This is a genomic window from Variovorax nitratireducens (genome assembly GCF_051216545.1).
Classification (GTDB): domain Bacteria; phylum Pseudomonadota; class Gammaproteobacteria; order Burkholderiales; family Burkholderiaceae_C; genus Variovorax.
In genome coordinates this window covers 610731-666149 of the sequence record NZ_JBPJZO010000002.1, presented here as the reverse complement: position 1 = coordinate 666149, position 55419 = coordinate 610731, and the positions used below count along the sequence as shown (strand labels likewise).

Here is a 55419-nt window from a genome sequence, read left to right as displayed (position 1 = left end):
GCGTCGACGCCAGCAGGGCCTGCGTGTACGGGTGCAGCGGGCGCGCGAAGATCTGCGTCTTGGGCCCCTGCTCGACTGCGTGGCCGAGGTACATCACCAGCACGTCGTGGGCAATGTGGCGCACCACGCCGAGGTCGTGCGAGATGAAGAGGTAGGCCAGCCCGAGCTCGGCCTGCAGGTCGGCCAGCAGGTTCAGCACCTGGGCCTGGATCGACACGTCGAGCGCCGACACCGGCTCGTCGGCCACCAGCAGCCGCGGCGACAGCATCAGCGCGCGTGCGATCGCAATGCGCTGGCGCTGCCCGCCCGAGAACATGTGCGGATAGCGGTTGGCATGCTCGGGCCGCAGGCCGACGCGCGCAAGCATCTCGCGCGCCTTGGCGGCGCGCTCGGTGGCGCCCATCGTCGTGTTGATGGCCAGCGGATCTTCGAGCACGGCCGAAATCTTCTTGCGCGGATTGAGCGAGCCGTAGGGGTTCTGGAACACCAGTTGCACCGCCTGGCGCAGCTCGCGCCTGCGCTCGGCCGGGGTGTGGACTGCATCGACGCCCACCAGCGAGAGGCTGCCGGCCGTGGGCTTCTCGATCAGCGTGACCATGCGCGCCAGCGTCGACTTGCCGCAGCCCGATTCGCCCACCACGGCCAGCGTGCGGCCGCGTGCGAGCTGGAACGACACCTCGCCGACCGCCTGTAGATGCGCAGGCGCGCGGAACATGCCGCGCCGGATGTCGTAGACCTTGCGCAGGCCGACGGCCTCGGCAACGAGCTCTGCCGTCATGGCGGCACCTCTGCCGGTTGCGGCCCGTCGCGCGCGATCAGCACCGCGCGGTTCGGGTCGCCGAGCGCATAGTGGCAGCGCACCTCGCCGCCTTCGCCCGCGGCGATCGGTTCGAGCTCGGGGCGCACGGCGCGCGAGTGGGCGGTGGCGTACGTGCAGCGCGGCGCGAACAGGCAGCCGGCAGGCCGGTCGTGCACGCCGGGCACCACCCCGGCGATGGTGGCGAGCCGGCCTTCGGGTGCGGCGCGTTCGGGCAGGGCCGCGAGCAGCGCCTCGGTGTAGGGATGTTGCGGCGCGGCGAACAGGCGGTCGACACGCTGCTGCTCGACGACCTGCCCGGCATACATCACGGCCACGCGCTGGGCCATGTCGGCCACCACGCCCATGTTGTGCGTGATCAGCACCAGCGCCATGCCGCGCTCCTTCTGCAGGTTGCGCAGCAGGTCGAGGATCTGGGCCTGGATCGTGACGTCGAGCGCCGTGGTCGGCTCGTCGGCGATCAACAGGCGCGGATTGCAGGCAATGGCCATCGCGATCATCACGCGCTGGTTCATGCCGCCCGACAGCTGGTGCGGATAGGCGCCGATGCGCGAGGCCGCAGCCGGAATGCCGACCTGTTCGAGCAGCTCGATCGCACGCTTGTGCGCCGCGCGCTTGTCGAGCTTCAGGTGCAGGCGCAGTGTCTCGACGATCTGGAAGCCGATGGTGAAGCAGGGGTTGAGGCTGGTGGTTGGCTCCTGGAAGATCATCGCCACGTCCTTGCCGACCAGGTTGCGGCGCGCGCGGTCGCTGATGCCGAGCAGGTCGTGACCGGCAAAGCGCAAGTGCTGCGCGCGCACGCGGCCGGGGTGGCCGATCAGCCCCATGAGCGCCATCATCGTGACGCTCTTGCCGGAGCCGGATTCGCCGACGATGCCGAGCACCTCGCCTTCGTGGACGCGCAGGCTGACCCCTTCGACGGCGTGCATGATCCCGCCCTGCGTCGGGAACTCGACGTGAAGGTCGCGGATGTCGAGAAGGCTCATATGACCCCCACGCTCGGCACTGACGTGTCCTCGCTGCCCCCCGAGGGGGCGCGAGCTTGCTTGGGGCGGCCCGGCGCAGCGCTCATCTCTTCAACTTCGGATCAAGCGCGTCGCGCAAGCCGTCGCCCAGCAGGTTGAAGGCCAGCACTGCCACGAGGATCGCGAGGCCCGGAAAGGTGACGACCCACCAGGCGCGCAGCACGAACTCGCGCGCGTCGGCCAGCATCGTGCCCCATTCGGGCGATGGCGGCTGGGCGCCGAGGCCCAGAAAGCCGAGCGCCGCGGCATCGAGGATGGCGGTCGATACGCCGAGCGAGGCCTGCACGATCAGCGGTGCCGCGCAGTTGGGCAGCACCTCGTGGAACATCAGCCGCAGCAGGCCGGCGCCGCTGATGCGCGCAGCGGTCACGTAGTCGCGCGAGACCTCGGTGATGACCGCGGCGCGCGTGATGCGCACATAGTGCGGCAGCACCACGATGGCGACTGCGAGCATCGCGTTGATGAGCCCCGGCCCGAGGATCGCGACGATCACGATCGCCAGCAGCAGGCTCGGCAAGGTGAGCACGATGTCCATGAGCCGCATGATCGCGATCTCGAGCACGCCGCGGAAGAAGCCTGCAATGAGCCCGAGCGCGATGCCCACGACCACCGAGATCGCGACCACCGCGATGCCGATCGACAGCGACAGCCGCGCGCCGTACATCAGGCGCGAAAGGATGTCGCGGCCGATCGCGTCGGTGCCGAGCAGGAACTGGGCGGAGCCACCCTCCTGCCAGGCCGGCGGCCGCAGGAATGCCGTGCTGTCGGTTTCGTTCGGCGCATGGGGCGCGATCCAGGGTGCGAACACCGCCACCACCAACAGCAGCACGATCACGACCAACCCGGCGACCGCACCCTTGTTGGCGGAGAACGATGTCCAGAACTCGCGCCATGGGCCCGGCGGGGCCGATGCGATGGGGGCGGTGAGAGGCGCCGTGCTCATCGGGCCTGCCGGATCCGGGGGTTGATGACGCCGTAGGCCACGTCGACCAAGAGGTTGACCAGCATCACGATTGCGCCGAGCAGCAGCATGCCGCCCTGCAGCACTGGATAGTCGCGCCGCCCGATCGCTTCGATCAGCCATTTGCCGACACCGGGCCAGGAGAAGATGGTTTCGGTGAGGATGGCGCCGGTAAACAGCACGCCGACCTGCAGCCCGATCACGGTGACCACCGGGATCAGTGCATTGCGCAGCGCATGCAGCGCCACCACGCGAAAGCGCGACAGACCCTTGGCGCGCGCGGTGCGGATGTAGTCCTCGCCCAGCACTTCGAGCATGGCCGAGCGCGTCATGCGCGCGATCACCGCCAGCGGGTTGGTGCCCAGCACGATTGTCGGCAGGATGAGGTGCTGCGCCGCCGACCAGAACGCACCGGGCTCGTCGGCCTTGAGCGAATCGATCAGCAGGAAGCCGGTGGTGGGCTCGATGTAGTACTGCACCGCAATGCGGCCTGACACCGGCGTCCAGCCCAGTTGCACCGAAAAGAACAGGATCAGCAGCAGCCCCCACCAGAAGATCGGCATCGAATAGCCGGTCAGCGAGGTCGCCATCACGCCGTGGTCGAAGATCGAGTTGCGCTTCACCGCGGCCAGCATGCCGGCCGGAATGCCGAGCACCAGCGCAAACAGGATGGCGCACACAGCCAGCTCCACGGTGGCCGGAAACAGCGCGAGAAACTCGCTCATCACCGGCTCCTGCGTGATCACCGACTTGCCGAGGTCGCCCTGCAGCACCCGCCCGATGTAGATGCCGTACTGCACCAGCAAGGGTTTGTCGAAGCCGTAGGCCTTGAGCAGCTCGGCATGGCGCACCGGATCGATGCCACGCTCGCCAGCCATCGTCTCGATCGGGTCGCCCGGCACCAGCCGGATCAGGAAGAAGGCCAGCAGCGTCATGCCGAGAAAGGTCGGCACGAGCAGGCTCAGGCGCGTGAGGAGAAAGCGAAGCATCAGCGCAGCGCCGGGCCGCCCCAGGCAAGGCAGCGCCCCTTCGGGGGGCAGCGAAGACACGAAGGGCGGAGCGCGGTGGCCATCATGGCAGGACTATGCAAGTCCAATGCCGGCCTGCGCCCCCGGCCGAACCCTTACTGAAGGGTTGCTACTTCTTGTCGCGCAGTTCGCGGCGCAGGATCTTGCCGACCGGCGTCTTCGGCATTTCGGTGCGGAACTCCACCACCTTGGGCTGCTTGTAGCCGGTGAGGTTGGCGCGGCAGAACTCGCGCACCTGCTGCTCGGTGAGTGCGGGGTTCTTTTTCACGATCACGAGCTTCACGGCTTCGCCGGTCTTCTCGTCGGGCACGCCGACCACGGCGCACTCCATGACGCCTTCGAGCGTGGCCACCACATCCTCGACTTCGTTCGGGTACACGTTGAAGCCGCTGACCAGCACCATGTCTTTCTTGCGGTCGACGATCTTGAAGAACCCGCGCTCGTCGACGGTGCCGATGTCGCCGGTCTTGAAGTACCCGTCGGCCGTCATGCTCTTGGCCGTTTCGTCGGGCCGCTGCCAGTAGCCTGCCATCACTTGCGGGCCCTTGATCGCGATCTCGCCGCGTTCGCCGGCCGGCACTTCGTTGCCGTCGTCGTCCAGCAGCCGGAGCCAGGTGCTCGGCAGGGGCAGGCCGATGGTGCCCGTGTAGGCCTTGCTGGTGGTCGGGTTGCAGGTGGCCGACGGCGAGGTTTCGGAAAGCCCGTAGCCCTCGCAGATCGGACAACCGGTTTTCTCGAGCCAGAGCTTGGCCACCGCACCCTGCACCGCCATGCCGCCGCCCACGGAGACCTTGAGGTTGCTCCAGTTCACGGTGCCGAAGTCGGGATGGTTCGCAAGTCCGTTGAACAGCGTGTTGACCGCGGGGAAGCTGTGGAAGGTGTGCTTCGACAGTTCCTTCAGCACCGCCGGGAGGTCGCGCGGATTCGGGATCAGGATGTTCTTGCCGCCGGTGCGCATGCCCAGCATCATGTTCACGGTGAACGCGTAGATGTGATACAGCGGCAGCGCGCAAACGCTGGTCGGCTGCTCGCCGGCCGGCACGGTCTTCATGGCCGGGTCGTTCCAGGCTTCGGACTGCAGCACGTTGGCGATCACGTTGCGGTGCAGCAGCACCGCGCCCTTGCTCACGCCGGTGGTGCCGCCGGTGTACTGCAGCACGGCGACGTCGTCGGGGCCGATGACGGGCTTGTCGAGCTTGCGCGCGCTGCCCTTTTCGACCGCATCGTTGAAACGGACGGCACCCGGCAGGTCGAACGGAGGCACCGCCTTCTTGACGTTGCGCACCACGTAATTGACCAGCGTGCCCTTGAGAAAACCGAGCTGGTCACCCACCGCGCCGAGCACGATGTGCTTGACCGGCGTGGCCTGCAGGCACTGCTGCAGCGTGTTGCCGAAGTTCTCCATGATGATGATCGCCTTGGCGCCCGAGTCCTTCAGCTGGTGCTCGAGTTCGCGCGGCGTGTAGAGCGGGTTCACGTTGACCACCACCAGCCCGGCGCGCAACACCGCGGCCACCGAGATCGGGTACTGCGGGGTGTTCGGCATCATCAGCGCGACGCGGTCGCCCTTCACGAGGCCGAGGTTCTGCAGATAGGCCGCGAGCGCGGCACTGGACTTATCGGTCTGCGCGAAGCTCAGATCCTTGCCCATGAAGCTGTAGGCCACACGGTCGGCGTACTTGCTGAAACTCTCTTCCATCAGCGCGACCAGCGACGTGTACTGCGACGCGTCGATGTCGGCCGGTACACCTTCGGGATAGCTGCTGAGCCAGGGGCGATCTGTCATGTTCTTCGTCTCCATCTGTGAAAAATGCCTGCAGGGGCCGGCTACTCGATGGCTTTGCCCATGTCCTCGACCACCTTCTTGGCGTCGCCGAACACCATCATGGTCTTGTCCATGTAGAACAGTTCGTTGTCCAGGCCGGCGTAGCCCGCAGCCATGCTGCGCTTGTTCACGATCACGGTCTTGGCCTTGTAGGCCTCCAGGATCGGCATGCCGTAGATGGCGCTGCCCTTGGTCAGCGCCGCCGGATTTACCACGTCGTTGGCGCCCAGGATGATGGCCACGTCGGCCTGCGCGAACTCGCCGTTGATGTCTTCCATCTCGAACACCTGGTCGTACGGCACCTCGGCCTCGGCCAGCAGCACGTTCATGTGGCCCGGCATGCGCCCGGCCACCGGGTGGATCGCGTACTTCACGATCACTCCCTTGTGCGTGAGCTTCTCGGCCAGTTCGTTCACCGCGTGCTGCGCGCGCGCCACCGCCAGGCCGTAGCCAGGCACGATGATCACGGTCTCGGCATTGCTCAGCATGTAGGCGGCGTCGTCTGCGCTGCCGCTCTTGACCGGCCGCTGCTCGCCGGAACCGGTAGCCGCGGTGGTCGCCTCGCCGCCGAAGCCGCCCAGGATCACGTTGAAGAACGAGCGGTTCATGGCCTTGCACATGATGTAGCTCAGGATCGCGCCCGAACTGCCCACCAGCGAGCCCGCGATGATCAGCATCGCATTGTTCAGGCTGAAGCCGATGCCCGCCGCTGCCCAGCCCGAATAGCTGTTGAGCATCGACACCACCACCGGCATGTCGGCGCCGCCGATCGGGATGATGATCAGCACGCCCATCACGAACGACAGCGCGAGCATCGCGAAGAACGCGGTCCAGCTCTCGGTCGCGACGAACACCAGCCCCAGCCCGATGGTCAGCAGCCCCAGCACCAGGTTGAGCATGTGCTGGCCCTTGAACTGCACGGGCGCGCCCTGGAACAGGCGGAACTTGTACTTGCCCGAGAGCTTGCCGAACGCGATGACCGAACCGCTGAAGGTGATGGCTCCGATGGCCGCACCGAGGAACAGCTCGAGCCGGTTGCCGTAGGGAATCGGCTCGCGCACGAAGCCTTCGACCAGCATCGAGCCCGCGGTCGTGGTCGCGCCGAACACGGCCGCCACGGGCGCCGGCACGATGCCGAAGGCCCAGGGCTCGGCCACCGCCGCGACCCCGATGAACACCGCCGCCAGGCCGATCATGCTGTGCATGAACGCGACCAGCTCAGGCATCTTGGTCATCTCGACCCGCTTGGCCATGATCGAGCCCGCGGTGCCGCCGACCAAGAGGCCGAACAGCACCCAGCCCATGCCGAGCGCCTTGCCGCCCGAGAGCTGCACGATCAGCGCGGCCGTGGTCAGCACGGCGATGGCCATGCCGATCATGCCGAACAGGTTGCCGCGGATCGAGGTGGTGGGGTGCGACAGGCCCTTCAAGGCCTGGATGAAGCAAACCGACGCCACCAGATACAGCAGCGTGACAACGTTCATGCTCATGGGGCGGCTCCTTCAGCCTTTGGAGCGACCTTCTTTTCCTTCTTCCTGAACATTTCGAGCATGCGCCGCGTGACCAGGAAGCCGCCGAACACGTTGACCGCGGCGAGCGCCACGGCCAGCACGCCCATGGTTTTGCCGAGCGTGGTTTCGGTCAGGGCCGCGGCGAGCATGGCGCCGACGATCACGATCGCCGAGATCGCGTTGGTCACTGCCATCAGCGGCGTGTGCAGTGCGGGGGTGACGGTCCAGACCACGTGGTAGCCGACGTAGATCGCCAGCACGAAGATGATCAGGTTGATGACGGTGTGGGAAACGGGATCCATGGCTTACTTCCTTGTGATTTGGCCGTCTTGCGTCATGCGGCACGCGGCCACGATGTCGTCCTCGAGATCGATCTTCAGGCCGCTCTCCTTCGTGACGATCAGCTTCAGGAAGTCGAGCACGTTGCGCGCATACAGCGCCGACGCGTCGGCCGCCACCAGCGCCGCCAGGTTGGTCTCGCCGACCAGGGTCACGCCGTGCTTCACCACCGTCTTGTCGGCTTCCGACAGCGGGCAGTTGCCGCCGATGCCGTCGGCGCCCTTGCCGGCCGCGATGTCGACGATCACCGAGCCCGGCTTCATCGACTTGACCATGTCTTCGGTGATGAGCGTCGGTGCCGCGCGCCCCGGAATCAGGGCAGTGCTGATGACGATGTCGGCCAGCGCGACGCGCTTGGCGACTTCGACCTGCTGGCGCGCAAGCCAGCTCGCCGGCATCGGCCTGGCATAGCCGCCGACGCCGACGGCGGCTTCTTTCTCTTCGTCGGTGTCGTACGAGACCTCGATGAACTTGCCGCCGAGCGACTCGATCTGCTCTTTCACGCTCGGGCGCACGTCCGATGCCTCGATCACGGCGCCCAGGCGCTTGGCGGTGGCGATGGCCTGCAGGCCGGCTACGCCGACGCCCAGGATCACCACCCGCGCGGCCTTCACGGTGCCGGCGGCGGTCATCAGCATCGGGAAGAAGCGCTGGTACTTGTCGGCCGCAATCATCACGGCCTTGTAGCCGGCGATGTTGGCCTGCGAGCTCAGCACGTCCATGCTCTGGGCGCGCGTGGTGCGCGGTGCGGCTTCGAGTGCAAAGCTGATGAGTCCGGCCGTGGCCAGACGCTGCAGCCCGGCGGCATCGAAGGGGTTGAGCATGCCGACCACCACGGTGCCCGGTTTCATGCGGGCGGCCTCGGCGTCGTCGGGGGTTCGCACCTTGAGCACGATATCGGCCGCGAAAGCCCCGTCGATGTCGGTGATCTCCGCGCCGGCTGCCTGGTACGCCGCGTCGGTGACGCTGGCTGCGACGCCGGCGCCCGACTGCACACGCACCGTGTGGCCCTGCGCCACGAGTTTCTTGGCCGTCTCGGGCGTGAGCGCCACTCGGGTTTCGCCAGCCGTCGTCTCGGCGGGCACGCCTATCAGCATAGATATCTCCTCAGGGCGGGAGCGGCGTCGGGGCCGCATTGAAATTTGCGCCGAGCTTACCCGAAGACGTCCGGCGCGCACTGTCCCATCCGTTGAATGGCAACTTCAGATTGCAGCGCCCGCCGAATCTACCTGCATCGCTATCAACTTTGTAGCAAATGGCGGGCATCGAAGCAGCTCTTTCCGGCGCCCCCTTTCCGGAAATTGATAGCTAAAGCCCACACACACGACGCAACTTCGTGCAGTATTTGACAGTTGGTACTGGCCTGGAAGCCCGCGCCCAGCCTAGACTCGGGGCCCTATAAAAATGGTCAGGGGAATGGAAAATGCGAATCGCAGCGCTCGACGATGAACCGTCACAGCTTGAATTGATCAAGCACACGATGGAAGGCATTGACCACGAATGCCACTGCTACGCCGAAGGCAAGACATTGCTGCGTGACCTGCGCCAGCAAAGCTTCGATCTGCTCGTTCTTGACTGGAACCTGCCCGACGTTAACGGACCCGCGGTAGTTCAGTGGATCCGCCAGGATCTTGCGAGCAGCATCCCCATCCTGTTCGCGACGGCCCGCCGTGAAGAAGCCGACATGATCGAAGGCCTGGCGGCTGGCGCCGACGACTTCATGGTCAAACCGATCCGCGTGGGCGAACTCCAGGCCCGGGTACGCGCCCTGCTGCGCCGCGCCTATCCGCGCCAGCACGAGGCGGAGGTCTCGTTCGGGCCCTACCACTTCCTGCAGCGTGCGCGCACGCTGCAGATCAACGGCGTGCCGATCGAGCTCAAGCACCGCGAGTACGAACTTGCGTTGTTCCTGTTCCAGAACCTGGGGCGGCTGCTGTCGCGCGAACACCTGCGCGAAGCGGTGTGGGGCGCCGGGCCCGACGCGCCCTCGCGCTCGCTCGACACCCACATTTCAAGACTGCGCACCAAGCTCGACCTGAGGCCGTCGAACGGCTTTCTGCTGTCGGCGGTCTACGGCCTGGGCTACCGGCTCGAAGCCATGGACGGCGAGTCGTTCGCCCCCTCTTCCCGACCTGGTCTCAGCGCCGCAGGATGACGCGCGCCGTGGCGCAACGCCATGGCGGCACGATCGGGATCGACAGCGTGGAGAATGCCGATTGCACGGTGACACCGGCGATGCGCGACGACGACAAGGAACGACAAGAATGAAGCGAACGACGATCAAGCTGCTGTTCGGCCTGACGCTGCTGGCCAGCTGGCTGGGCAGTGCCACGGCCCAGGACGTGGAGGCCAGCGACATGGTGCGCGGCGGCCTGCAGGTGATCCAGCTCGTCGACCAGGCCAAGATCGGTGAGCTGTGGGATGGCGCTGCGCCGGCCGCCAAGAAGCGCGTGGCCCGCGCCGACTTCATGGCCCAGGTCTCAAAGCTGCGTGGCCCGCTCGGCATGCCGCTGCAGCGCACGTGGGTTGCCATCAACCGCCAGGTGGTGGCCGACAGCGATGCCGATCTGGCGGGCCAGTATGTGAGCGTGGAGTATGAAACCCGCTTCACGAACACGGCAGCGAATCGGGCCTCGATGCGCGAGCTGGTCAGTTTTCACATGGACCGCGACGGGATCTGGCGCTTCAGCGGCTACGTCCTTCGCTAGCAGCCATGCACAAGCCCGAAGGCGCGCCCAGCGCCCTGCGCTGGAAGCCGAACGTCACGGTCGCAGCAGTGATCGAGCAGGGCGGGCGCTTTCTGCTGGTCGAGGAGCACACCGCCGGCGGCCTCAAGCTCAACACGCCGGCCGGCCACCTGGATCCGGGCGAATCTCCCGCCGAGGGCTGTGCGCGCGAGGCGCTTGAAGAAACGGCCCATCACTTCACGCCGACCGCGCTGATCGGCATCTACATGGCACGCTTCCAGAAGCAGGCGGACGGCGAGGACGTCACGTACCTGCGCTTTGCATTTTCCGGCGAACTCGGCATGTTCGAGGCCGGCCGCGAACTCGACACCGGCATCGTTCGCACGCTGTGGCTCACCGCCGACGAAATCCGCGGCAGCACCGAGCGGCACCGCAGCCCCTTGCTGCTGCAATGCATCGAAGACCACCTGGCCGGCCGGCGCTACCCGCTCGACCTGATCCACACCGATCCGTCGGTGGTCAATCCGGCTTGATGCCGGCCTTCACGACGATGTCTTTCCACACCTTCTGCTGCGCGGCGATGAACGCGGCGAACTGTTCCGGCGTGTCGCCTACTCCCACCGCCGAGTCGTGCGCGAAGCGTTCGGTGACCGGGCCGCTGCGCAGTGCCTTGAGGCTTTCTTCCTGCAGCCGCTTTACCACCGGCGCGGGCGTGCCGGCCGGCGCGAGCAGGCCGTACCACTGCGAGGTTTCGAAGCCCTTGTAGCCGCTCTCGGCGATGGTCGGCACGTCCGGCAGCGCCGCGATGCGCTGGGCCGAGCCAACCGCCAGCGCGCGCAGCTTGCCGCTCTTGATGAAGGCCGACACGCTCGGCAACCCGTTCATCGCCACCTGCACGCGGCCGGCCAGCAGGTCGGTCATCTGCGGGCCGCTGCCGCGGTAGGGAATGTGGGTCATGAAAAAGCCGGCCGTGAGCTTGAGGTATTCCATGCTCAGGTGGCCCGAGCTGCCGTTGCCGGCCGAGGAGTAGTTGACCTTGCCCGGGTTGGCCTTGGCATAGGCGATGAACTCCTTGAAAGTCTTCGCCGGCACGTCCGGGTGCACCACGAGCACATTGGGCACCTTGGCCAGCAGCGTGACCGGAATGAAGTCCTTGTTCACGTCGTAGGGCTGGCTCGGCAGCATGTACGGGTTGACCGCCAGCGTGCCGACGTGGCCGAGGATGAGCGTGTAGCCGTCGGCGCCGGCCTTGGCCACCTCCTGCATCGCGATGACACCGGCACCGCCGGGCTTGTTCTCGACGAACACGCTCTGGCCGAGCTGCTTGGTCAGCTCGCCCGCCACGGAGCGCGCGACCACCTCGCTGGAGCCGCCGGGCGCAAACGGCACCACCAGCCGGATCGGCTTCTGCGGCCAGGCGCCCTGTGCGTGCAGGGCGCTGGCGCCCCCGGTGGCGAGCAGTGCCAGCGATTGGCAAATGCGGCGGCGTTGGAACGAGAAAGGCGAATGCGTCGTCATGGGGTTGTCTCCGTGCATCAAGGCGGCCATTGTCCGAGCCCGCACCGAGCATCACAGGCTGCGCACCCCCGTGATTTCCCGCATGCCGGCACCGCTTTGCGCGGGCGGGGACAATCGCCGGGTCATGAAAAAGCAGCGCATCGTGGTGGGTCTGAGTGGCGGGGTCGACTCCGCGGTCACGGCGCACCTGCTGAAACAGCAGGGCCACGAGGTGATCGGCATCTTCATGAAGAACTGGGAAGACGACGACGACAGCGAGTATTGCTCGTCGAACATCGACTTCATCGACGCGGCCAGCGTGGCCGATGTGCTGGGCATCGAGATCGAGCATGTCAACTTCGCGGCCGACTACCGGGATCGCGTGTTCGCCGAGTTCCTGCGCGAGTACCAGGCCGGCCGCACGCCGAACCCCGACGTGCTGTGCAATGCCGAGATCAAGTTCAAGGCCTTCCTCGACCATGCGATGAGGCTCGGCGCCGAGAAGATCGCCACGGGCCACTATGCACGCGTGCGTTTCAACGAAGCCACGCAGCAGCACGAGTTGCTCAAGGGCCTCGATCCCGCCAAGGATCAAAGCTACTTCCTGCACCGGTTGAACCAGGCGCAGTTGTCGAAAACGCTGTTCCCGGTCGGCGAACTGCACAAGACCGAGGTGCGCCGCATTGCCGACGACATCGGCCTGCCCAACGCGAAGAAGAAGGACTCGACCGGCATCTGCTTCATCGGCGAGCGGCCTTTCCGCGACTTCCTCAACCGTTACATCAGCAAGGCGCCGGGGCCGATCAAGGACGCGCGCGGCCGCACCGTCGGCGAGCACCAGGGCCTGAGCTTCTACACGCTGGGCCAGCGCCAAGGCCTGGGCATCGGCGGCGTGAAAGAGAAGGGCGCGCAGCGCGGCGGCGGCGACCACTCGCCCTGGTTCGTGGCCCGCAAGGACGTCGAGAAGAACACCCTGTGGGTGGTGCAGGGGCACGACCACCCGTGGCTGCTGTCGCATGCACTCGAGGCCGACGACACGAGCTGGGTTGCGGGCGCGGCGCCGGCGCCGGGCAGCTACGGCGCCAAGTCGCGCTATCGGCAGGCCGATGCGGGCTGCGCGCTGGGCAAGGGCGACGAGGGTCGCATCCGTCTCGACTTCCCCGCGGCCCAGTGGGCCGTGACGCCAGGCCAGTCCGCCGTTGTGTACGACGGCGAAGTCTGCCTTGGCGGCGGCGTGATTGTCGGCGCCCCGGGCTAGCCGGGCAGCGCGGCCATACCGACCTCGTCGCGGATGCCGGCCAAAAGCTCATAGGAGCGCAGCCGCGCCGCATGGTCGAACACCTGCGAGGTGATCATCAGCTCGTCGGCCCCGGTGCGCGCAATGAAGGCCTGCATGCCGGCCCGCACCGTCTCGACCGAGCCGACCGCCGAGCACGACAGCACCGAATCGAGCAGCGCGTTCTCGGCCGGGCCGACCGTGCCGCGGTAGTTCTTGACCGGCGGCGGCAGGCGTCCCGGCCGTCCGCTGCGCAGGTTGACGAAGGCCTGGTGCCAGGAACTGGCGCGGAAGTTCGCCTCTTCGTCGGTGTCGGCCGCGAACACGTTGAAGCCCAGCATCACATACGGCTTCTGCAACTGCGCCGATGGCTTGAAGGTTTCGCGGTAGATGCGGATCGCCTGCATCAGCTGCTGCGGCGCGAAGTGCGAGGCAAAGGCGTAGGGCAGGCCGAGATGCGCCGCGAGCTGCGCGCCGAAAGTGCTGGAGCCGAGGATCCACAACGGCACCTCGAGCCCGCGGCCCGGCACGGCCATCACCGGCTGGCGCGGCGCTTTCGACATGTAGTCCATCAACTCGACCACGTCCTGCGGGAACTGATCCGCATCGGACTCGAGGTTGCGGCGCAGCGCCTGCGCGGTGCGCTGATCCGAGCCCGGCGCACGGCCCAGGCCGAGGTCGATGCGCCCTGGATACAGCGACTCCAGCGTACCGAACTGCTCGGCGATAACCAGGGGCGAATGGTTCGGCAGCATCACGCCGCCCGCGCCGATGCGGATCGTCTGGGTGCCGGCGCCGATGTGGGCCAACAGCACCGCGGTCGCCGCGCTCGCAATGCCCGGCATGCCGTGGTGCTCGGCTAGCCAGTAGCGCCGGTAGCCGAGCTTTTCAGCGTGCTGCGCGAGGGAGAGCGAGTTGCGGAACGACTGCGACGCGTCGCCGCCTTCGCAGATGGGGGACAGATCGAGAATGGAAAGCGGAGTGGTCATCGAGCGGGCGCCGGCAGCAGATACAGGGTGCGTATCTTGGGCCGAAGCCGCTGCCTGCAAGGCAGCAGGGCCATTGCGGGCGCGCGCGAACCGGCCCGCGACCCGCCGCGCCTCAGAACGGAATGTCGTCGTCCATGTCGTCGAAGCCGGACGACGATTTCGCGGGCGCCTGGCGCGGCGCCGGGGCTGGTGCGCGCGGTGCGGCGGCAGGCGCACGCGGGGCGTAGCCGCCACCGCCGCCACCACCGCCACCTTGCGAGTAGCCGCCGTCGTCGTCACCGCCGCCCGACGGGCCGCCCGCGCCTTGACGGCTACCGAGCATCTGCATCTGGTCGGCGCGGATCTCGGTGGTGAATTTTTCGATGCCGTCCTTGTCGGTCCACTTGCGCGTGCGCAGGCTGCCTTCGACATACACCTGCGAACCCTTGCGCAGGTACTGGCCGGCGATTTCGGCCAGGCGGCCGTTGAACACGATGCGGTGCCACTCGGTGGCTTCGCGCATCTCGCCGCTTTGCTTGTCTTTCCACTTGTCGGTGGTGGCGACGGTCACGTTCGCGACCTGGTCGCCGCTCGGAAATGTCCGCATTTCCGGGTCGCGCCCGAGGTTGCCGACGACGATGACCTTGTTGACCGATGCCATATGCACTGCCCCTGATGAATGAGTGAGAGAGGAGGAGGAAACCGGAGATTGTGCCCGGAAACGCCGGGCGACTTATCATGCTCGGTTGCCCAGAACGGACTGCCCCGTGAATTCCCCCTCCGACGACGCCTACCTCGGCGCACTGCTCGCGCAGCAGCGCATCAGCATCCGCGGCGCGCGCACGCACAACCTCAAGAACATCGACCTCGACATTCCGCGCAACAAGCTGGTGGTGATCACCGGCCTGTCGGGCTCGGGCAAGTCGAGCCTGGCCTTCGACACGCTGTACGCCGAGGGCCAGCGACGCTATGTCGAGAGCCTGTCGGCCTATGCCCGGCAGTTCCTGCAGCTGATGGACAAGCCCGATGTCGACGTGATCGAAGGACTGAGCCCCGCGATCAGCATCGAGCAGAAGGCCACCAGCCACAACCCGCGCTCGACCGTCGGCACCGTCACCGAGATCCACGACTACCTGCGCCTGCTCTATGCACGCGCCGGCACCCCCTACTGCCCCGACCACCATCTGCCGCTGCAGGCGCAAACCGTCTCGCAGATGGTCGATGCCACGCTGGGCATTCCCGACGAGCCGCGCCTGATGATCCTGGCGCCCGTCGCCCGCGAGAAAAAGGGCGAGTTCGTCGAGCTGTTCGCCGAGATGCAGGCGCAGGGCTACGTGCGCTTCCGCGTCGACGGCCAGACGTACGAATACAACGACCTGCCCAAGCTCAAGAAGACCGAGAAGCACGACATCGACGTGGTGATCGACCGGCTGCGCGCGCGGCCCGACATGCAGCAGCGGCTGGCCGAGAGCTTCGAAGCCGCGCTGCGGCTGGCCGATGGCCGGGCGATCGCGCTCGAACTGGGCCAGGAGGGCGCGGCGGACAAGGAGCATCTCTACAACGCCAAGTTCGCCTGCCCGATCTGCCACTACTCGCTGGCCGAGCTGGAGCCGCGCCTGTTTTCGTTCAACTCGCCGGTGGGTGCCTGCCCGAGTTGCGACGGGCTGGGTCACCGCGAGGTCTTCGATCCGTCGCGCGTGGTCGCGTTTCCGTCGCTCTCGCTGGCGAGCGGCGCGATCAAGGGCTGGGACCGGCGCAACGGCTACTACTTCAGCATGCTGGAGAGCGTGGCGAAGCACTACGACGTCGACATCGACCGCCCGTTCGAGGAGTTGCCCGACGCCGTGCGCAACGCCGTGCTGGCCGGCTCGGGCGAAGAAGAGATCAAGTTCAACTACGTGATGGAGAGCGGCCAGCAAGCCGGCAAGAAGCTCACGCGCAAGCACCCGTTCGAAGGGATCATCCCGAACATGACGCGGCGCTACCGCGAGACCGATTCGGTCGCAGTGCGCGAAGAGCTGGCCCGCTACCGCAACATGCAGCCCTGTCCGGATTGCGGCGGCACGCGGCTGCGGCGCGAGGCGCGCAACGTGTTCCTGGTCGACGAGACCGGCGACGGCGAGCCGCAGCGCATGAGCATCTACGAGGTCAGCCACGCCACGCTGCGCGAAAGCCTCGTCTATTTCCAGACCTTGAAGCTGCGCGGCTCGAAGGCGGAGATCGCAGACAAGATCGTGCGCGAGATCGGCCTGCGGCTGAAATTCCTGAACGACGTCGGCCTCAACTACCTGAGCCTGGACCGCAGCGCCGAGACGCTCTCGGGCGGCGAGGCGCAGCGCATCCGGCTGGCGTCGCAGATCGGCTCCGGCCTCACGGGCGTGATGTACGTGCTCGACGAGCCCAGCATCGGCCTGCACCAGCGCGACAACGACCGCCTGATCGGCACGCTCAAGCACCTGCGCGACATCGGCAACAGCGTGATCGTGGTCGAGCACGACGAAGACATGATCCACGCGGCCGACCATGTGATCGACATGGGCCCGGGCGCCGGCGTGCACGGCGGCCGCGTGATGGCGCAGGGCAGCTACGAGCAGGTGCGCGACAACCCCGCCTCGCTCACCGGCCAGTACCTGCTGGGCACCAAGAAGATCGCGCTGCCGAAGCGCCGCACGCCGTGGCTGCCGGTGCTGCGAAAGAGTGCCGAAGAGAAGAAGGCGGCCGCGATCAAGCCCAAGTTTCCACCGAGCCCGGCCGCGCTGAAGCGGCAGGCACGGGAAGCGGCGCACCTTGCGTCGCAAAGCGACCTGCAGGAAATCCGCGTGGTCGGCGCGACCGGCAACAACCTGAAGAACGTGAGCGTGGCCTTCCCGGTCGGGCTGCTGACCTGCGTGACCGGCGTCTCGGGCTCGGGCAAGTCGACACTGGTGAACGACACGCTCTACACCGCGGTGGCACGCACGCTGTACCGCGCGCACGAGGACCCGGCCGCGCACGAGTCGGTCGAGGGCATCGAGTATTTCGACAAGGTCATCAACGTCGACCAGAGCCCGATCGGCCGCACGCCGCGCAGCAACCCGGCCACCTACACGGGCCTGTTCACGCCGATCCGCGAACTCATGGCCGAGACCAACACCGCGCGCGAGCGCGGCTACGGGCCGGGCCGTTTCAGCTTCAACGTGGCCGGTGGCCGCTGCGAGGCCTGCCAGGGCGACGGCGTGGTCAAGGTCGAGATGCATTTCCTGCCCGACGTGTATGTGCCATGCGAGGTGTGCCACGGCCAGCGCTACAACCGCGAAACGCTCGAAGTGCAATACAAGGGCCGCAACATCGCGCAGATCCTCGACATGACGGTCGAGGTGGCGCACGAGTTCCTGAAAGCCGTGCCGACCATCGAGCGCAAGCTGCACACGCTGCTGGACGTGGGCCTCTCCTATATCAAGCTGGGCCAGTCGGCGACCACGCTGTCGGGTGGCGAGGCGCAGCGCGTGAAGCTCGCGCTGGAGCTCAGCAAGCGCGACACCGGCCGCACGCTCTACATCCTCGACGAGCCGACCACCGGCCTGCACTTCGCCGACATCGAGTTGCTGCTCAGGGTGTTGCACCAGTTGCGCGACGCGGGCAACACCATCGTGGTGATCGAGCACAACCTCGACGTCATCAAGACTGCCGACTGGCTGATCGACATGGGGCCCGAGGGCGGCGCCGGCGGCGGCATGGTGGTGGGCGAAGGCACGCCGGAGGACATCGCGGCGAACGAGGCGAGCCACACCGGGCGCTATCTCAAGCGCCTGCTGTAGCAGCACCTCGGCTCAGGGCACGTTGATCGCCACCGCGCCCTTGGCGCCGAACCAGGCCACGCCGTTGCCAATCATGGCCCGGCCGTTGGAGACGAACATGTCGTGCGGCAGCGCCTCCTTCAGCGCGTTGAGGCAGGCCCGCGTAAAGACCTGATCCCAGGCGGCGTCCAGTTGCTCGGCCGATGCGATCTCGCGGCCCTTGCCACTCTGGTTGACGTGCAACGGAAAGTCCACGAAGCGTGCCGCCCCGGCACGGTCGCCCGCCAGCACCGCGCGATGGAAGCCCTGCACACGCGCCTCGAACTCCTCGTCGGTTTCCTTGGTGACCTGCTCATAGCGGCGGCCGCCCGCCGGCCGGTTGGCGGTGTTCCCGAGCGTCACGTCGAGGCGCTTGGCCCCTTGCGTCCAGACGCCCGTGAGGCCGATGCTGTTGCTGAAGTCGAGCGGTTTCCCGCCCCCGGTGCCGTTGCCCACCAACTCCAGCGTGAAGGTGCCGCCGCCCGCTTCGCGCAAAGTGAGCCGCCCGCCGTGGAAGCTGCCCGTGAGCGGAATGTCCTTCAGGAACTTGCCGTGGAAGTAGTGCCCCGCAAGGCGGCCTTCCGCGCCCCTGGGCGCCACCAGCGTCATGCCGATCAGGCTGGTGCCGAGCACGCCCTCGTACAGGGCTTCGGTCCGGCCGGCAGCCGGGGCCTGCGCCCAGCCGCTGGCGGCCCAGGCGGGCGCCGCCACCACGACCACGAGGCGCGTGCACAACCATCGGCGTGTGGGGAGCGGCAGGTTGGATGTCATGACGCGATTCTCGCGGCTGGCGCGGCGCCATGACCTGCGACGTTATCGACCGTGCGCAGGCATTGCACGACAGTGAAGCCACGTTCACAAGCCAAGCAACCCCTGAAAGGAACCCGCCATGAACGGCTTCGACATCCTCCCCCTCGGCGTTTCGCTGCTGATCGGCATTGCCGCTTTCGGCTCCTGCATCGGCATCGGCATCGTCGGCTCCAGGTTTCTGGAAGGCACGGCGCGCCAGCCGGAACTGGTCGACACGCTGCAGACCAAGTTCTTCCTGGCGGCGGGCGTGACCGACGGCGCCTTCATCATCGCCACCGGCATCGGGCTCTGGTTCGCGACGTCGAACCCCTTCAAGGGCTGACCCTCGGCAGGCGGAGCAGCGAAGCGCGGTTGGCACCATTCGTGCATGTGCGGTTGACACAATATAGTTTATGGTTAAAGTATTTACCCATAAACTGTTTTGGGGCATGGCACGTCGTCGTGCCCCCACTTTTGGTGCGCTGTTTCAATCCTGCCGGAGGGCTTTCATGGCTTCAACGTTCTCGACATCGTCCACGCTGCAGCGCTCGCTGCGCACGCTGTTCCTGGTTTCCACCATCGGCGCTGCCACGGCCGCACAGGCGGCGCCGCTCAAGGTCGGGCTGGCGCTCGACATCTCGGGCCCGTTCGCGGCCCTCGGCGCCGAGGCACGTGACGGCTTCGCACTGGGCATCAAGCAGCTCAACGGCAAGCTCGGCGGCCAGGATGTGGAGTTCATCCAGGCCGACATGGCAGGCAGCCCGGATCAGGCCAAGCAGCTGGTCGACCGCATGGTCCAGCGCGACAAGATCGACATCTTCAGCGGCCCGATCGGCTCCAACGTGGCGCTGGCCGTCGGTCCGACGCTGTTCGCGGCCAAGGTGCCCTACCTCTCGGCCAACGCCGGCCCGAGCCAGTTCGCCGGCCCGCAGTGCAATGCGTACTTCTTCGGCACGGCCTACCAGAACGACCAGTTCCACGAGGCCGCCGGCAAGTTCGCGCAAGACCGAGGCTTCAAGAAGATGGTGCTGATCGCACCGAACTACCCGGCCGGCAAGGACGCGCTGGGCGGCTTCAAGCGCCAGTTCAAGGGGCAGGTGGCCGAGGAGCTGTACACCAAGCTCGGCCAGATCGACTACGCGGCCGAACTCGCGCAACTGCGTGCGGCCAAGCCGGATTCGATCTACTTCTTTTTGCCCGGTGCGATGGGCATCAACTTCATCAAGCAGTTCGTCGGTGCCGGCTTGTCGAAAGACATCACGCTCGTGACCAGCGGCTTCTCGGCCGACGAGGACGTGATCGGCGCCGTGGGCGATCCGATGCTGGGCCTGTTCAACACCTCGCATTGGGCGCACGACCTCGACAACGCGGCCAACAAGGCCTTCGTGGCCGCCTTCAGGAAGGAATACAACGGCCGCTACCCGTCGCTCTACGCCGCGCAGGCTTACGACGCAATCCTCGCGATGGACGCCGCGGTCAAGCAATCGGGCGGTAACGCGCAGAACCGCGAAGCCGTGGTCGCCGCGTTGAAAAAGGCCAACTACGCCTCCACGCGCGGCAGCTTCAAGTACGCCAGCAACCACTTCCCCGTCGAGAACTTCTACCTGCGCGTGGTGGGCAAGGATGCGCAAGGCAAGGTCACGAACAAGCTGATCAACACCGTTCTCACGAACTACGGCGACACCTACGCCGACAAATGCCCGCTGAAATAGGCTCGCCCCCCGAAACCTTCTCGATCCTATGAGTGGCATTCTTGTTTTCGAGCAGCTGCTGAACGGTCTGGGCTACGGCCTGATGCTGTTCCTGCTGGCGGCCGGGCTCACGCTGGTGTTCGGCATCATGGACGTGCTGAACCTTGCGCACGGCTCGCTGTTCATGGCCGGGGCGTATGTGGCGGCCGAGGCGCACACGCGCACCGGCTCCTTCGCCGCGGCGATCGTTTTCGCCGTGACGGCCACCGTGGTGGTGGCACTGCTGCTCGAAGTGCTGCTGATGCGCAGGCTCTACACGCGCGATCATCTGGCGCAGGTGCTCGCGACTTTCGGCGTGATCCTGGTGGCCGACGACGCCGTCAAGATGATCTGGGGTCCCTCGCCGATCATGGCGTCGACGCCGGCTGCGCTGTCGGGCCCGGTCGAGCTGGTCGACGGCCTTCCCTACCCGTCCTACCGGCTCGTCATCCTCGGCGCCGGGCTGCTGGTGGCGCTGGCGCTTTACCTGCTGGTGAACCACACACGCATCGGCATGCGGGTGCGCGCGGGTGCCTCCGACCGGCCCATGGCCGAGCTGATGGGGGTGCGCGTGGGCCGCATCTTCAACGGCGTGTTCCTGCTTGGCGCCGCGCTGGCGGCGCTGGCCGGGGCATTGATGGGCCCGATCGTCGCGGTGCAGGTCGGCATGGGCGAGCAGATCCTGATCCCCGCACTGGTGGTGCTGGTGATCGGCGGCATCGGCTCGGTGCGCGGTGCCTTCGTGGCGGCGCTGCTGGTCGGGCTGGTCGACACGATCGGCCGCGCCTTTGTGCCCATGCTGCTGCGTGCCACCTTGCCGCCGGCGACGGCGGCCGACCTTGGCCCGCTGTTTGCCGAAGTGGCGATGTATGCGCTGATGGTCGTGGTTCTGATCTTCCGGCCCTCAGGTCTGTTCTCGGCGCGCGCATGAAATCACCTCCACGTCTCGTCGCCATCGCGGTGCTGCTGCTCGCGCTCGCCGCGTTCCCGTTCATCGCGCCGCTGTTCGGGCTCGAGTTCTACATCGGCTTTGTGCGGCGCGTGCTCATCATCGCGCTGGCGGCGGCCAGCCTCAACTTCATCCTCGGCTTCGGCGGCATGGTGGCGCTGGGGCATGCAGGCTTCGTCGGTGTCGGCGCCTACACGGTGGTGGCGTTTGCCGATGCGGGCTTCACCTCGGCCTGGTTGATGTGGCCCGCGGCGGCGCTGGCCGGCGGCGTCGCGGCCGCGCTGATCGGGTTGGTCGCGCTGCGCACGCGCGGCATCTACTTCATCATGACCACGCTGGCCTTTGCGCAGATGCTGTACTTCGTGGCGGTGTCGCTGCGCACGTACGGCGGCGACGACGGCTACACGCTGATGGCGCGGCCCGATCTGGGCATCGGGCTCGACCTCGGCAACGAAACCAACTTCTACCTGGTGGTGCTGGCGATCGTGGCGCTGCTGCTCGGCTGGCTGCACCGCGCCACGCGCGCGCGCTTCGGGCATGCACTGATGGGCATCCGCGACAACGAAACCCGCATGCGCGCGCTGGGCTACCCGGTGTTCCGCCTGCAGTTGGTCGCCTTTGCCATTGCCGGCGCCATCGCCGGCCTGGCCGGTGCGCTGCTGGCCGGTGGCAACGGCTTCATCAGCCCGGCCACGATGCACTGGACGCAATCGGCCACGCTGCTCGTGATGGTGGTGATCGGCGGGCTCGGCCGCAGTTGGGGCGGGCCGCTCGGTGCCGTGGTGTGGCTGCTGCTCGAAGAAGCGCTCAAGCAGTCGACCACGCACTGGCACATGCCGCTCGGCCTATTGCTGATTGGGGTCGCACTGTGGGCGCCGCGCGGGCTCGCGGCGCTTCGTCGCCCCCACGCTCTGCGCCCCGTGTCCTCGCTGTCCCCGCAGTCGCGCAAGAAAGCCGCACCATGAGCCTGTTCCGCATCGAAGGCCTGGTCAAACGCTTCGGAGGCCTGCTGGCCACCGACCATGTGAGCCTTGGTGTCGAGCAGGGCGAGATCCATGCGCTGATCGGCCCCAACGGCGCCGGCAAGACCACGCTGGTGAACCTCATCACCGGCCTGCTGCCGAGCGATGCCGGCCGAATCCTGCTCGACGAGCGCGACATCACGCGGCTCAAGGATCACCAGCGCGTGACGGCTGGCATGTCGCGCTGCTTCCAGGTGACGCGGGTGTTCGCCAAAGAAACCGTGCACGACAACCTGATGCTTGCAGCGCAGGCCCATGCGGGCAGCAGCCTGCGCTTCATGGCCGCGCGCGGGCACGAATCCGCGCTGGTCGACCGCGCTGTGGCACTGGCCGAGCGCGTCGGTCTGGGCGCCGAGCGCGACCGCATCGCGGGCACCCTGCCGCACGGCGCACAACGCGCGCTGGACGTGGCGCTGGCGCTGGCCGCCGCGCCCAAGCTGCTGCTGCTCGACGAGCCGATGGCCGGCATGGGCCCGGACGAATCGGCGCGCATGGTGACACTGATCGAATCGCTGCGCAGCGAGATGGCGATCCTGCTGATCGAGCACGACATGGACGCGGTGTTCCGCCTTGCCAACCGGCTCACCGTGCTCGTGCAGGGCAAGGTGCTGATGACCGGCACCGCTGACGAGGTGCGCGGCCACCCCGATGTGCAGGCCGTCTACCTTGGCACTGAGGCAGAGGGACATTCATGAGCGACCTGTTGCTTGAAGCCACGGCCATCGAAGCCGGCTACGGCGCCAGCCAGGTGCTGTTTGGCATCGACCTCGCGATCCGGCCCGGCGAGGTGCTCGCGCTGCTGGGCCGCAACGGCATGGGCAAGAGCACGCTGCTGAAGGTGCTGACAGGCACGCTCACATCGACCAGCGGCAGCGTGCGTTTTGGCGGCGAGCGCGTCGACGGCACGCGACCCGACGCGATCGCACGGCGCGGCATGGCGATCGTGCCGGAGGGCCGGCACGCGTTTCCGAACCTCAGCGTCGACGAGCATCTGGTCGCGTTCGCGCGGCCACGCCCCGGCAGCGCCGCGCGCTGGACGCCGGCCGCGCTCTACCAGTTGTTTCCGCGCCTTGCCGAGCGCAAGCAGCATGCGGGCAACCAGCTCTCGGGCGGCGAGCAGCAGATGCTGGTGATCGCGCGCGCGCTGTCCACGCATCCGCGGCTGTTGATCCTCGACGAAGCGACCGAGGGCCTGGCGCCCGTGATCCGCGAGGAAATCTGGCGCTGCCTGGCGACGCTCAAGGCCGAAGGCGAAGCGATTTTGGTGGTCGACAAGTACGTGCAGCGCCTGCTGCCGCTGGCCGACCGGCATGTGATCGTTGAACGCGGCCACGTCGTGTGGCAGGGCGACTCGGCCTCGCTCGACGCCGACCGCTCGCTCTGGACGCGCTACCTCGGCGTCTGATCAGCGCAGTACGCGCAACATGCCTTCCTGCGCGGTCGAAGCCACCAGCCGGCCGTCGCGGGTGAACACGCTGCCGCGGCAGAAGCCGCGCGCGCCGCCGGCGCTTGGCGAATCGATCATGTAGAGCAGCCAGTCGTCGAAGCGGAACTCGCGATGGAACCACATGGCGTGATCCAGGCTGGCCGCACGCAGCTGCCCGGTCATGAAGGTCAGGCCATGCGGTACCAGCGCGGCACGCAGCAGGCCGTGATCGGACGCATAGGCCAGCAGCGCGCGGTGCACCGACGGATCGTCGGGCAGCGGCGAGACGGCACGCATCCAGATGGCACTGCCGCCTTCGCGTGGCGCCGGCGCCAGCAGGTCGTCGTCTTCGACGCGGCGAAATTCGATGCCGTGCGGCTCGGTGCCCTTGACCTGCCAGCGCGCGGGCAGCCGGTCGCCCAGTGCCACGCGCCGCTCGAGTTCGCTCGGCAGGCCTTCGGGGCCAGGCGTTTCGGCCATCGCCAACTGGTGCTCGACGCCTTCGTCGACCGTCTGGAACGAGGCAGCCATCTCGAAGATGATGCGGCCACCCTGGCGCGCCAACACATGCCGGGTGGTGAAACTGCGCCCGTCGCGCACGCGATCCACGGTGTAGTCGATCGGCGCATGCTCGCCGGGCAGCAGGAAGTAGGCGTGCATCGAATGCATCGGCCGATCGGGCTCGACGGTGCGGCTCGCGGCCATCACGGCCTGCCCGAGCACCTGGCCGCCGAACACCGCGGGAGTGCCGATGTCCTCGCTCTCGCCGCGAAAGCGGTCTTCGCCCACGGCTTCAAGACGCATCAGCGCCACAAGGTCTTCGACGAGGCAGGCAGCGGTGGGGGCATCGGTCATCGGGAGCGGCGGACAGTTTTTGGGGACTCCGACCTTAGCAAGACCGGCGCCAGGGCATTGTCGCGTGGCGATCTCTGCCGCCTAAGCGCATCGGCCGTTCGGCACACAGACAGACCACAAAAAACCCGGAGAATGCCGCTGGCCGGCGACATCTCCGGCACACCCCTACGGAGCTCGACCTTGATCCTTAAAACGCCCCTGAATTTCCTGGCTGTCGCTGCCGCGGTCGCCCTGGTGACCGCCGGTTGCTCGTCGACATCGAAGAACGCGGCAGCGCCCGCGGCCCCCGCGCCGGCTGCCGCTGCACCGGTCGCGCCGCCACCGCCGCCGCCCGCCGTGGAAGGCCTCGATTACTTCCAGCTCAGCGGCCTGCTGGACGACGGCAACGAGAAGCGCGTCAAGCCCGAGATCGTCGGCAAGACGACGACGTTGACGCTCGCCAAAGCCACAGGCCGCGGCGTGCCGCCAGGGCTGTACACGGTGGACGCCGGGGACCCCATCTACTTCCGCTGCCGCTCGGTGGGCGGTGGCTTCACTGGCGGCACCGTCACGACGAAGATCCGCGACTACCGCTTCGTGCCCAGGGAAAAGCAGAAGATCGTCGAACTCGAGCGCTGCGCAGTGGCGGCCGTCGAGCCGGTGCGTCCGGCCCCTGCGCCGGCGCCCGCACCGCAGGCTGCGGCGCCCGCGCCGTCGACCATCGGCGCCGGCAAGCCCGGCATGGATGCGCGCGGCAACGTGGTCGATTCGTCGAAGGTGGAAGCAGGCAGCGGCCGCACCGTGAAGGGCCTGAACGACTTCGAGGGCGAGATCACCGGCAACCCGGCCGCCAACAGCAAGTTCGCCAGGCTGCAGATCGGCATGTCGACGCGGCAGGTGCAGGACATCGCGGGCCCGCCGACCGACCAGGGCGCCTACATCACCGGAAAGGCCTGGATCCCGTTCTATTTCGGTGCCGACCGTCACCGCTTCGAGATGACCTACAAGGGCCAGGGCCGCCTGATTTTCGCGGGTGGCGGCATGGGCGACTTCAGCAGCGGCAACCTGGTCTGGATCATCCACAACCCGAACGAGGGTGGTTACCGCTGAGCTTCGGCGGCGCAGGCCGCATCGCACGGCTCCCACCGGATCGTGAGGATGCAGGCCGGCGCGATGCCGACCTGCATCGAGATCGTGCCGCGTGTTGCCATGCGGTCGCCAAAGACTATGCTGTGGCCGCTACAACAACGAGGAGCGGCCATGGGCGCGCAGTGGAAAGCAAAAGGCAAGGAACTGGCGGCCAATGCCAGGGGCAAGCTGTTCGGAAGACTGGCCAAGGACATCATGATCGCGGCCCGCAGCGGGGCCGACCCGGCCTCGAACTCGCGCCTGCGGCTGGTCGTGGAACAGGCCCGCAAGGTCTCCATGCCCAAGGAGACGCTGGAACGCGCGATCAAGAAGGGCGCCGGACTCACCGGCGACGCGGTCCATTTCGAGCACGTGATCTACGAAGGATTTGCGCCGCACCGCGTGCCCGTGATGGTCGAATGCCTGACCGACAACGTGAACCGCACGGCGCCCGAAATGCGGGTGCTGTTTCGCAAAGGCCACCTGGGCACCTCGGGCTCGGTGGCCTGGGATTTCGACCATCTGGGCATGATCGAAGCCGAGCCGACCTCAGCCACCGCCGACCCCGAACTGGCCGCCATTGAGGCGGGCGCGCAGGACTTCGAGCCTGCCGAGGAGGGCGGCCCCACGGTGTTTCTGACCGACCCGCACGACCTCGACCTGGTGAGCCGCGCACTGCCGGCCCAGGGCTTTCACGTCGTCTCCGCGAAGCTCGGGTACAAGGCCAAGAACCCGGTCGACCCGGCGAGCCTCAGTGCTGAGCATCTGGAAGAGGTCGAAGCCTTCCTGGCCGCCATCGATGCGAACGACGATGTGCAGAACGTGTTTGCGGGCCTGGCAGGTTGAGTGCGTCCGCAGCTGACGGGGCCGGCGTGGCGCCGCTGGCCGAATTGGCCGCCCGTATCGGCGCGGCACTGCGCGAACGCGGCCAGACTGTGGCGGTTGCGGAATCTTCGGCCGGCGGCCTGGTATCGGCGGCGCTGCTTGCGGTGCCTGGCGCATCGGCTTTTTTCCTCGGCGGCGCGGTCGTGTACTCGCGGCGGGCCGGCAAGGCGCTGCTCGGGCTGACGGCCGCCGATGTGGCCGGGATGCGCGGGGAAACCGAACCCTTTGCCAGACTCATCGCGGGCCGGATCCGCGACACCCATCGTGCCACCTGGGGACTCGGCGAGACGGGCGCAGCCGGCCCTTCCGGCAGCCCCTATGGCGACGCACCGGGTCACCTGTGCATTGCCGTCGCCGGTGCGGTCACCGCAAGCCGGACGATCGAAACCGGCGATGCGAACCGCGCCCTGAACATGAACCTGTTCGCACGGCAGTTGCTCTCGCTGTTCGACGAGATGCTGCAGGCGCAAGATTCGTCGCAATGAGCGGGCGCCGGGCGGCAATAATCTGTCACCCACCGCACAAAGGCCCTCATGCCGTCCATCACGCTTCGCTTTCTGGCCAATCCCAACACCGTCAACTTCGGCGGCAAGGTGCATGGCGGCACCGTCATGAAGTGGATCGACGAGGCCGGCTATGCCTGCGCGACCAGCTGGGCCAAGCGCTATTGCGTGACCGCCTTCATCGGCAGCATCCGCTTTCACCACCCCATCATGATCGGCGACCTGGTCGAAGTGGAAGCGCGGCTCGCCTACACCGGCAACACCAGCATGAACATCTCGGTCGAGGTACGCAGCGGCGACATGAAGGGCGGTGAAATGGCCAAGACCACGGAGTGCCTGGTGGTGTTCGTGTCGGTGGACTCGCACGGCCGGCCGATGCCGGTGGAGGCGTTTTCGCCCGGCACGCCGGGCGAAATGGCGTTGGCAGAGCGGGCCAAGACCCACCTCGAGGCGGCCCGCGCGGCCGGGGCCTGACCGAGGCTCAGGGCACAACCGTTCCGCTCACCTCGCCCAGGCCGATCCGCACCGCGCCTTCGCGTTCGCAGTAGCCACGCAGGATGAGCGTGTCGCCGTCTTCCAGGAAGGTGCGGCGTTCACCGTTGGGCAGCGTGATCGGCTGCTTGCCACCCAGCGTGAGTTCCAGCAGCGAGCCGGCCTGATCGGGTTCGGGCCCCGACAGCGTGCCCGACCCCAGCAGGTCGCCGGGCTGCAGGTTGCAGCCATTCACCGTGTGGTGCGTGACCAGCTGCGCTGCGGTCCAGTAAGCGGCCTCGGTGGTATTGCCGCGCGTGAGGCGCGCCGGAGCTTCGCCGGTCTCGCGCATCTTCGCGGTCTGCAGCCACACCTCGAGCGTGATGGCGAGCCCGCCGGCCTGGCGGTTGGCCGCACTGTCGAGGTAGGGCAATGGCTGGGGGTCACCGGCCGGCCGCTCGAACGCGACCGCGCGGAACGGCGCCAGCGCCTCCATCGTCACCAGCCAGGGCGACAGCGTGGTCGCGAAGTTCTTCGCCAGAAACGGGCCGAGCGGCTGGTATTCCCAGGCCTGCAGGTCGCGCGCCGACCAGTCGTTGAGCAGGGTCACACCGAACAGGTGCTGCTCCGCCTCGCCGATGGCGATCGGCTCGCCGAGCGCATTGCCCTGGCCGACGAAGAAGCCGAGTTCGAGTTCGTAGTCGAGCCGCTTCGACGGGCCGAAGCTGGGCACTTCCGCATCTGGCGCCCGGGTCTGCCCCTGCGGCCGCCGGAAGCGCTGGCCGCTCACGCCGATCGACGAGGCGCGGCCGTGGTAGCCGATCGGCACCCACTTGTAGTTGGGCATCAGAGGCTGGTCGGGCCGGAACAGCTTGCCGACCGTGGTGGCGTGGTGGATGCCGGTGTAGAAGTCGGTGTAGTCGGCGATGCGGCAGGGGATCGTCATCTCGACTGCCGCCTGCGCATAGAGCGCGAGTTCCCAGCCCGACTGCTTCGGGCTGCCTTCGCGCAGGCCCGCGGACAGTGCGGCACGCAACTCGGCACGCTCGGCGAGCGACGCACCCATGAGCCGGTTCATGTCGGCATGGTCGACCAGCTTCGCGGCCGCCAGATCCAGCACCCGGTCGCCGATCGCGACGCCGATGCGGAAAGCCTCGTCGGTGCCCGCCGGCCTGAAGCGGCCGAACGGCAGGTTCTGGAGCGGGAAGTCGCAGCCCGCTTCGTTGGCCGATGGCACCCAGCTGCGCAGCGCCGGATCGTGGGTTTCGTTGAGCAGGTTCATGGCTTGTATTGGTCTTGAAGGCCGGCCCAGCAGTCGGCGTAGTCGGGGTCGAGCGCCGGGCTTTGCAGCGCCCAGGCGGTGGGGAGGAAACGGTAGCGGCTCTCGAACATGAAGGCCAGCGTGTTGTCGAGCTTCTGCGGTTTCAGGTCGGCCTCGATGGCCTTCGTGAAAGCCTCTTCGTCGGGGCCGTGCGGCACCATGCAGTTGTGCAGCGAGGCGCCGCCGGGCTTGAAGCCGCCCGGCTTGGCGTCGTACTCGCCGTACACCAGGCCCATGAACTCGCTCATGAGGTTGCGGTGGTACCAGGGCGGACGGAAGGTGTCTTCCATCACCAGCCAGCGCGGCGGGAAGATCACGAAGTCGCAGTTGGCGGTGCCGGGCGTGTCGCTCGGCGAGGTGAGCACCGTGAAGATCGACGGATCCGGGTGGTCGAAGCTGATCGAGCCGATGGTCATGAAGTTCGCGGTGTCGTACTTCACCGGCGCGAGGTTGCCATGCCACGCCACCACGTTGAACGGCGACTGCCGGGTCGGCGCGCTCCAGAAGCGGCCGCCGGCTTTCTTGACGAGTTCGTAGCCGCCCTCTTCCTGTTCGAACGCGGCCACCGGCGCGAGGAAGTCGCGCGCGTTGGCCAGGCCGTTGGAGCCGATCGGGCCGAGCTCAGGCAGGCGGAACTGCGCGCCGTAGTTTTCGCAGACGTAGCCGCGCGAAATGCCGTCGGGCAGGCCGACCTTGAACACCACGCCGCGCGGCACCAGCGCGATCTCGCCCGGCTTGACCTCGAGCACGCCCATCTCGGTCGTGAGCACGATGCGGCCCTGCTGCGGCACCAGCAGCATTTCACCGTCGGCGTTGACGAAGGCGCGGCGCACCATCGAGCGGCCCGCCAGGTACACCAGCGCACCGATGCCGGTTTGCGCTTCGCAGTCGCCATTGGCCGCGAGCGTGTGCATGCCGTCGACGAAGTCCGCATCGGCCGCGCCGTCCAGCGGCACCGGCTGCCAGCGCAGCGGCTCGGGCGGCAGCGCGATGCTGCGGTCGCCGCCGGTTTGCCAGCGCGTTTGCGCATACGGCCGGTAGCGCCCCGACACCACCGATGGCTGGCGCCGGTACAGCCACGAGCGCCGGTTCTCGTGGCGCGGCGCCGTGAAGGCGGTGCCCGAGATCAGTTCGGGGTACAGGTCGAGCGGTGCGCGCTGCGGACTGTTGCGGCCCTGCGGCAATGCGCCGGGCACAGCCTCGCTCGCGTATTCGTTGCCAAAGCCGCTCTGGCAGGGGATGGTCATCTGGAATGTCTCCGCGAAAACAGAGCTGGATGGTAATGCGTTCATCTGCTATTGTCTAATGCATTCTTTTTAGACGAATATCAAAACACCATGGCATCCGGCATCGATCGCGGGCAGCGCGGCATCCAGAGCATCGAGGTCGGGGGCGAGTTGCTGCGCGCGCTGGTGCACACCGGCCGGCCGATGCCGCTGAAGGATCTGGCACGCGACGCCGGGATGACGGCCGCCAAGGCGCATCCCTACATGGTGAGCTTCGGCCGGCTCGGGCTGATCGAGCAGGACGACGCCACCGGCCACTACGCGCTCGGGCCGCTGGCACTGCAGCTGGGACTGATCGGCCTGCAGCAGGCCAACCCGGTCCAGATCGCGACACCGCTGATCGATGCGCTGGCCCGGCAGGTCGGCCATACGGTGGCGCTGGCGGTGTGGGGCGACCGCGGCGCCACCATCGTGCGCATTGCGGAGTCGGCCGCGCCGGTGCATGTGAGCCTGCGGCATGGCACGGTGTTTTCGTTGGCCGGCACGGCGTCGGGCCGACTGTTCGGCGCCTACCTCGACCCGCTGGAGGTAAAGCGCCTGCTGGCGGACGAGCGCGAGCACAGCGCGCCGTCCTGGAAGGATTTCGAAGTGCTGCTGCGCGAGGTGCGTGCGCACGGCATCAGCCGCTCCGAGGGCGAGATCGTGCCGGGCGTGAGCGCCATGGCGGCGCCGGTGTTCGACCACACCGGCCGGATCGTGCTGGCCGTCACCGCGATCGGGCCGGCCGGGATCTTCGACACGGCATGGGACGGTGCGCTGGCTGATGCGCTCAGGGCCTGCGGCGACGCGGTGTCGCAGCGGCTTGGCGCAGCGCGGCGTTAGGCCCTCAGCCCTTGCGGCCGCCGACGAACAGCAGCGCGCCGCCCACCACGATCGCCGCGACGCCAGCCCACACCGGCAGGTTGATCGTCTCCTTTTCCTTCACCGACAGCTCGAGCGGGCCGATCTTGGCCTGATGCGTTTCCTTGGTGAAGCTGAAGCTGCCGAGCGCCAGCGCGGCGATGCCGGCGACGATCAGCACGATGCCGACAAGGCGGGTTGCGTTCATGGGATGTTCTCCGGAGTTCAAGCCGGCATCATGAACCCTACATCCTTCGGATAGTTGTACGTGGTGCCGTTGACCACCAGGCTGCCGCCGAAATTCTTGAGGTTCGGCAGGATGCCGGGCAGGTCGGCATCCGGCACGCCGAACCACTTGGCCAGCGTCGCGCCGTACTGGTCGACCGAGGTGGTGGGGATCAGCCGGCCCTGGCCCACGTGGCCCTCGTAGCCCGCGGAGGTCGACGTGTTGTCGATGCTCACCACCTGCGGCGAGCCGTAGATCGCCTTGCCCTTGACCGCGCCGCCGACCACGAAATGGTGGCTGCCCCAGCCGTGGTCGGAACCGTCGCCGTTGGACGCCAGCGTGCGGCCGAAGTCGGAGGCGGTGAAGGCAGTGACCTTGTCGCCCATGCCTTCGAGTGCCATCTGCCTGTGGAACGCGGCCATCGCGTCGCTGAGCTGCTTCATCAGGCCGGGTTGGTTGGCGATCAGGTTGTCGTGCAGGTCGAAGCCGCCCATCGACACGAAGAAGACCTGGCGCTTGCTGCCGAGCGTGCTGCGGCCGCGGATCAGCCGGGCCACCATCGCGAGTTGGTTGCCGAGGCCGGTGGTCGGGAAGGTGCCGGCCGGATAGGCCGACTGGATCGCGGTGGTGACCGAGCCCTCGGCTTCGACGGCGCGCTTCGTAACCTTGTTGTATTCGTTTTCGAGCTTGTGGCCGCGCGCCTGCTGCGTGAGCAGCTGCATCGCGCTCTTGACGGTGGACGAGCCAAGGAGACTGGCGCTGCTGGCGCTGCTCACGCTGCCGATGCGCACCGCGCCGCCGGTGCTGACCTGGTACTGCAGCGCACTGTCGCCCGAGAGGAACACGGCATTGCCCGACACCGACATGCAGGTGAACAGCGAGTTGCTGTTCTGGTTCAGCACCAGATCGCCGATGTTGCCACCCCACCCGATGGTGGAGCCTTCGGGCGAGGACGACTGCCAGGTCGACTGCTGGTCGTTGTGCGAGAACAGCTTGGGCGGCTGCGGGTAGAGCTTCTTGTTGCTGTTGTTGTAGAGCGCGCGGCTCAGCGGCACCACCAGCGGGCCGACGTTGAGCTGCACCGCGACATTGCCCTCGGTGTTGAACAGCCCGGCCAGCTGTGTCATTTGCGGATGCAGTGCGTATTGCCGGCCGCCGGCCAGCGGCACCGTCGGGCTCAGCAGCGTGGCGGCGAGCGCCGCATCCTTCGCGATGGCCACGCCGCCGGAGGCCTGGGGCACGCGGATGGTGCTGTACTTGTTGTAGCTGTCGTCGTCGTAGGTGATGACGGTGTTCGCGTAGTCGTTGCCGCCGAACAGGAACACGCAGACCAGCGCCTTGTAGTCGGTGGCGGACTGGGCTGCGGCCTCGCTCATCGCCGACAGGTTGAGTGCGAACGGCATCGCGGTACCCGCCATCGCGAGCGCGCTCGAGCGTTGCAGGAAGGCGCGCCGGGTGTGGCCCTTGGGATCGATCAGATGCATGGGGCGCCCTATTTCTGGATCAGGTATTCGGGGGAAGCCATCACCATCAGAACCGCCGCGTAGATGCGGTTGAGTTTGACGGCATCGGTGCTGGCGGCGGTGACGGCCGGCGCGGCGAGCGCATCGGTGATCGTCTTCTGCGTCGCGGCCGACAGCTGGTTGGCGCACATCATCAGGTTGAGCCGGCGCACCAGCGCGCCCGCATCGGTGACCAGCGTCTTTTCGGTCGCGTAGCTCGCGATCACGTCCTTGCTGTCGTAGCCGTTGGCCAGCACGCCCTGCAGGTGGTTGAGGTAGCCGCCCACGCTGGTCTCGTTGACCAGCTGGAACTCGGGCGCCGATTTGCCTTCGCTCGCCAGCACGGTCGATGGCGGCACATAGCCGGGCCGGAAGAAGTTGAACACCGAGGGCGAGCGCAGCGGACTCTGGCCGAGCCGGTTCGCTGCATCCGAGGTGTTGCCGATCTTCCAGGTGTCCTTGGTCGATGCGATGCCGAAAGTGCGGCCCCATTGCACCAGGCGCAGCATCGGCTCGCGCAAACGGCCGAAGTCGGGGCTGGCGAGCCCATCCGGGCTGCGCGCCTCGTTGTCGAGCAGCACTGCCGCGAGCACGCTCTTCATGTCGCCGCGCACACCGGCACCGTTGTCGGCAAAAATCGCCGAGACGCGCGACACATAGCCCGCGCTCGGGTTGCTGGTCACGAGCCGCTGGATCAGCTGCTTGCCGATGAACGGCCCGACGTTGGGGTGGTTGAACAGCGTATCGAGCGCGGTCTTGAGGGCCGCCGTGCCCTCGGTGTTGGCCGCCACGGTGGCGCCGAGAAACTTGGCTTCCAGCATCGAGTGGCGCGAGGCGGTCAGCACCATCGGCCGCTGCGTCCACTGGTTGCTTTCGATCGTGTAGGTCTGGCCCGGCACGGGGAAGCCAGTGCGCTCGGCGGTCTTGATGTCGAGGTCGTAACCGGTGAACACGCGGGCAAGATTGGTGACGTCGTCCTGGGTGTAGCTGTCGAGCGGCGTGCCGTCAGCAGCCGTCTTGACGGTGCCGTCGGCATTGAGCTGGTACAGGCCCAGCGTCATAAGCTGCATCACCTCGCGCCCGTAGTTCTCGTCGGGCTGGCGGCCCTGCGCGTTTTCCTTCTGGTTGCCGCGCGTGTTGAGGTAGTAGCCCATCGCCGGGTTCAGCGTCACGTCTTCCAGCAGCTTGCGGAAGTTGCCGGTGACGCCGGCCACCAGCATGTCCCAGTACTGGGCCATCATGTAGTCGGGCCAGTTCGAGCCGATGTCGTTGGCCGACACCACGAAGATCTCGGTGAAGGCCAGCGCCATGCGCTTGCGAAAGCCGTCCGGCGCCGTCATGAGCTGGTTCCAGATCATGTCGTCGGTGTAGACGGTGTTGTAGGGCTTGCTGCTGAGCCATTCCCAGCCGGTCTGGGTTTTCGCCCGGTCGACCTGCTCGCCGAGCCACGCCAGGTAGCCCTTGGTGCGCACGGCGGCGATGTCGGCCTCGCTGGCCGAGAACTGCGCCTGCAGCAGGAAGCGCGCCGCCTCGTCGTCGGTCTTGGCCGTGGTGTAGAGGTAGCCCTGTGCCGTCGGCGTGGTGCCGAGGGCGGTCAGCGACCCGGCATTGGTGGTCGTCGCGCCACTGGCACCGAGGCCAATGAACGCGCCGCTGCCTCCGCCGCCGCCCCCGCCACCGCAGGCAGCCAGCGCGGCCGACGCGGCCAGCGCGGCAGCCAGCGAAAGAGGGGGATGCCGGCCCGCCGGCGTGGCATCGGCTTCAGGCAGCGCGCGCACTGCATCCAACGCTGGCGCAGCAGCGATTTCTTGTTCTTCAACCATCAGGTTCTCGCTCCTCGGCGCTCCGGCGCCTACCAACACGAGGCAAATGCCATGCCCGGCTGGGATCAGACGCTAAGGCCTGAAAGGAACGTCTGTAGGACAACTAGCGTAATTAAATGTGACTTTTTACGTCACTTTGATACAACTCGAGCTTGCGTCTGACAGGAAATGTCGTTTATGAACGCGCGGCCTGGAGCATCTCGCGCGTGCCGAGAGCCACGCGCCGCGCGGCTTCGGCGAAGTCGTCACCCGACGAGGCGTAGCAGATCGCCCGCGACGAGTTGACGACGATCGGCGCATCGCTGCGCCACCCCGCGCGCACCGTGGCGACCGCGTCCCCCCCCTGCGCGCCGACGCCCGGGATCAGCAGCGGTACGGTGGGTGCGAGCGCCCGTACCCGTTCGATCTCGGCCGGGTAGGTGGCGCCGACCACGAGCCCGAGCTGGCCGTTCAGGTTCCAGGGGCCCTGCGCCAGCCGCGCAACGTGCTCATACAAAAAAGGTTCTCCTTCCAGCCCCGCCAACCGCTGCCCCTGCAGATCGGCGCCGCCCGGATTGCTGGTTCGGCACAGCAGGAAAGCGCCCTTGTCGGCGTGTCGCAGGTACGGTTCCACCGAATCGAAGCCCATGAACGGCGACAGCGTGACCGCATCGGCACCGTAGCGCTCGAAAGCCTCGATCGCGTACTGCTCGGCGGTCGAGCCGATGTCGCCGCGCTTGGCGTCCAGGATCACCGGCACGTGCGGCGCGTTGCGGCGCAGGTGCTCCATGAGCTGCTCAAGCTGGCCTTCCGCGCGGTGCGCGGCAAAGTAGGCGATCTGCGGCTTGAAGGCAATGGCGAGGTCGGCCGTGGCATCGACGATGCGTGCACAGAAGTCGTAGATACGGCTGGCATCGCCCTTGAGCCCGGCCGGGAAACGGCTCGGTTCCGGATCGAGGCCGACGCAGAGCATGGAAGCGTTCTGCTGCTCGGCGGCGCGCAGCTTGAGGAGGAAGGTCATGGGGCCGGATTTTAGATTCCGGCCCGCTGCGTCAGCCGAGCTGCGCGGCCGCCAGGCAGAGGTCGGCCCAGGCCCGCGCCTTGTCGGCAGGGTTGCGCAGCAGATAGGCCGGGTGATAGGTGGCCACCACCTGCACCCCGGGCAGCGTCGCGATTTCGGTGACCCGGCCGCGCAGCTTGCCGAGCGGCTCGGCGCGCTGCAGCAGGCTTTGCGCCGCGAGCGGGCCCAGCGCGAGCACCAGCCGCGGCGCCACGGCGGCGCTGTGTGCCGCAAAGCTCTGGTCGAACGGGCGCAGGCCGGTGGTCGATGCGGCCGCGCCACGGTGCGTGCGCATCAGGTGCACCGGCACCGCGCCGCTGTGCAGTTGCAGCGCACGCAGCATGTTGTCGAGCAGCCGGCCGGCGTCTCCCGCGAACGGATCGCCATGGCGGCCGTCGGCTTCGGGCGGCATGTCGGCCACGATCAGCCAGCCGCCCTGCGCCGCGCCGCCACCGTAGAGGCGCTGCGGCGGCTCGACCAGCACGACGGCATCGCCGGCAGCGGGCGCCGGGCGTGCCACGGGCGCTGCTGCACCCACCGCCGGCCGCGCCGCCACGGGCGGCCGCACCGGGGCTTCGGGCCGCACCGGAGCTTCAGCCTGCACATCAGATCGGTTTGGGCCAGCCTCCCGGTCTGCGGCAGCAGCCGCCTTTTCGACAGCGACCGGCGGGGACGGCTCGGCCGGCCACCAGACCTTGACGCCCATCTCGTCGAGCATCGCGCGTTGCCGCGCGTCCAGCGCGAGGGTGCTCATTTCAGTGCCCCCCAGGCGCTTGTCGATTCATTGAGGCGCAGGCTCATGACGATCGCGTCTTCGCGCCGGCCGTCGTGCGCCGGGTAATAGCCTTTGCGCAAGCCGACGCGGCGAAAGCCCTGGCGTTCGTAGACCTCGAGCGCGCGCGCGTTGCTGGCGCGCACTTCCAGCCACAGCCACTGGGCGCCTTGCCCGCGCGACCAGCCCCCCAGCGCTTCAAGCAACAGCGGCGCCCAGCCCTGGCGCTGGAATGCGGGCGCCACGGTGAGGTTGAGCAGGTGCACTTCGTCGACCCCCTTCATGGCGACGAAATAGCCGATCAGGGTTTCGTCGCCGCCGCGCGCCGCAGGGCCGCCCACCAGGAGCTGGCAGTGGTAGCCCGCGTGCAGCGAGTCGATGAAGTTGGCGCGCGTCCAGGGGTGGCTGTAGGCGGTCTGCTCGACCGCGCACACCGGCACCAGCCGCTCGATGGTGAGGGGCTCCAGGCGGGCTTCCAGCGGTTGCAGAACGGCGCTCATGTCGAAGGTGCCACCGAGGCGTGGGCAGCGGATTCGCGGCGAATGCGCAGGCGTTCCTCGGTGGTCTGCGCCACTTTATCGCGAACATAGAGCGGCCAGGCTTCGGCCGGCGCCACCGTGCGGCCGGCCGCGATCATGCCGGGCGCCAGCCGCAGCAGTGCAGCGGCCGTAGGCAGCACCGCGTGGCGTGCCGGGCCGGACGGCAGGCGCTCGCCATAAGCCTGGAACGCATTGCCGGCCATCACCCAGCCCGCGGGCACCTGCACTTCTTCGGGCGCCAGCAGCCGCGGCGCGCTGTCTGCTGGCGCATCGGCATCGGCATCGGCATCGGCATCGGCATCGGCATCGGCATCGGCATCGAAGTCATAGCTCGCCGCATAGACCTGATCCATGCGCGCGTCGAGCAAAGCCAGCACGCGCCGCGCGCCGAAGCGCTCGCGCGCCTCTTCGGCCACGGCATGCAGCGTATCGATTGGCAGCAGGCGCACGCCCGCGCCGAACCCGAGGCCCTGGGCCACCGAGCAGGCCGTGCGAAGGCCGGTGAAGGAGCCCGGGCCGCGGCCGAACGCGATGGCATCGAGCTGCTGCAGGGTGAGGCCAGCCTCGGCCAGCAGCTGCAGCACGATCGGAATGAGCGTGGTGGACGACTGCGCGCCGCCCGCGCCGCTGTGCATCCACAGCGCGTCGCCATGCTGCACCGCCACCGACAGGTGCTCGGTGCTGGTGTCGAAGGCCAGCAACTTATGCATCGAATCGGCCTGCAACGCCCGCCACACGGGCGGGAGGCGCTGTCTTTTCAGGCGCGATCGGGCGCACGCGCTGCACGCCGAACAGGATGCCCGCCGTCACCAGCAGCAGCCCGGCCAGCAGGCTCCAGTGCAACGGCTCGCCCAGAAAGATCACGGCGCCAAAGGCCGACAGCCCCGGCACCAGCGCGGTGATCATGGTGGAGCGCACCGGGCCGAAGTACTGGATCATCCGGGTGAAGGTGATGCCCGAGATCACCACCGAGCCGACACCCTGGAACATCATCTGGAACGCTACCTCGCCCCACGGCGCGGTGCCGATGTGGCTGGTGACCCAGCCGGCCGCCGCCAGCACGGCATAGGCCGGCACGAAACTCAGGAACGCGAACACCGTGATCGCGATGGTGGCGCGCACCGCCTCGAGCCCGTGGCGCCGCACCACCACGCTATAGCAGGCCCAGCAGAAGGCGGCGCTCATGAAGAGCAGGTCGCCCTTCCAGATCTCGCCCCCCTCGAACGCGTGCAGCAGGCTGCGCCCGCCGACCACCAGGTCGCCGGCGACGATCAGCGCGAGCCCGGCCGCCCGCTTGGGCGTGATGCGGTCGTGCAGCACCACGGCCGCGAGCAGCGTGGTCCAGAGCGGCAGGCTGCCGGGCAGTAGCACCGACGCATGCGCGGCCGGGGCATAGAAGAAGCCGGTGTACGCGAGCAGCGCATAGCCAAGGCCGCCGGTCGCGCCGGCCAGCGCGGTCACGCGCAACCCGAGCGGCGACAGGCCGAACAGTGACCCGACCGGGGCTCCACCAGTCCCGCCGGCTTGCGCGCGGCGCGCCTGCATCACCAGCCAGGCGCCCCACGGCGCCAGCACCAGGCTGGCGCCGGACATGCGGGCGAAGGCGAGGTCGAGCGGCGTCAGCGAGCGCCCGGCCGATGCGCGCGCGATCACGATGAAGGCCGTCCAGACCAGCACCGTGACGACAGCGGCGCCGATGCCGATGGCACGCGGCGAGAAACGGGGGGCAACGGGCATCGAGGGATTATCGAGCGCTCAGGCCACATCGTCGGCGCACACCACATGAGCCCCCGTCTTACGCAAGGCTGTCAGCGGCTTCGGCGGCGCCGATGCCGCCACCAGCAGCGTGACCGACGCGCCGAGCGGCTGGATGACGCAGGCCGACGCCGCGCCGATCTTCTCGGACGACGCCAGCACCACGGTTTCGGCGGCCGCAGCCATCAGGGCGCGCTTGATGTGCGCCTCTTCGAGGTCGGCCGTGGTCAGGCCGGCTTCGGCCTGCACGCCGGTCACGCCCATGAAGAAGGTGTCGGCGCGGATGCGCGCAATGGCCTCTATGGCCGCCGCGCCCACGGCCACCACCGAATGCTTGAACAGCCGGCCGCCGATCAGCACCACCTCGACGCCGGCGTGGCCGACGAGTTCGAGCGCGACCGAGGGACTGTGCGTGACCACCGTGGCGCGCAGCGCGGCCGGCAGGTGCCGTGCCATCTGCACGGCCGTGGTCCCGCCGTCGATGAAAACGACCTGCCCCGGCCGCACCATGCGCGCCGCCGCGCGGCCGATCGCGAGCTTGTCGCCGGTGGCCAGTTGCTGGCGGCCGGCAAAGTCGGCCTCGGCCGGCGCCAGCGGCAGCGCGCCGCCGTGCACGCGCTGCAGCAGGCCTTCGGCCGCCAGCTCGCGCAGGTCGCGCCGGATCGTGTCTTCCGAGAGGCCGAGCGCTTCGCTGAGCGTCTTGGCGACCACCTGTCCGTCGCGCTGCAAGGTCGTGAGGAGGTGTTGTTTGCGTTGACGGGTCAGCATGGCCCGATGGTAGCGGGCCGATGCGCCATTTGCACGTTTTATCTTGATATTGCACGAATTTGCACGTACGATCCGCGCCTATGAACTTGCACGAACGCGTTCGGGTGCACGAAGTCACCCTCCTGTCCGACAGCTGGTATGTGCTGAAGAAGACCGCCTTCGACTGGCGCCGCAACGACGGCCGGTGGCAACGCATGGAGCGCGAAACCTACGACCGCGGCAATGGCGCCACCTTGCTGCCCTACGACCTGGCGCGCCGCACCGTGCTGCTGACGCGGCAGTTCCGCTACCCGGCCTTCGTCAACGGCGGCGCCGGGATGCTGATCGAGGCCGCGGCCGGGCTGCTCGACGATGCGGCGCCCGAAGCGCGCATCCGTGCCGAGGTCGAGGAAGAGCTCGGCTATCGCCTCGGCAGCGTCCAGAAGGTGTTCGAGTGCTTCATGAGCCCCGGCTCGGTGACGGAGAAGCTGCATTTTTTCGTCGCCCCCTACGACGCGTCGATGCGCCTGCACGATGGCGGCGGCCTGGCCGACGAGGGCGAGGACATCGAGGTGCTCGAACCGACGATCGACGAGGCGCTCGCGATGGTGGCGGACGGCCGCATCGCCGATGCGAAGACCGTGATGCTGCTGTATCACGCGCAGCTTCACCTGTTCCGGTAGCCGGCCGGGATAATCGGAGGATGCGTTTTTCCGCCCGCGTTGCCGCCCTCTTCTTCACCGCGCTGGCATGCGCCGGTGCCGCCGCCCAGCAAAGCCTTCCACCCGAAGTCGACGCCGCGCTGGCGCGCGCCAAGGTGCCGCGCGAAGCCGTGACGATGCTGGTGGTCGACGCCGACGGGCTGAAGCCGCCGCGGCTGGCCTGGCGGCCGCAGGTGCCGGTCAATCCGGCGTCGATCATGAAACTGGTCACCACCTATGCGGGGCTCGACCTGCTCGGCCCGGCCTATGTGTGGAGCACGCCGGTCTACATCGACGGCCCGATCGCCAACGGCGTGCTCAACGGCAACCTCTACATCAAGGGCCAGGGCGATCCCAAGCTGGTGATCGAGCGGCTCTGGCTGCTGATGCGCCGCGTGCAGGGGCTCGGGATCCACACCGTCGCGGGCGACATCGTGATCGACCGCAGCGCCTTCGAGAACACGGTCGAGCCCGACCCCGCAGCCTTCGACGGCGAGCCGCTGCGGCCCTACAACGCCTCGCCCGACGCGCTGCTGCTGAACTTCAAGTCGGTGGTCATGACCTTCGTGCCGAACCTGCAGGCGCAGACCGCGCAGGTCAACTTCGAGCCCTCTCTCGCGGGCGTTTCACTGCAGTCCACGGTGCCGCTCTCGGCCGGTGAATGCGGCGACTACCGCGGCGGCCTGCGCGCCGAGTTCACCGATCCGGCGCGCATCCGCTTCGGCGGCAGCTACCCGGCGGCCTGCGGCGAGAAGGTCTGGGCCGTCGCCTACGCCGACCCGCGCAGCTATGCGGTGCGCGCGGTCGGCGGCATGTGGGGCGACATGGGCAACCAGCTCAAGGGCCAGGTGCGCGAGGGCCGCGTGCCGGCCGGGCTGAAGCCGGTGTTCGAAAGCGTTTCGCCGCCGCTGGCCGAGGTGATCCGCGACATCAACAAGTACAGCAACAACGTGATGGCGCAGCAGCTGTTCCTCACGCTCGGGCTGCAGCAGAAGAACCGCGGCACCCTCGACGCTGCGCGCACCACGCTGCGCCAGTGGTGGAACGACCGCATCGGAACCGGCGAAGGCCAACCCGTGTTCGACAACGGTTCGGGCCTCTCGCGCGAGGAGCGCATCACCTCGGCCGCCCTGGCCAAGATGCTGCTGCACGCCTGGCGCTCGCCGGTGATGCCGGAGCTGATGTCATCGCTGCCGGCCACGGGCGTCGATGGCACGCTGAAGAAGCGGGCGCTGCGCTCGGGCGGCACCGCCCACCTGAAGACCGGCACGCTGCGCGATGCGGCGGGCGTGGCGGGCTATGTCGACGGCGCCAGCGGCCGGCGCTACGTGGTGGTCGCAATCGCGAACCATGTCAACGCCGGCGCGGCGCGCCCGGCGTTCGACGCGCTGGTCGACTGGGCCGCGCAGGACTGAAAGGCGAACTCGGCGCGGCGGCTGACAGTATGCGGGTTTGCCTTGTGGTGAAGTGTTCGGCGCGCGCCCACGATGGCCGCTGGATCGATCCACAACAACATGCATCGGAGACAACGATGAAACGTCTGCATTTCTGGAGCGCCATCGCGGCCGCGGCCCTGCTCTCGGCCTGTGGCGGCGGCGGCGACGGCGGCAACTTCGGGTTCGGCATCGGCACCGGAGTCGGCCCCAACGCCCCGGCCAGCACCGGGAAGCTGGTCGAGCAGCAAACCACTCTGACCACGCTCACCAGCGCGCAGATCGATGGCGCCACCCAGTCCAGTGGCCTGCAGGCGCTCAGCGGCAAGGCGCAGTGCGACGTGAAGGTGATCGCGCTCAACTACACCACGCTTGGCGCTCGCGGCGAGGACACCAACGCCTCGGGCGTGCTGTTGCTGCCGGCCGGCGCCTGCGCGTCCACGGCCGCGCCGCTGGTGGCCTATGCCAAGGGCACCGACGTGCAGAAGCCGCGCACGCTGGCCAATCCGTCCGACCCGGAAACGCAGTTGCTGCTGGCGATGTACGCGGCACAGGGCTACGCGGTGGTGGCGACCGACTACCTCGGCTACGCCAAGTCGACCTACCCGTACCACCCCTACCTGCATGCAGATTCGGAAGCCCGCTCGGTGATCGACGCAATCCGCGCTGCGCGCGCCGCGGTCGTGAACCTCAACGCCAACCTGTCGGGCAAGGTGATGTTCACCGGCTACTCACAGGGCGGCCATTCGTCGATGGCCGCGCACCGCGCGGCCGAGCGCGACAACGCCGCCGAGTTCAACGTGGTGGCCGGCGCGCATCTGGCGGGGCCCTACAACCTGTCGGGCTCGTTCAAGAGCGGCGTGGCGATCGCGGGCTACCAATTCTTCGTGCCCTTCATCGTCAACTCGTACCAGAAGGTTTACGGCGATGTGTACACCCGCGTCGGCGACGTCTACAAGGCGCCCTACGCCGCCACCATCGAGAACCTGCTGCCGAGCCCGACGCTCAACTACACCACGCTGGTGACCACCGGCGCGCTGCCGGGCGCCAATGGCGAGACGCCGGCGCAGGCACGCGACGCGTTGTTCCAGTCGGCCTTCCTGAACGACGTGCTGACCAATCCCGTCAACGCGCTGTACCTGGATGCGAAGAAGAACGACCTGTTCGGCTGGAGTCCGCGGGCCAAGACGCTGCTGTGCGGCGGGGCCGGCGATCCGACCGTGCCACCCGCGCTGCATCTGGCGCCGATGAAAGCCGATTTCGACGCGCGGGGTGTGACGACGGTCTCGACCGTTGACGTCGATGCCCAGGTGCAAGCCACCTACGGGCCGGGCGGCAAGGCGCCGACCGACGCGGCGTCAGCCGCCTATGCGACCTACTACGGCGCCTACCACGGCAGCTACGAGCCGCCGTTCTGCCACCTGGCCGCGCGCAGGCTGTTCGACGCGGCCAAATAAATAAGCGGGCGGCTTACTGGCCGGTTTTCTGATCGGCCAGGATCAGCGCAGCGCGGTAGGCCGTGCGCCCGGCGATCTTGGTGTGGCTGCTGAGCGCCTTCCACTGGCGCTCCTGCTCGTGCGGCGAGGGGTTTTCGGGCTGTTTCAGCAAGGTTCGGCTCACATCGAGCAGCGCGCCGGCCGAGGTCAGACAGAAATGGATGGCTGACTCCCTGGGGCGGGCGCGGTAGCTGGCTTCTTCCTGCAATTGCGCTGCCTCTTGCGCCTCGGGTGGCAGGGCGCCCAGTTCGCTCGGGCCGAAAAACGGCACGTCCGGCGAGTCGCTGCGTGCCCGCGCCAACAGCTTTTCGATGGCCGCCAGCGCGCTCGTGATCAACGCCAACTCGGCGGGGTTCGATTTCATGCTCTTCCTTGGATCTCAATTTTTTTGATCCGCCGAATTTTGCCCGCGGGCTGCCGCCCCGCAGAGGCACAAACGCACGAAGGTTAACGAAAGTATTCAGGCGTTGCCGCTGTTCAACCCGCGCGGCGCCTCTCGACGAGGGCGGGTCTACGCCGCGGCGGCGCGCTGCAACCGGTCGCGCACACCTTCCCATTCGGGGGTGTCGGGCGGCGTTTCAATCCAGATCAGCCTGGCGCCGCCCGCATCGAACTCGCGCAGCACCGCGAACAGTTGCTGCGCCGCGATGGCCGCGTCGTCGGGCATGCGCCGCTGCAGCACGTTCTGCGAGCAGCTCTTGACCAGGCTGCGCGACCAGATGGCGATGTGCGCCGCATTGGCGCCGAGCACGTCGAGCCCGGTCTGCAGCGCGCGGGCGTCCATCAGCCGCAGCTTGGCGTTGGGCGCGTAGTGCGCTTCGAGGGTGCCGGAGGCGCGCGGGTCGGGTTGCGCCAGTTCGGCCGGGTCGCGCACGCGCTCGCCGCACACCGCAGCGATCTGGGCCCGCGTGATGGCGCCGGGCCGCAACAACACCGGCGCGCCGCGGCTGCAGTCGACGATGGTCGACTCGATGCCGACCGCGCACGGGCCGCCGTCGATCACCGTGAGACCGTCGCCGAACTCGTCCTGTACGTGGGCCGCAGTGGTCGGGCTGACCCGACCGAAGCGGTTGGCGCTCGGGCCGGCCAGGCCGGGCACGCCCTGCGCGGCGCAGGCCACCAGCAGCGCCTGCGCGACCGGGTGGGCCGGGCAGCGCAGGCCGATGGTGTCCTGCCCGCCGGCCGCCGCCGCGCCCACGCCGGGCTGGCGCGTGACGATCAGCGTGAGCGGCCCGGGCCAGAAGGCGGTGACCAACTGCTGCGCGAACAACGGCAGCGGCTGGGCAAAGCGCGACAGCGATTCGGTGCCCGGCACGCCCGCTGCGACATGCACGATCAGCGGATGGTCGCTGGGCCGGCCCTTGGCCTTGAAGATCCCGGCCACCGCCGCGTCGCTGCTGGCATCGGCCCCGAGACCGTAGACGGTTTCGGTCGGGAACGCGACCAGGCCGCCGGCGCGCAGCAGGCTGGCCGCTTGTTCGATCGCGGTGGAAGACTGTCCGTCGAGGATCACGCGCGGCTCATTCCGACAGCGGGATCGCCAGCCCCAGCAGCGCGGCGGCGAAGTCGGCCGTGCTGCGCACCGCCGCGATGTCGGCGCCGGTGATGTTGAGGTGGCCCATCTTGCGGCCGCGCCGCGCCTCGGTCTTGCCGTAGAGGTGCAGGTGCGTGCCCGACAGTGCCAGCACATCGCCCCAGGGCGGCTCGGCCGGCGTGTCGCTGTCGAGCAGCCACAGGTCGCCCAGCAGGTTCAGCATGATGGCCGGGCTGTGCTGCCGCGGCGCCGTGAGCGGCAGGCCGGCCAGCGTGCGCACCTGCAGCTCGAACTGCGACACATCGCTCGCGTCCATGCTCCAGTGGCCGCTGTTGTGCGGGCGCGGTGCCATTTCGTTGACGACCAGCGTGCCGTCGGTCAGCACGAAGAACTCGACACAGAGCACGCCGACGTAGTTCAGCCCCTCGGCGATCGACCGTGCAGCGGCCACCGCGCGCTCCGCCTGCGCGGTGAGCATGTTTTGCTCATGCACTTCGGTGACGGCGAGGATGCCGCCGCGGTGCAGGTTGCGCTGTACCGGAAGGTGCACCATTTGCCCATCGTGCCCGCGCGCGACGATCACCGAGCACTCGAAGTCCAGCGGCATCAGCTTTTCGAGCACGCAGGGCACGCCGCCCGTCGCTTCCCAGGCGGCGGCGAGTTCGTCGCGCGTCGCCACGCGCTGCTGGCCCTTGCCGTCGTAGCCGAGCCGCGCGGTCTTGAGGATGCCGGGCAGCAGCGCTTCGGTGACCGTGGCCAGATGGGCTGCGGTCTCGATCACGGCATGGGGCGCGCAGGCCACGCCGCAGCGGGCGAAATGCGCCTTCTCGCGGATGCGATCCTGCGCAATCGCCACGGCCGATGCGCCCGGAGAGACCGGCCGCGCGACAGCGAGGTGCTCGAGCGACGGCGCCGGCACGTTCTCGAACTCGGTGGTGATCGCATCGGCCAGGCCGGCCAGCCGTGCCAGGCCGTCGACATCGGAGTAGTCGGTGTGAATGTAGTGGTGGCTCACGCGACCGGCCGGACTGTCCGGATCCGGATCGAGCACGGCGGTGAAGTACCCCATGCGCTGCGCCGCCTGCGCAAACATGCGGCCGAGCTGGCCGCCGCCCAGTACACCGAGCGTGGCGCCGGGCAGCACCGGGGGGCCCGCGTTGACCGCGCCGCTCACAGCGCGCCCCCGCCTTGCGGCGAGAAGGGCGAGACCGGCGACACCGGCGCGGCCGCCGATGGTGCGTCGGCGCCCGGCGGCGGCAACGTCATGGCCTGCGCTGCCGCGGTCTGCGCGGTGCGGAAGGTGTCGAGCTGCGTGCGCAGCCGTGGGTTGCCGATCGCCAGCATCGCGACGGCGAACAGCGCCGCGTTGGCCGCGCCGGCGTTGCCGATCGCGAAGGTGGCGACCGGCACGCCCTTGGGCATCTGCACGATGCTGTAGAGCGAATCGACGCCCTGCAGGTGCCGGCTGGCCACGGGCACGCCAAGCACCGGCACCGTGGTCTTGGCCGCCACCATGCCCGGCAGGTGCGCCGCTCCACCGGCGCCCGCGATGATCGCCGAGAGGCCGCGCGAAGCGGCGCTTTCGGCGTAGGCGAACAGCTGATCCGGCATGCGGTGCGCCGACACGACGCGCGCTTCGTGCGCGATGCCGAATTGCTGGAGAATCTCGACCGCATGCCGCATCGTCTCCCAGTCGGAGTTCGAGCCCATCACCACGCCGACCTGGATTGCTTGATTCATGGTTTCAATTTTACGTTTGACCCCCGCCTTCGTCCCATGATCGACATCACCCTCGAGAACTTTCAGTCCGAACTCATCGACGGCTCGATGACCACGCCCGTGCTGCTGGACATCTGGGCCGAATGGTGCGGCCCCTGCAAACAGCTCGGCCCGGTGCTCGAAAAGCTCGAAGCCGACTACGCCGGCCGCTTCACGCTGGCCAAGCTCGACGCCGACAAGGTGCCTCAGATTTCGCAGCAGCTGAGCCAGATGTTCGGCGTGCGCAGCATCCCGTTCTGCGTGATGTTCAAGGACGGCCAGCCGGTCGACGGCTTCGTCGGCGCCATTCCCGCGGCCGAGATCCGCACCTTTCTCGACAAGCACGTGCCGGCGGCCGAAGCGCTGGAAGCCGCCGCCGAGGAAGAAGCCGCACAGGACGCGCTGGCCGAGGGCGACACCGAAGGCGCGCTGGAGAAGCTGCAGCATGCCATCGCCACCGACCCGGCCAACGACGACACGCGCTTCGACTACATCAAGCTGCTGCTGCAGGAGGGCCGCGACGACGATGCCAAGGTGGCGTTCGCGCCGGTGATCGACAAGACCTCGCTGGTGCGCCGCTTCGACGCGCTGCAGCGCTGGATGGATGCGATCGATTTCGCCGCGCCCGCCACCGGCACGGCCCCCGTGCTGGCGGAGCTGGACGCGAAGATCGCCGCCGCCAAGCGCGACTTCCAGGCCCGCTTCGACCGCGCCCGACTGCTGATGGCCGCGCAGCAGTGGCCCGAAGCGATGGACGAGCTGCTCGAGATCCTGATGCGCGACAAGACCTGGAACGAGGAAATCGCGCGCAAGACCTACGTGGCGATCCTCGAGATCATCGAGCCGGCCAAGGTGAAAGTGGCCGATGGCCAGATCCCGCCGGTCGACCCGACCGTGTCCACCTACCGGCGCAGGCTCAGCAGCGTCGTGCTGAGCTGAGGCCTGCCATGCGCGCCACCACCCATCCGCTCTCCCGCTTCCGCTTCCTCTTGGCGGCCCTGTTCGCTGCGGGCATCACCGCCTGCGGCAGTGGCATCAGTCTCGACGAGCCCATCGAGGGCCCGGTTTGGTGGCTGACGCAACTGAACGGCCAGCCGGTCGAGGCCGGCCGCGAGCCGCAGCGCGATCCGCAGGTCGCCTTCGACCGCAACAGCGGACGCGTGAGCGGCTCGGGCGGCTGCAACCGGCTCTCAGGCACCTTCACGCGCAGCGGCAGCGCGCTGCGCATCGGCCAGCTCGCGTCGACCAGGATGGCCTGTGTCGACGCTGCGCGCAGCGGCATCGAAGCCCAGTTCCTGCAAGTGCTCCAGACCGCCGCGACCTACCGCCTGGCCGGCCCCGACCGGCTGGTGTTGCTCGACGAGGGCGGGCGCACGCTCGCCTTGCTCAGCAGCCAGCCCTCACGCTGAGGTCGGTGGGCCGTCGGCGATGAATTTCAGCGCGGCCAATCCCGGCAGAAAAAAGTAGCCGCCGCCCAGCACGGTGGTGAAGCGCGGCAGCGGGCCGATGCGCAGGCCGACCGGCAGGCCCTGCACGGTGAAGGCGCGATCGGGTGATGTGCCGAGGATCGGATCCTGCTCATCGCTCAGCCCGCCAAAGCGCGGGCCCCCGATCCAGCTACGCTGGATGAACTCGAACTGGCGATCCAGGTCTGCGTTGAGCGCGACGAACATCAGCCCCTTGCCCTGGCCGACCTCGCACGGGTTGCTCGCGGCGCCCTCGTCCGTGTAAACGCGTCCGCGCCGCAGCAGCCGGTGCAGCCGGGAACTCGTCACGCCGTCTTCCGGCGAACTCGCCACCGCATCGCGCGGGTTGGCGCGGCGCACATGGGCGCCGCGCGGACAACGAAAGCCGTCGGCGTCGTCTTGCAGGTAGCGAAAACCGTCCAGCCCGGTCTGGCTGCCGGATGCGGCGGCCAGCGCATGGCCGTTCTTGCGGCGGCCCATCATGCGTTCGGCGATATCCGGCACCGGGCAACTGCGGGCAAAGGCCTCGAAGACCGCCACATGCTGCTCGATCTGGCGCACCGCCATGTAGCTGCCATTGCGGCCGAAGTCGACGCACGGCGCCGTTGGCGCCGATGCCCACGCCAGGCCCGGGCAATACGCCTTTTCGCGGTATTCGTTGGGATGGCCGAGCACGAACTCGCCGAGCGCGACACGCCGGTCGTTGAAGAGCGTCTTGCCCGCTTGCTCCCGGGCACGCCGTTCGGCCTTGGACCACGCGATGCCGCTCGGCAAGGGCTGGCTCAGCCCATCGCGGAATCCGAAAGGCTCGCGCGAACCCGGGTCTTCCTGCGTCGGCGGGTCGATGTAGGCCGGGCAGGTCGGCACCCGATGCATTTTCACCAGGCCCCGGTTCGCGAGTTGGTCCGGATCAAGGAGGCGCGAGGGCTCCGCATTGTCTGCCCAGAAGTGCGCAACCAGAAGGTGAACCGCCTTGCGCTCGGTATCACCCCAGTACCACGCCGTTACCTTGTCGTCGTCAAGCAACTCGCGACGCGAGGGCTCGGCCATGCCGCCGCGGAACGCGCTGGGAAATGGGCGGTCGACGTCGTCGGTCAGGCCGAGCGCCGCCAGCCCAGCATGGCTGAAGGTGAGCGTCACGGATTCGTCGATCGGTCGCCGTGCATCGGCGGTGGTTGGTGCCGGGCCCGGGATGTGCGGCCGGCGAACCTCGCCGAGGGCGCGCACCAGCCCTTGCGTCAGCAGTTCGCCGATCCATTGGCGTGCCAGGGCAGCATCGGCAACCTGCAGCAGCAGGTAGTGCCCCTGCCGCAGCCGCGTGAAGCCGGTGCCGACGAGCGCCTGGATGTCGCCGAACGCCTGTTCGAGATCGTGCTGTGTTTCGCTCATGATTCCAGCGCCCTCGCAATCTGGTCATCCTTGACGGCGGTGCGCCGGCCCTGCAGCGCCACGCGCAGCCGCGTCGCGCGTGCGATGTCGTCGCGCGACAGGCAATACGCCTCGAATCGGTACAGGTGCGGCACCATGCTGTCGCGCGCATAGGACTTGAACGCCTGTTCGCACTTGCAGCCGCGGAAGATCTGCACGCGCGTCGGCGGAAAGCTGCGCGCCACCCGCACCGCGGGATGGCCGTCACGCGCCGCCTGCCGCGGTCGCAGTTCGGTGTTGCGCCAGATCAAATTGACGCCCTGCGACGCACCGCGGATGAAGGCATCGAGGTAGCCACCGAACGCGCCGTCGAAGTTGCTGCAGAACAGCAACCGGCGGCCGTTGTCGAGGATGTGCCAGTGGCCGAAGTGGATGCCCCCCATCCTGCCGAGTCGGCCCTCGGTGAAGTAGAGCTCACCAAGCAGGTTGATCAGCCAGAGCCAGAAACGCAGGCAGCGCAGGTGCGCGGGACCTCTGATCTCGGTCAGGCTGATCATGTGGCCGGTGCGCCTGGCCAGCGCCGCCTCGCAGGCCTGGATGCTGGGGTGCACCGTGTGCAGCGGCACCTCGGGCAGCGGCCCGGGGCGGTCGGCTTCCTTCAGCGCCTCGGCGAGCCTGCGGCCCAGAAAGCCGAGCAGGCGTGGACCGCAGTACAGCCCCGCCCCCACCACGACGATGGCACCGGACGCCCAGCAGATCGCGGTCAACGGATCGGGCCACACCGACAGATGCAGGGCATCCTGTTTGCAGGGCAGGGCACCCATCACCCTGAACATCCACCAGGTCAGCCCGAAGACCAGCAGTAGCAACACCGCACTCGTAAGGGACGCGAGCACGACAGGGAAAAACGGCGGCGCACGCAGGTTGGACGCGGCGCACACCAGCAGCAGCAAGGCAGCGCTGAGCCCGATGGCGAGCAATGCGATACCCCCCAGCGCCGTGAGCGCCCCCATGCAGGCGGGAATCCACAACACGCCCATCACCACGGTGACGACCATCACGGCGCTCAGCAACAGCACGAAGAGCAACAGCACCACGAATGCCACGACGATCCCCACGGCGCCGGTCATCGCGCCGAAGATGACCGGCAGCAGGATCGCCAGCAGCCCGAGGGCCGCAAACAACACCGCGGCCGCGACAAAGTCGGGCACGGCCAGGCCCGCGCCGGCGAGCAACTGCGCCGATGCCAGCACGATCGCACCGACCACCGTCAGCAGGCCCAGCACCGCAAGAAACGGAACCAGCAGCCGAACCGACAGCAGGGCCAGCCGTACGCCGTCGGGCAGATTGCCATGCCGCCACAGCGAGCGCCGCGGCAGCTCGGCGGCCCAGGCGCCGCCGAAACGACGAGCCCAGACGGCCATGTAGTCGCCGAGCGCGGCGCGGTCTGCGAACGGATCGGGCCGCAGGTTGCGAAACGCGCTGCCGGCCTGCCTGAAGAGGTTGTTTTCACCGCGAACCTGCGCCACGTCGAGATCACGGTTGCCCACGAAACCGCAAGCCGCCACGTTGGCATGCTGCGCGAGAAACGCGCGCAGCCAATCCCGCTTCGACGCCAGCGTCGAGCCCTGCGGGCCAGGCCAATGGGCACGGTAGAGCCTCCACAACGCGCCGAAGCCGTGCTGCAGCATGAGGTCGATGAGTTCTGCCGGCGGTACACCTTCGTCGACCACCACCTCGAGCATCAGCGACGGCGATGCCATGGGCGAGGCCTCGGGCGCGACGGGCAAAAGCGCGAGCGTCGCGAAATGAATTCGCCCGATGGCGCGGCACATGGACTCGATGCGGCGCCGCACGCTGGCGGGCACGTCGCCCGGCGCGTCCGCCGCGCCGGGGGTGACGAAGCACATCATCTGCTCGCGCGCCATCTCTTTTGCCTCTAGTCCGTGAATGCCAGTTGGGCCGACGCGATGCTCGGGCCGTCGTAGCGCATGCGGCGCCACCAGGGGTCGGCCCACTTCACGCCGGGCAACTGGAGCAGGCCGATCAACGCACTCACCAACATCTCCACAACCTGCTCGGAGGCGATGCAGTGCCGCTGGCCGCCGCCGAACATCAGGTAGCGGTCGGGCGGGTGCACGAAGACGCGGTTCGGGTCGTACACCTCCGGCGGCGCGCCTTTGTGAGCCGCAGGATCGAACAACGCGCCGATGGTCATCACCGTCAGTTGTGCGCCGGCCGCGGCGCGCGACGCGCCATCGGCGCCGAAGCGCACATCGCGCGGCACGTCGCGGCGCAGGATCGGGAACGGCGGACGAAAGCGCAGCAGTTCCAGCACATGCCGCGCGAACAGTTCACGCAGTGGCATGTCGTTCCACGGGTCGGTGCACCGGCCGACCCGCTCGGCGAGGTCGCGCAATACCTTCGGCCGCACCAGCAGTTCCTGCATCAACAGCACACCGCTCTGCACCGTCGCAGGATGGCCGACCCACAGCATGCCGACGACGTTGCGCGCGACCTCTTCCCGATGCGCCGTGCCGGGCAAACCCCAGACGGTCTGCAACGCGGGCAGCCGGGCCTGCACCCAGGCGGTGAGCTGCGCTGCGCTCTCTCTCGCACGGCGTTGCACCGCATCGGTGGCGACACCGCCCACGATAAGGTGCGCGCCGATGTTGCGCAGGTGCAGGAAAACCGGATCACCGGTCGGCAGCGGTGGCAGCGCCGCGCCGAACGCACCGCCCATCGCCTGCCAGACGACCGGTGCCATGTAGTCGGTGACCAGGTCGAAGCGGCGCACCGGCCCGGCGCGCAGGTCATCAACGAGGCGCCGGCTCTCGGCCGACGCGCGCGCCGCGAAGTCCGGCGGGGGCTGCAGCTTCTTCATCAACAGTGCGCGCTCGCAGGCGTGCCGCGGGCCGGATTCCATGCCGATCGCAAAGTCGCCCGCCACCAGGTTGGGCCGCTGCGCTGAATTGGAGAACGCAAGAGGCCGTTCGAAGACACCGACCACGTCGTCCCGGGTGGCCACGGTGCGAAGGAGGCTGCGGGTTTTCGGGCTCTGCTGGATCGCCGCCGCCAGCGCGCGCAGCGCCCGCGGCTGGTGGATCGCCGCGCTGACGCCCTGGTACGCCGCCCAGCGCCCGAAGCGGGAGAGTGCCTTCTCAAACATGGCTGCTGGGAACCGGCGCGTCGGCCAGGCCGGGCATGCCGCAGTCGCGCGCAGCCGCCAGCGCCTGCTGCGCGTGCAGGGCCGCGTCCTGCGCGCGCCCTGCATCGGCCTCGATGCCGGCGAGGAGTTGCAAGGCACGCGCTTCGTGGCCGCGCTGTTCGAGCGCCGCGGCCGCCTCGCACGCTCCGTGCGCGGCCACGAGCGCCTCGTCCGTCCGGCCCGCCTCCCGCAACGCGATGGCGAGGTTGAAGGGAAAGTAGAACTCGTTGTAGCGGCCCCCGGAAAGCGAGACCTTGGCCGCGATGGCCGGCTCGAGCAGGGCCAGTGCCTGCAGTGCCTGCCCGCTGCGCGCCATGGCCCCGCCGAGGTAGGCCACGATCGCCGGGTGCATGTTCGAGAGCTCATGCAGGCGGCACAGCTCGAGGGCTGAACGCAGCAGTGCCACCGCCGCTTCGGGCCGGTCCTGCGCGAGCATCAGCTCGGCCTGCACGAAGTCGACCAGCACGCGCGAGAACGCATGATCTTCGGCAGCGAGCTCGCGGTAAGCGGCGTCGCATGCGGCCTGGGCGGCATCGAGTTCGCCCTTCCAGATCAGCGTGTCCGCCAGGAAGGTCTTGACGTTGACCGATGCGATCACGGCCCAGCCCGGCATCAGGCGCCGGGCGCGCAGTTCGGCGGCGAACTCGCGTTCGACCTCGGCGGCATCGGCACCTGCCATGGCGTAGCGCCCGAGTCCGTGGTTGAGCATCATGCGCGCCTGCATGGCCGCCATCTGCAGGCTGCGGCTGCCGGCTGCCAGCGCCACCGCGCCGGCGTTGGTCGCGGCTTCCAGCCCGTGCCGGTAGCTGCCGCGTGTCCACAACGTGACAGCGAGTTGCAGCGAAACGGCGGCCTGGCGCCGCGTGTCACCCAGGGTGCGCGTGATGTACTCGGCACGTTCGAGGTTGCTGACGATCGCGTCGAACAGGCCGACCGCCATCTGTGCGCCCAGCGCCTCCATGCGCAGCGCCAGCTCGCAAGGCAGCATCGCAGCCTCGGGCTCCACGCGCCGTGCGGCCTCGAGCCCCAGCGAGAACACGCGCAGCGCATCGCGGTTGTCGGACCGCGCAATCGAACGCGTCATGGCGCGCTGTGCGTACTCCGCAGCCGAGAGCCATTGCTCGCCGTTGTACGCGTGATGGGCGAGCACGCCGGGGTTCTCCGAAGGCTGGTCGCCGCCGCGCAGGCGAAGCGCGTCAAAAGCGGCGCGATGGAGCTGGCTGCGGCGCGATCGCGTGAGCGTCGCCGCCACCGACTCCTGCACCAGCCCATGGCGAAACGCATAGGCGCCGGCCGACGCGGACGCGGCGATCAGGCCGCCGGACATGGCCTGCCGCAAATGGCTTTCTGCCGCGGCCTCGTCGATGTTCCGCATGGCGGCGATCACGCTCGACAGCAGGGGTTCGCCGACGATGGCCGCGGCCTCGAGGCTGGCCTTGGTCTCGGCCGGAAGCCGGTCGACCCGTGCGCCGATGACCGCCATGATCGACGCCGGCACGCCCAGCGGGGACTGGCCCGATGTGCAACGGTAAGCGCCCGGCGGCCCGAGCAGGCTGCCGCCGTCGACCAGGGTCATCACCATCTGCTCGAGGAAGAAGGGATTTCCGTCGGCACGGTCGAGCAGGGCGGCGCGGACGCTGTGCAGCGACTCGTCGTCGCCGAGCAACGCCTGCGCCAGCTTGACCATCTGCGCCGAAGGCAGCGGGCCGATCCAGTGTTCGGCGAACCAGGGTGCATCGCTCCAGCGATGCACATAGTCCTGCCGGTAGCTCATGAGCACCAGCAGCGGTTGCGATTGCAGGCGCCGCGCCAGCAGTTCAAGCAGTCGCAGGCTGCCGCGGTCGGCCAGGAAGACGTCGTCCACCGCGAGCACCAACGGCCCGCTGCGGGTGCGTTCGCGCACCAGCCACGCGAAGGTGTTGGCGATGCGCTCGCTGCGTTGCAGCGGCGACAGCGCGCGCCACGCGCTGCCGGCATCGCCGGTGTCGAGCAGATCGGTCAGCGCGGCGGAGTGCAGATCGGTTGGCTGGCCCGGCGCCGTCCCCGCAGGAACTGCGTCGCCACCCGGATCGCCACTTCCGAGCCGCAGCAGCACGCGTGCGAGATCCGCGACCAATCCGTACGGCACATGGCTGGCATAGGCCCGCGCGGTCACCGGCGCGACCGAGAACCCCGTTTCGCGCAAGTGCGTGCAAAGCTCCGCAATCAGCCGCGACTTGCCGATGCCCGCCTCGCCGCGCACGCCGACTGCGCAGAATGCACCAGCCCGGACGCGCTCGGCAATTGCCTTCAGGTCTTCGATGGCTTCGCCGCGCCCGACCAGCGGGCCCAGGTAGCGCCTGCGTGCGAGCGGCGCCGCCGCCGAACCCTGGGAACCGACCGTGATCTCGTGCACGTCGACCGGCGCGCTGAAGCCGCGAATCTCGCGCTTGCCGAGCAGGCGCGTCTCGATCTGGTCGCCCACCAGCTGCATCGTGTTGCCGCTGACCTGGGCGGTGCCAGGTGCCGCCAGTTTCTCCAGCCGCGACGCCAGATGGATGGGAGGGCCGTCGACGCGGTAGGGCGTCGACAGGTCGGCGCCACCGGGCCCGGCGATGACCTCGCCCGAATCGATGCCGATGCGCACGCGCATGGGCGCCTGCACCGTCGTGTGCGCCTTCATCGCTTCGAGCATCGCGCTCGCCGCCAGGCATGCGCGCAGCGCGTGGTCTTCCTGCGCAATGGGCGCGCCGAACAACGCCAGCAGTTCGTCGCCGCGCCACTGCATGCGGGTGCCACCATAGGTGGCAACGGCTTCGGCCATCAGGCGGTAGGCGGTGTCGAGATAGGCCTGCCCGTCTTCTGCACCGGTTTGCACCACCTGGGCGGTGGAGTCGCAGAGGTCGGCGAGCAGCACGGTGACCTGCTTGAGTTCGCGCTGCGCGTCCAGCAACGCGCCGCAGTTCCAGCAAAAGCGGTGGCGAGCCTGACGTGGCGTTCCGCAATTTGCACAAGCGATCATCCGTTCCTCTGTTATAGCGAGCCCGCCGACTCTATCCGGTGAGACCCGCTTGTCCATACGCCATTCTGAGGATAGGCACCCTGGACACAAGACAGATACTCGCCACGCGTTGTCTTGA

At 68.2% G+C, this 55419-nt stretch carries 52 protein-coding genes and 1 pseudogene (1 of these 53 cut by a window edge); 21 read left to right on the top strand and 32 right to left on the bottom strand.

The features are described from left to right. The 8 genes from ACSFA8_RS08490 to ACSFA8_RS08455 form a co-directional block, all read right to left on the bottom strand. Positions 1–778 carry the 5' portion of a dipeptide ABC transporter ATP-binding protein gene (locus ACSFA8_RS08490; RefSeq protein ID WP_435479045.1) on the bottom strand. The gene continues 191 nt to the left of window position 1, outside the view, so the window shows 778 of its 969 coding nt (coding positions 1–778); it begins with the start codon at positions 776–778; its stop codon lies beyond the left edge, outside the window. Further along, entirely contained in the window at positions 775–1803 is a 1029-nt protein-coding gene (locus ACSFA8_RS08485; protein WP_435479044.1) for an ABC transporter ATP-binding protein, read from the bottom strand. The genes ACSFA8_RS08490 and ACSFA8_RS08485 overlap by 4 nt, the downstream gene beginning before the upstream one ends. Before the next feature lie 82 nt (positions 1804–1885). Continuing rightward, positions 1886–2785, bottom strand: a complete 900-nt coding sequence (locus ACSFA8_RS08480; protein WP_435479043.1) for an ABC transporter permease subunit — start codon at positions 2783–2785, stop codon at positions 1886–1888. Beyond that, the gene (locus ACSFA8_RS08475) at positions 2782–3792 is read right to left on the bottom strand and encodes an ABC transporter permease subunit (RefSeq protein ID WP_435479042.1); all 1011 of its coding nucleotides are present in this window, start codon (positions 3790–3792) and stop codon (positions 2782–2784) included. The genes ACSFA8_RS08480 and ACSFA8_RS08475 overlap by 4 nt, the downstream gene beginning before the upstream one ends. 148 nt (positions 3793–3940) lie before the next feature. Continuing rightward, the gene (locus tag ACSFA8_RS08470) at positions 3941–5617 is read right to left on the bottom strand and encodes a long-chain-fatty-acid--CoA ligase (RefSeq protein WP_435479041.1); all 1677 of its coding nucleotides are present in this window, start codon (positions 5615–5617) and stop codon (positions 3941–3943) included. A gap of 41 nt (positions 5618–5658) precedes the next feature. Continuing rightward, the gene (locus tag ACSFA8_RS08465; RefSeq protein ID WP_435479040.1) at positions 5659–7146 is read right to left on the bottom strand and encodes an NAD(P)(+) transhydrogenase (Re/Si-specific) subunit beta; all 1488 of its coding nucleotides are present in this window, start codon (positions 7144–7146) and stop codon (positions 5659–5661) included. Beyond that, positions 7143–7469, bottom strand: coding sequence for an NAD(P) transhydrogenase subunit alpha part 2 (locus ACSFA8_RS08460; RefSeq protein ID WP_286540059.1), 327 nt, complete (start codon positions 7467–7469; stop codon positions 7143–7145). The genes ACSFA8_RS08465 and ACSFA8_RS08460 overlap by 4 nt, the downstream gene beginning before the upstream one ends. Positions 7470–7472: 3 nt before the next feature. Then, positions 7473–8603, bottom strand: coding sequence for a Re/Si-specific NAD(P)(+) transhydrogenase subunit alpha (locus ACSFA8_RS08455; protein WP_435479039.1), 1131 nt, complete (start codon positions 8601–8603; stop codon positions 7473–7475). Between the two features lie 326 nt (positions 8604–8929). Here ACSFA8_RS08455 and ACSFA8_RS08450 point away from each other — a divergent pair, with 326 nt between their 5' ends. The 3 genes from ACSFA8_RS08450 (at position 8930) to ACSFA8_RS08440 (ending at position 10726) form a co-directional block, all read left to right on the top strand. After that, complete coding sequence (locus ACSFA8_RS08450; protein ID WP_435479038.1) at positions 8930–9661, top strand: response regulator transcription factor; 732 nt, start codon at positions 8930–8932, stop codon at positions 9659–9661. Between the two features lie 109 nt (positions 9662–9770). Further along, entirely contained in the window at positions 9771–10214 is a 444-nt protein-coding gene (locus ACSFA8_RS08445) for a DUF4019 domain-containing protein (RefSeq protein ID WP_435479037.1), read from the top strand. 5 nt (positions 10215–10219) lie between these two features. Then, positions 10220–10726 (top strand): NUDIX hydrolase, encoded by a 507-nt coding sequence (locus ACSFA8_RS08440; protein WP_435479036.1) that lies wholly within the window; start codon positions 10220–10222, stop codon positions 10724–10726. Here the strand turns inward: ACSFA8_RS08440 and ACSFA8_RS08435 are convergent. Continuing rightward, positions 10713–11711, bottom strand: a complete 999-nt coding sequence (locus ACSFA8_RS08435; RefSeq protein WP_435479035.1) for a Bug family tripartite tricarboxylate transporter substrate binding protein — start codon at positions 11709–11711, stop codon at positions 10713–10715. The two genes, ACSFA8_RS08440 and ACSFA8_RS08435, sit on opposite strands and share 14 nt — an antisense overlap. Before the next feature lie 124 nt (positions 11712–11835). Between ACSFA8_RS08435 and mnmA the strand changes: the two genes are divergently transcribed. Next, the gene (gene mnmA / locus ACSFA8_RS08430) at positions 11836–12948 is read left to right on the top strand and encodes a tRNA 2-thiouridine(34) synthase MnmA (RefSeq protein WP_435479034.1); all 1113 of its coding nucleotides are present in this window, start codon (positions 11836–11838) and stop codon (positions 12946–12948) included. On the opposite strand, the gene ACSFA8_RS08425 is transcribed toward mnmA, so the two are convergent. After that, on the bottom strand, positions 12945–13955 hold the full coding sequence (locus ACSFA8_RS08425; RefSeq protein ID WP_435479033.1) for an LLM class flavin-dependent oxidoreductase: 1011 nt from the start codon (positions 13953–13955) through the stop codon (positions 12945–12947). The genes mnmA and ACSFA8_RS08425 overlap by 4 nt on opposite strands. Positions 13956–14067: 112 nt before the next feature. Continuing rightward, positions 14068–14595, bottom strand: a complete 528-nt coding sequence (gene ssb, locus ACSFA8_RS08420; protein WP_286624428.1) for a single-stranded DNA-binding protein — start codon at positions 14593–14595, stop codon at positions 14068–14070. Positions 14596–14701: 106 nt separating this feature from the next. Here ssb and uvrA point away from each other — a divergent pair, with 106 nt between their 5' ends. Next, complete coding sequence (gene uvrA, locus ACSFA8_RS08415) at positions 14702–17731, top strand: excinuclease ABC subunit UvrA (protein ID WP_435479032.1); 3030 nt, start codon at positions 14702–14704, stop codon at positions 17729–17731. A gap of 12 nt (positions 17732–17743) precedes the next feature. Here the strand turns inward: uvrA and ACSFA8_RS08410 are convergent, their stop codons facing one another. Further along, positions 17744–18520: a hypothetical protein gene (locus tag ACSFA8_RS08410; RefSeq protein WP_435479031.1), complete on the bottom strand. Its 777-nt coding sequence runs from the start codon at positions 18518–18520 to the stop codon at positions 17744–17746. A gap of 118 nt (positions 18521–18638) precedes the next feature. Here ACSFA8_RS08410 and atpE point away from each other — a divergent pair, with 118 nt between their 5' ends. The 6 genes and pseudogenes from atpE to ACSFA8_RS08380 all read left to right on the top strand — a co-directional run. Next, the gene (gene atpE / locus ACSFA8_RS08405) at positions 18639–18881 is read left to right on the top strand and encodes a F0F1 ATP synthase subunit C (RefSeq protein WP_435479030.1); all 243 of its coding nucleotides are present in this window, start codon (positions 18639–18641) and stop codon (positions 18879–18881) included. A gap of 166 nt (positions 18882–19047) precedes the next feature. Beyond that, positions 19048–20250 (top strand): ABC transporter substrate-binding protein, encoded by a 1203-nt coding sequence (locus tag ACSFA8_RS08400; protein WP_435479029.1) that lies wholly within the window; start codon positions 19048–19050, stop codon positions 20248–20250. Between the two features lie 28 nt (positions 20251–20278). Beyond that, on the top strand, positions 20279–21199 hold the full coding sequence (locus ACSFA8_RS08395; protein WP_435479028.1) for a branched-chain amino acid ABC transporter permease: 921 nt from the start codon (positions 20279–20281) through the stop codon (positions 21197–21199). Then, positions 21196–22182, top strand: a complete 987-nt coding sequence (locus ACSFA8_RS08390) for a branched-chain amino acid ABC transporter permease (RefSeq protein WP_435479027.1) — start codon at positions 21196–21198, stop codon at positions 22180–22182. The genes ACSFA8_RS08395 and ACSFA8_RS08390 overlap by 4 nt, the downstream gene beginning before the upstream one ends. Beyond that, on the top strand, positions 22179–22934 hold the full coding sequence (locus tag ACSFA8_RS08385) for an ABC transporter ATP-binding protein (protein ID WP_435479026.1): 756 nt from the start codon (positions 22179–22181) through the stop codon (positions 22932–22934). Before ACSFA8_RS08390 ends, ACSFA8_RS08385 begins: the two co-directional genes overlap by 4 nt. 71 nt (positions 22935–23005) lie before the next feature. Next, positions 23006–23644 (top strand): annotated as a pseudogene (locus tag ACSFA8_RS08380) (ABC transporter ATP-binding protein); the annotation flags it as partial. Here ACSFA8_RS08380 and ACSFA8_RS08375 read toward each other — a convergent pair. Then, positions 23645–24520, bottom strand: coding sequence for an acyl-CoA thioesterase (locus ACSFA8_RS08375; RefSeq protein ID WP_435479025.1), 876 nt, complete (start codon positions 24518–24520; stop codon positions 23645–23647). It lies immediately after the preceding pseudogene. A gap of 180 nt (positions 24521–24700) precedes the next feature. Here ACSFA8_RS08375 and ACSFA8_RS08370 point away from each other — a divergent pair, with 180 nt between their 5' ends. The 4 genes from ACSFA8_RS08370 to ACSFA8_RS08355 all read left to right on the top strand — a co-directional run bounded on the left by ACSFA8_RS08370 (position 24701) and on the right by ACSFA8_RS08355 (position 27489). Then, entirely contained in the window at positions 24701–25609 is a 909-nt protein-coding gene (locus ACSFA8_RS08370; protein WP_435479024.1) for a hypothetical protein, read from the top strand. 150 nt (positions 25610–25759) lie between these two features. Further along, positions 25760–26473, top strand: a complete 714-nt coding sequence (locus ACSFA8_RS08365) for a YebC/PmpR family DNA-binding transcriptional regulator (RefSeq protein ID WP_435479023.1) — start codon at positions 25760–25762, stop codon at positions 26471–26473. Between the two features lie 26 nt (positions 26474–26499). Continuing rightward, positions 26500–26997 carry a CinA family protein gene (locus ACSFA8_RS08360; RefSeq protein WP_435479022.1) on the top strand — a complete coding sequence of 166 codons (498 nt, stop codon included), beginning with the start codon at positions 26500–26502 and terminating at the stop codon, positions 26995–26997. A 48-nt stretch (positions 26998–27045) separates the two neighbouring features. Next, the gene (locus tag ACSFA8_RS08355; RefSeq protein WP_435479021.1) at positions 27046–27489 is read left to right on the top strand and encodes an acyl-CoA thioesterase; all 444 of its coding nucleotides are present in this window, start codon (positions 27046–27048) and stop codon (positions 27487–27489) included. 7 nt (positions 27490–27496) lie between these two features. Here ACSFA8_RS08355 and fahA read toward each other — a convergent pair whose 3' ends face one another. Together fahA and hmgA are read right to left on the bottom strand one after the other, a co-directional pair. Next, positions 27497–28768: a fumarylacetoacetase gene (fahA, locus tag ACSFA8_RS08350; protein ID WP_435479020.1), complete on the bottom strand. Its 1272-nt coding sequence runs from the start codon at positions 28766–28768 to the stop codon at positions 27497–27499. Then, a complete protein-coding gene (gene hmgA, locus ACSFA8_RS08345; RefSeq protein WP_435479019.1) occupies positions 28765–30054 on the bottom strand; it encodes a homogentisate 1,2-dioxygenase in 1290 nt (429 codons plus the stop codon). Before hmgA ends, fahA begins: the two co-directional genes overlap by 4 nt. 90 nt (positions 30055–30144) lie before the next feature. Here hmgA and ACSFA8_RS08340 point away from each other — a divergent pair, with 90 nt between their 5' ends. Then, on the top strand, positions 30145–30915 hold the full coding sequence (locus tag ACSFA8_RS08340; RefSeq protein ID WP_435479018.1) for an IclR family transcriptional regulator: 771 nt from the start codon (positions 30145–30147) through the stop codon (positions 30913–30915). A gap of 4 nt (positions 30916–30919) precedes the next feature. Here the strand turns inward: ACSFA8_RS08340 and ACSFA8_RS08335 are convergent, their stop codons facing one another. The 9 genes from ACSFA8_RS08335 to ACSFA8_RS08295 all read right to left on the bottom strand — a co-directional run bounded on the left by ACSFA8_RS08335 (position 30920) and on the right by ACSFA8_RS08295 (position 39357). After that, positions 30920–31141 (bottom strand): hypothetical protein, encoded by a 222-nt coding sequence (locus ACSFA8_RS08335; RefSeq protein ID WP_435479017.1) that lies wholly within the window; start codon positions 31139–31141, stop codon positions 30920–30922. A gap of 17 nt (positions 31142–31158) precedes the next feature. Next, the gene (locus ACSFA8_RS08330; RefSeq protein ID WP_435479016.1) at positions 31159–32643 is read right to left on the bottom strand and encodes a DUF1501 domain-containing protein; all 1485 of its coding nucleotides are present in this window, start codon (positions 32641–32643) and stop codon (positions 31159–31161) included. A gap of 8 nt (positions 32644–32651) precedes the next feature. Further along, positions 32652–34484 (bottom strand): DUF1800 domain-containing protein, encoded by a 1833-nt coding sequence (locus tag ACSFA8_RS08325; RefSeq protein WP_435479015.1) that lies wholly within the window; start codon positions 34482–34484, stop codon positions 32652–32654. A 175-nt stretch (positions 34485–34659) separates the two neighbouring features. After that, positions 34660–35484 (bottom strand): orotidine-5'-phosphate decarboxylase, encoded by an 825-nt coding sequence (gene pyrF / locus ACSFA8_RS08320; protein ID WP_435479014.1) that lies wholly within the window; start codon positions 35482–35484, stop codon positions 34660–34662. 31 nt (positions 35485–35515) lie between these two features. Beyond that, complete coding sequence (locus ACSFA8_RS08315; RefSeq protein ID WP_435479013.1) at positions 35516–36277, bottom strand: uracil-DNA glycosylase; 762 nt, start codon at positions 36275–36277, stop codon at positions 35516–35518. Then, positions 36274–36795, bottom strand: a complete 522-nt coding sequence (gene rimI, locus ACSFA8_RS08310; protein WP_435479012.1) for a ribosomal protein S18-alanine N-acetyltransferase — start codon at positions 36793–36795, stop codon at positions 36274–36276. Before rimI ends, ACSFA8_RS08315 begins: the two co-directional genes overlap by 4 nt. Then, complete coding sequence (gene tsaB / locus ACSFA8_RS08305; RefSeq protein ID WP_435479011.1) at positions 36792–37544, bottom strand: tRNA (adenosine(37)-N6)-threonylcarbamoyltransferase complex dimerization subunit type 1 TsaB; 753 nt, start codon at positions 37542–37544, stop codon at positions 36792–36794. Before tsaB ends, rimI begins: the two co-directional genes overlap by 4 nt. Continuing rightward, positions 37537–38571, bottom strand: coding sequence for a DMT family transporter (locus ACSFA8_RS08300; protein ID WP_435479010.1), 1035 nt, complete (start codon positions 38569–38571; stop codon positions 37537–37539). The genes tsaB and ACSFA8_RS08300 overlap by 8 nt, the downstream gene beginning before the upstream one ends. An 18-nt stretch (positions 38572–38589) precedes the next feature. Beyond that, positions 38590–39357, bottom strand: coding sequence for a DeoR/GlpR family DNA-binding transcription regulator (locus tag ACSFA8_RS08295; RefSeq protein WP_435479009.1), 768 nt, complete (start codon positions 39355–39357; stop codon positions 38590–38592). 80 nt (positions 39358–39437) lie between these two features. Between ACSFA8_RS08295 and ACSFA8_RS08290 the strand changes: the two genes are divergently transcribed. From ACSFA8_RS08290 to ACSFA8_RS08280, 3 genes are all read left to right on the top strand, one after another. After that, positions 39438–40019, top strand: coding sequence for an NUDIX hydrolase (locus ACSFA8_RS08290; RefSeq protein ID WP_286540106.1), 582 nt, complete (start codon positions 39438–39440; stop codon positions 40017–40019). A gap of 20 nt (positions 40020–40039) precedes the next feature. Next, positions 40040–41452, top strand: coding sequence for a D-alanyl-D-alanine carboxypeptidase/D-alanyl-D-alanine endopeptidase (gene dacB / locus ACSFA8_RS08285; RefSeq protein WP_435479008.1), 1413 nt, complete (start codon positions 40040–40042; stop codon positions 41450–41452). 116 nt (positions 41453–41568) lie between these two features. Then, on the top strand, positions 41569–42927 hold the full coding sequence (locus ACSFA8_RS08280) for a lipase family protein (RefSeq protein ID WP_435479007.1): 1359 nt from the start codon (positions 41569–41571) through the stop codon (positions 42925–42927). Between the two features lie 13 nt (positions 42928–42940). On the opposite strand, the gene ACSFA8_RS08275 is transcribed toward ACSFA8_RS08280, so the two are convergent. From ACSFA8_RS08275 to purE, 4 genes are all read right to left on the bottom strand, one after another. Next, positions 42941–43330 carry a hypothetical protein gene (locus ACSFA8_RS08275; RefSeq protein ID WP_435479006.1) on the bottom strand — a complete coding sequence of 130 codons (390 nt, stop codon included), beginning with the start codon at positions 43328–43330 and terminating at the stop codon, positions 42941–42943. A gap of 147 nt (positions 43331–43477) precedes the next feature. Then, complete coding sequence (locus ACSFA8_RS08270) at positions 43478–44479, bottom strand: L-threonylcarbamoyladenylate synthase (RefSeq protein WP_435479005.1); 1002 nt, start codon at positions 44477–44479, stop codon at positions 43478–43480. Positions 44480–44486: 7 nt separating this feature from the next. Next, a complete protein-coding gene (locus tag ACSFA8_RS08265) occupies positions 44487–45674 on the bottom strand; it encodes a 5-(carboxyamino)imidazole ribonucleotide synthase (protein WP_435479004.1) in 1188 nt (395 codons plus the stop codon). Further along, the gene (gene purE / locus ACSFA8_RS08260) at positions 45671–46240 is read right to left on the bottom strand and encodes a 5-(carboxyamino)imidazole ribonucleotide mutase (RefSeq protein WP_435479003.1); all 570 of its coding nucleotides are present in this window, start codon (positions 46238–46240) and stop codon (positions 45671–45673) included. The genes ACSFA8_RS08265 and purE overlap by 4 nt, the downstream gene beginning before the upstream one ends. 36 nt (positions 46241–46276) lie before the next feature. On the opposite strand from purE, the gene ACSFA8_RS08255 reads away from it, so the two are divergent. Next, positions 46277–47197: a tetratricopeptide repeat protein gene (locus tag ACSFA8_RS08255; RefSeq protein ID WP_435479002.1), complete on the top strand. Its 921-nt coding sequence runs from the start codon at positions 46277–46279 to the stop codon at positions 47195–47197. Between the two features lie 8 nt (positions 47198–47205). Then, entirely contained in the window at positions 47206–47667 is a 462-nt protein-coding gene (locus ACSFA8_RS08250) for an META domain-containing protein (RefSeq protein WP_435479001.1), read from the top strand. On the opposite strand, the gene ACSFA8_RS08245 is transcribed toward ACSFA8_RS08250, so the two are convergent. The 4 genes from ACSFA8_RS08245 to ACSFA8_RS08230 are packed head-to-tail and all read right to left on the bottom strand — an operon-like array spanning position 47659 to position 55232. After that, on the bottom strand, positions 47659–49113 hold the full coding sequence (locus tag ACSFA8_RS08245; RefSeq protein ID WP_435479000.1) for a Dyp-type peroxidase: 1455 nt from the start codon (positions 49111–49113) through the stop codon (positions 47659–47661). The two genes, ACSFA8_RS08250 and ACSFA8_RS08245, sit on opposite strands and share 9 nt — an antisense overlap. Further along, a complete protein-coding gene (locus ACSFA8_RS08240; RefSeq protein WP_435478999.1) occupies positions 49110–51020 on the bottom strand; it encodes a hypothetical protein in 1911 nt (636 codons plus the stop codon). Before ACSFA8_RS08240 ends, ACSFA8_RS08245 begins: the two co-directional genes overlap by 4 nt. A gap of 11 nt (positions 51021–51031) precedes the next feature. After that, positions 51032–52261 (bottom strand): cytochrome P450, encoded by a 1230-nt coding sequence (locus tag ACSFA8_RS08235; RefSeq protein ID WP_435478998.1) that lies wholly within the window; start codon positions 52259–52261, stop codon positions 51032–51034. Beyond that, positions 52254–55232 (bottom strand): ATP-binding protein, encoded by a 2979-nt coding sequence (locus ACSFA8_RS08230; protein ID WP_435478997.1) that lies wholly within the window; start codon positions 55230–55232, stop codon positions 52254–52256. Before ACSFA8_RS08230 ends, ACSFA8_RS08235 begins: the two co-directional genes overlap by 8 nt. Positions 55233–55419 lie beyond the last annotated feature (187 nt).

What these genes read in the sequence shown, in the direction of transcription:
- ACSFA8_RS08485 (WP_435479044.1), bottom strand. Translation starts at nt 1,803, where the DNA reads ATGAGCCTTCTCGACATCCGCGACCTTCACGTCGAGTTCCCGACGCAG.
- ACSFA8_RS08480 (WP_435479043.1), bottom strand. Translation starts at nt 2,785, where the DNA reads ATGAGCACGGCGCCTCTCACCGCCCCCATCGCATCGGCCCCGCCGGGC.
- ACSFA8_RS08475 (WP_435479042.1), bottom strand. Translation starts at nt 3,792, where the DNA reads ATGCTTCGCTTTCTCCTCACGCGCCTGAGCCTGCTCGTGCCGACCTTT.
- ACSFA8_RS08470 (WP_435479041.1), bottom strand. Translation starts at nt 5,617, where the DNA reads ATGACAGATCGCCCCTGGCTCAGCAGCTATCCCGAAGGTGTACCGGCC.
- ACSFA8_RS08465 (WP_435479040.1), bottom strand. Translation starts at nt 7,146, where the DNA reads ATGAGCATGAACGTTGTCACGCTGCTGTATCTGGTGGCGTCGGTTTGC.
- ACSFA8_RS08460 (WP_286540059.1), bottom strand. Translation starts at nt 7,469, where the DNA reads ATGGATCCCGTTTCCCACACCGTCATCAACCTGATCATCTTCGTGCTG.
- ACSFA8_RS08455 (WP_435479039.1), bottom strand. Translation starts at nt 8,603, where the DNA reads ATGCTGATAGGCGTGCCCGCCGAGACGACGGCTGGCGAAACCCGAGTG.
- ACSFA8_RS08450 (WP_435479038.1), top strand. Translation starts at nt 8,930, where the DNA reads ATGCGAATCGCAGCGCTCGACGATGAACCGTCACAGCTTGAATTGATC.
- ACSFA8_RS08445 (WP_435479037.1), top strand. Translation starts at nt 9,771, where the DNA reads ATGAAGCGAACGACGATCAAGCTGCTGTTCGGCCTGACGCTGCTGGCC.
- ACSFA8_RS08440 (WP_435479036.1), top strand. Translation starts at nt 10,220, where the DNA reads ATGCACAAGCCCGAAGGCGCGCCCAGCGCCCTGCGCTGGAAGCCGAAC.
- ACSFA8_RS08435 (WP_435479035.1), bottom strand. Translation starts at nt 11,711, where the DNA reads ATGACGACGCATTCGCCTTTCTCGTTCCAACGCCGCCGCATTTGCCAA.
- mnmA (WP_435479034.1), top strand. Translation starts at nt 11,836, where the DNA reads ATGAAAAAGCAGCGCATCGTGGTGGGTCTGAGTGGCGGGGTCGACTCC.
- ACSFA8_RS08425 (WP_435479033.1), bottom strand. Translation starts at nt 13,955, where the DNA reads ATGACCACTCCGCTTTCCATTCTCGATCTGTCCCCCATCTGCGAAGGC.
- ssb (WP_286624428.1), bottom strand. Translation starts at nt 14,595, where the DNA reads ATGGCATCGGTCAACAAGGTCATCGTCGTCGGCAACCTCGGGCGCGAC.
- ACSFA8_RS08410 (WP_435479031.1), bottom strand. Translation starts at nt 18,520, where the DNA reads ATGACATCCAACCTGCCGCTCCCCACACGCCGATGGTTGTGCACGCGC.
- atpE (WP_435479030.1), top strand. Translation starts at nt 18,639, where the DNA reads ATGAACGGCTTCGACATCCTCCCCCTCGGCGTTTCGCTGCTGATCGGC.
- ACSFA8_RS08400 (WP_435479029.1), top strand. Translation starts at nt 19,048, where the DNA reads ATGGCTTCAACGTTCTCGACATCGTCCACGCTGCAGCGCTCGCTGCGC.
- ACSFA8_RS08395 (WP_435479028.1), top strand. Translation starts at nt 20,279, where the DNA reads ATGAGTGGCATTCTTGTTTTCGAGCAGCTGCTGAACGGTCTGGGCTAC.
- ACSFA8_RS08390 (WP_435479027.1), top strand. Translation starts at nt 21,196, where the DNA reads ATGAAATCACCTCCACGTCTCGTCGCCATCGCGGTGCTGCTGCTCGCG.
- ACSFA8_RS08385 (WP_435479026.1), top strand. Translation starts at nt 22,179, where the DNA reads ATGAGCCTGTTCCGCATCGAAGGCCTGGTCAAACGCTTCGGAGGCCTG.
- ACSFA8_RS08375 (WP_435479025.1), bottom strand. Translation starts at nt 24,520, where the DNA reads ATGACCGATGCCCCCACCGCTGCCTGCCTCGTCGAAGACCTTGTGGCG.
- ACSFA8_RS08365 (WP_435479023.1), top strand. Translation starts at nt 25,760, where the DNA reads ATGGGCGCGCAGTGGAAAGCAAAAGGCAAGGAACTGGCGGCCAATGCC.
- ACSFA8_RS08355 (WP_435479021.1), top strand. Translation starts at nt 27,046, where the DNA reads ATGCCGTCCATCACGCTTCGCTTTCTGGCCAATCCCAACACCGTCAAC.
- fahA (WP_435479020.1), bottom strand. Translation starts at nt 28,768, where the DNA reads ATGAACCTGCTCAACGAAACCCACGATCCGGCGCTGCGCAGCTGGGTG.
- hmgA (WP_435479019.1), bottom strand. Translation starts at nt 30,054, where the DNA reads ATGACCATCCCCTGCCAGAGCGGCTTTGGCAACGAATACGCGAGCGAG.
- ACSFA8_RS08340 (WP_435479018.1), top strand. Translation starts at nt 30,145, where the DNA reads ATGGCATCCGGCATCGATCGCGGGCAGCGCGGCATCCAGAGCATCGAG.
- ACSFA8_RS08335 (WP_435479017.1), bottom strand. Translation starts at nt 31,141, where the DNA reads ATGAACGCAACCCGCCTTGTCGGCATCGTGCTGATCGTCGCCGGCATC.
- ACSFA8_RS08330 (WP_435479016.1), bottom strand. Translation starts at nt 32,643, where the DNA reads ATGCATCTGATCGATCCCAAGGGCCACACCCGGCGCGCCTTCCTGCAA.
- ACSFA8_RS08325 (WP_435479015.1), bottom strand. Translation starts at nt 34,484, where the DNA reads ATGGTTGAAGAACAAGAAATCGCTGCTGCGCCAGCGTTGGATGCAGTG.
- pyrF (WP_435479014.1), bottom strand. Translation starts at nt 35,484, where the DNA reads ATGACCTTCCTCCTCAAGCTGCGCGCCGCCGAGCAGCAGAACGCTTCC.
- ACSFA8_RS08315 (WP_435479013.1), bottom strand. Translation starts at nt 36,277, where the DNA reads ATGAGCACCCTCGCGCTGGACGCGCGGCAACGCGCGATGCTCGACGAG.
- rimI (WP_435479012.1), bottom strand. Translation starts at nt 36,795, where the DNA reads ATGAGCGCCGTTCTGCAACCGCTGGAAGCCCGCCTGGAGCCCCTCACC.
- tsaB (WP_435479011.1), bottom strand. Translation starts at nt 37,544, where the DNA reads ATGCATAAGTTGCTGGCCTTCGACACCAGCACCGAGCACCTGTCGGTG.
- ACSFA8_RS08300 (WP_435479010.1), bottom strand. Translation starts at nt 38,571, where the DNA reads ATGCCCGTTGCCCCCCGTTTCTCGCCGCGTGCCATCGGCATCGGCGCC.
- ACSFA8_RS08295 (WP_435479009.1), bottom strand. Translation starts at nt 39,357, where the DNA reads ATGCTGACCCGTCAACGCAAACAACACCTCCTCACGACCTTGCAGCGC.
- ACSFA8_RS08290 (WP_286540106.1), top strand. Translation starts at nt 39,438, where the DNA reads ATGAACTTGCACGAACGCGTTCGGGTGCACGAAGTCACCCTCCTGTCC.
- dacB (WP_435479008.1), top strand. Translation starts at nt 40,040, where the DNA reads ATGCGTTTTTCCGCCCGCGTTGCCGCCCTCTTCTTCACCGCGCTGGCA.
- ACSFA8_RS08280 (WP_435479007.1), top strand. Translation starts at nt 41,569, where the DNA reads ATGAAACGTCTGCATTTCTGGAGCGCCATCGCGGCCGCGGCCCTGCTC.
- ACSFA8_RS08275 (WP_435479006.1), bottom strand. Translation starts at nt 43,330, where the DNA reads ATGAAATCGAACCCCGCCGAGTTGGCGTTGATCACGAGCGCGCTGGCG.
- purE (WP_435479003.1), bottom strand. Translation starts at nt 46,240, where the DNA reads ATGAATCAAGCAATCCAGGTCGGCGTGGTGATGGGCTCGAACTCCGAC.
- ACSFA8_RS08255 (WP_435479002.1), top strand. Translation starts at nt 46,277, where the DNA reads ATGATCGACATCACCCTCGAGAACTTTCAGTCCGAACTCATCGACGGC.
- ACSFA8_RS08250 (WP_435479001.1), top strand. Translation starts at nt 47,206, where the DNA reads ATGCGCGCCACCACCCATCCGCTCTCCCGCTTCCGCTTCCTCTTGGCG.
- ACSFA8_RS08245 (WP_435479000.1), bottom strand. Translation starts at nt 49,113, where the DNA reads ATGAGCGAAACACAGCACGATCTCGAACAGGCGTTCGGCGACATCCAG.
- ACSFA8_RS08240 (WP_435478999.1), bottom strand. Translation starts at nt 51,020, where the DNA reads ATGGCGCGCGAGCAGATGATGTGCTTCGTCACCCCCGGCGCGGCGGAC.
- ACSFA8_RS08235 (WP_435478998.1), bottom strand. Translation starts at nt 52,261, where the DNA reads ATGTTTGAGAAGGCACTCTCCCGCTTCGGGCGCTGGGCGGCGTACCAG.